The organism is Streptomyces sp. TP-A0356, from assembly GCF_001417775.1.
GTDB lineage: Bacteria > Actinomycetota > Actinomycetes > Streptomycetales > Streptomycetaceae > Streptomyces.
The window spans coordinates 228,792-282,527 of record NZ_BBZJ01000025.1 but is presented as its reverse complement, the minus strand read 5'-3'; the positions used below and the strand labels follow the sequence as shown (position 1 = coordinate 282,527).

The following is a 53,736-nucleotide window of genomic DNA, read 5'->3' as shown; positions in this document are numbered from 1 at the left end:
CACCGCAGACACGGGGGAGGAGGGTGCGGTGCCGGTGGCGGACGGCTCGTCCAGCTCGGCGATCAGGGTGTGGAGGTCGGCGCCGATGGCCACGGACCGGTGCTCGAAGGGAGTCCGGCCGGTCAGCAGGGACCAGCCGACGTCGATGGGCGACCGGTCGCCCGAGGAGGCGAACTCGACCATGCGGGCGCGCTGTTCTTCGAGCGCTTCGGGCGTGCGGGCGGAGAGGAGCCAGGGCACCACGGCCTCGCTCCCGGATCCGCGCGGACGCTCCGCCGGGACGGCCGGCGGCTCTTCGAGGATGACGTGGGCGTTGGTGCCGCTGATACCGAAGGACGACACACCCGCCCGACGCGGGCCACCGGGCGCCTCCCACGGCCGCGCCTCGGCGAGCAGTTCCACCGACCCCGTCGACCAGTCCACGAACGGGGTGGGACGTTCGCCGTGGAGGGATTTCGGCAGGACGCCCTCGCGGATGGCCTGGACCATCTTGATGACGCCCGCGACACCGGCGGCCGCCTGGGTGTGGCCGATGTTGGACTTCACCGACCCCAGCCACAACGGCCGGTCCTCCGGACGATCCTGACCGTACGTCGCCAGCAACGCCTGCGCCTCGATCGGGTCACCCAGCTTCGTCCCCGTACCGTGGGCCTCCACCACGTCGACGTCCGCCGCCGACAGACCCGCATCCGCCAACGCCGCCCGGATCACCCGCTGCTGCGAGGGACCGTTCGGCGCCGTCAGACCATTCGACGCACCGTCCTGATTCACCGCCGAACCACGCACCAGCGCCAACACCCGATGACCCCTGCGCCGTGCGTCCGACAGCCGCTCGAGGAGCAGCATGCCGACTCCCTCGGCCCACCCCGTGCCGTCGGCATCCGCGGCGAACGGCTTGCACCGGCCGTCCTCCGCCAGACCGCGCTGCCGGCTGAACTCCACGAACATGCCGGGGCCGGACATGACGGTCGCACCGCCGGCGAAGGCGAGGGAGCACTCGCCGGAGCGCAGGGACCGTACGGCCATATGGAGGGCGACGAGCGACGACGAGCAGGCGGTGTCCACGGTCACCGCGGGCCCCTCAAGGCCCAGGGTGTACGCGATGCGGCCCGATGCCACACTGGTGGTCGTGCCGGTGAGAACGTGACCCTCGACGGCTTCCGGGGCCTCGTGGAGGCGGGGTCCGTACTCGGGCGCCGTGGCTCCGACGAAGACCCCGGTGTCGGTGGACTGCAGGCTGCGGGGGTCGAGGCCGGCCCGCTCGACCGTCTCCCAGGCCGTCTCCAGCAGCAGGCGCTGCTGCGGATCCATCGCGATCGCCTCACGCGGCGAGATCCCGAAGAAGCCCGCGTCGAAGTCGGCGGCGTCGTGCAGGAATCCGCCGGTGCGCGCATAGGTCGAGCCGGTGCGGTCGGGGTCGGGGGCGAAGAGCCTGTCCGTGTCCCAGCCGCGGTCGGTGGGGAACTCCGACAGTGCCTCGCCCTCGTCGCTGACCAGACGCCACAGGTCCTCGGGGGAACGGACGCCGCCCGGGTAGCGGCAGGCCATGGACACGATGGCGATCGGCTCGTCGGCGGTGGCGGTGCGGGCCACGGCCGTCACGGAGTCGGCCGCGGTGCCGTCGAGTTCCGTGGTGAGGTGCCGGGCCAGGCGCGCCGGGGTCGGGTGCTCGTAGACGGCCGTGGCGGGCAGGCGCAGTCCTGCGACCCCGTTGAGACGGTCGCGCAGTTCCACGGCGGTGACCGAGTCGAAGCCGAGGTCCTTGAAGGAGCGGGTGGGGTCGATGGCTTCGGCACCGGCGTGGCCGAGGACGACTGCCGCGCTCTCGCGGACCAGGTGCAGGATGTCCTCCGAGGAGACGGGCTCGGGGACGCGGGCCGCGCTGTGCTCCGTCCCGGCGGCGTGCGCCGTGGTGGGCGTGGCGGCGTGGGGGGCCGGTGTCTGCGGTGTGCCGTTGATCCAGTGGCGCCGTCGCTGGAACGCGTAGGTGGGCAGGTCGACGGTCCGCGGCCGGTGCGGGGTGAAGGCCGGGGTCCAGTCGACAGCGGCGCCGTGGCTCCACAGGGTGCCCAGGGACCTGAAGAAGCGGGCGGGGCCCCCCTCGTCCCGGCGCAGGGTGCCGACGACGACCGCGCTGCCGCTGTCGGCGGTCTCCACGGTGTCCTGGACCGGCACCGTGAGGACGGGGTGCGGGCTGACCTCGACGAACGCTCCGTGCCCGGTGGCGGTCAAGGCTCGGACGGCGGGTTCGAGGAGCACGGGTTGGCGCAGGTTGGCGTACCAGTAGTCGGCGTCGGTGGCGGCACCGTCGAGCCAGTCTCCGGTGACCGTGGAGAAGAACGGGACCCCGGGGGTTCGGGCCGTGATCGGGGCGAGCAGCCGCAGCAGTTCGTCGCGGACGGGTTCGACGTGCGGGGAGTGTGAGGCGTAGTCGATGCCGACGCGTCGGGCCCGGACGCCCTGTCGCTGTGCGGCCTCGGTGAGTTCTACCAGGGTGGCGGCTTCGGCGGAGACCACGACGGAGGAGGGGCCGTTGAGCGCGGCGATGGTGACGCGGTCGCCCCATGGTGCGACGAAGTGGCGGACCTCGGGCTCGGGCAGAGCGATCGACAGCATGCCGCTGCGCCCTTCGAGGACGACGAGCGCCTTGCTGCGCAGCGCCACCGTCAGGGCGGCGTCCTCCAGGCTGAGCGCGCCGGCCACGCAGGCGGCGGCGATCTCTCCCTGTGAGTGGCCCACCACGGCGGCGGGCTCCACACCATGGGCACGCCACAGGGCGGCCAGCGCGACCATGACGGCCCACAGGACGGGCTGGACCACGTCGGAGCGTTCCATGGCCGGCGCGTCACCGTCACCGCGGAGAACTGCGCTGAGGGACCAGTCGACGTGTGGGGCGAGGGCCGCCTCGCACTCGGCGAGGCGGCGGGCGAACACGTCGGAGTTCATGAGCAGTTCGGCGGCCATGCCCGCCCACTGGCTGCCCTGGCCGGGGAAGACGAACACGGGCCGGTCGACGTCACCCGTCACCGGCGCTGCCGGTACCACCGCGGAGAGGCCGTGTGTCAGCGCGGCGGTGTCGGTGCCGACGGCCACGGCCCGGTGCTCGAAGTGGGTGCGGGTGGTGAGCAGGGACCAGCCGATGTCGAGGGGGTCGGCGGCGCCGGTCGCGGTGTGCGCGGCGAGTCGCTCGGTCTGGGCGCGGAGGGCGCCGACGGTCCGGGCGGACAGCAGCCAGGGAACGACCGGGCGGTCTTCATCGGCCGGGCGGGGCGCCGCCGGGGCGGTCTCGGTGACGGCGGGTGCCTGTTCCAGCACCAGGTGGGCGTTGGTGCCGCCCATGCCGAAGGACGACACACCGGCGAGGAGGGGGCGGCCGGGGTCGGGGGCGGTCCACTCGGCGCCCGTCACCTGCACGCGCAGGCCGAGTCGGTCCAGGTCGATGTCCGGGTGGGGCGTGGAATGGTTGAGGCTGGGGACGAGGCGGCCATGGGACAGGCAGAGCACCACCTTCAGCAGGCCCGCGATGCCCGCGGCGCCCTCCAGGTGGCCGATGTTGGTCTTGACCGAGCCGACCGCCAACGGCACGCGGCGCCCGGTGGCGGTGCCGAGTACGGCACCGAGTGCGGCCGCCTCGACGGGGTCGCCCACCCGGGTGCCGGTGCCGTGCAGTTCGACGTAGTCGACGCTGCCGGGGTCGACCCCCGCGCGTTCGCAGGCGGCGCGCAGGACGGTTGCCTGCGCTTCGGCGTCGGGGGTGGTGAGACTGCTGCCCGTGCCGTCGTTGTTGACGGCGCCGCCACGGATGACGGCGTGGATGCGGTCGCCGTCGGCGAGCGCCGTGGACAGGGACTTGAGGACGACGAGGGCCGCGCCCTCGCCCCGTACGTAGCCGTTGGCGCGGGCGTCGAAGGTGTGGCAGAGGCCGTCGGGGCTGAGGGCTCCGAACTGGGCGGCGGCGGCGGTACTGCCCGGCACGAGGTTGAGGTGGACGCCTCCGGCGACCGCGAGGTCGCAGTCGCCCGCGCGCAGGCTGTCGCAGGCGAGCTGCACGGCGACGAGGGAGGAGGACTGCGCGCTGTCGACGGTCAGGCTGCGGCCGCTGACGCCGAGGGCGTAGGAGAGTCGGTTGGCGATCAGGGCCCGGTTGAGACCGGTGAGGGTGTGGTGGCCGATGGCCTCGGGGCCTTGCCGGTGGGTGAGTTCGGCGTAGTCGCAGGTGTCGGAGCCGATGAAGACCGCCGTGTTCCGGGGAGCCTTGTCGCCGGGGATCCCCGCGTGTTCGAGCGCCTCCCAGCCGAGTTCGAGGACGAGCCGGGCCTGGGGGTCCATGGCGTCGGCCTCACGGGGCGAGATGCCGAAGAACGCGGCGTCGAAGTCGCCGGGCGCCTCGATGTGTCCGCCGCGGTGCGGCACGGTGTCACCGTGCGGGGTGGTGAATCCGTCGTGCGGTGTGCCGTCGCGGCGGTCCTCGGGGGTGTCGGTGATCGCGCTGCGGCCCTCGTCGAGCAGGTTCCAGAAGGCGGCCGGGTCGCCCGCTCCGGGCAGCCGGCACGCGAGGCCGACGACGGCCACAGGCTCGTGCGCCGGAGCGGGGGTCCGGACGTCCGTGGGTACCGGCTCGTTCATGGAAGGCACTCCAAACACCGAGGCGACAGGGTCGGGGCAGTCCTCACGGTCGCATGCGGTGCGGTGCGCCCAGCGCTCTCACCGGCTGCTCTAGGGGAATTGCTAAGCGGCGTCGACGGATTTGCAGAGGGGTTCTCGAATTCTCCCGGACGCTCGCCGCGGCTCGTCCCGACTCGCCATATAGCGAGATGGCATGGCCGCAGGCAAGGGGACAAACTCTAGGCGTTTGCCTGAATTCCCGCGGGCAGGCTTGAGGGGCGGCGGCCGACTGCCTGTGAGGTGTGCGCCCCTGAACCCGTCGGCTTCGTGTGTGGATTTCTCCGGCTCGGCGGCCCCGCCCCTGGCAGTCTCATTTCCCGGAGCGAGAAGAGGCGGACTCGATGACCGCGACAGGCCTGGAGTCACCGTCCCGTCCCGCGGGGCCCCGCAGTGTGCCGGGGCTCGCCGCATCCGCGGCTGCGGCCGACGGAGGAGTGATGGACAACGCCGCGCTGGCGGCGTGGCTCGCCGAGCGGCAGCGTACGCAGGCGCAGCGGGTGGAGCGCGTACCGTTCGCCGAGCTGCACGGCTGGGGCTTCGACGAGCGTACGGGCGATCTGCGGCACGCGAGCGGACGGTTCTTCTCGGTGCACGGGCTGCGGGTGCGGTCGGACTTCGGTCCGGTCCCCGCGTGGTCGCAGCCCATCATCCGGCAGGCGGAGATCGGCATCCTCGGCATCGCGCTGCGGGACTTCGACGGCGTGCCCCACCTGTTGATGCAGGCGAAGTCGGAGCCGGGGAACGTGAACGGCGTGCAGCTGTCCCCGACGGTGCAGGCGACCAGGAGCAACTACCTACGGGTGCACGGCGGCTCGGCAGTGCCGTATCTGGACTCCTTCCGCCGTCCGGAGCCCGGTTCCGTCGTCGCCGACGTGCTGCAGTCGGAGCAGGGCTCGTGGTTCCTGCGCAAGCGCAACCGCAACATGATCGTGGAGGTCGGCCCCGAGGTCGAGGCGGGCGAGGACTTCGCCTGGCTGACGCTGGGCCAGGTGCATGCGCTGCTGCGGCAGGACAACGTGGTGAACATGGACGCGCGGACCGTCCTGTCGTGCCTTCCGGACTGGCGGCAGGATGCGGCCCCGGGCCGTGCGCCGCACTCCGACTGGGAGATCCGGAGCTGGATCACCCGGCGGCGCGCCGAGCACGAGGTGGAGGCGGCGCCGATCGGCCTCGCGGAGACGGAAGGCTGGCACCGTACGCCGGACGAGGTGGCCCACGAACGGGGGCTGTACTTCCGGGTGGTGGCGGTCGACGTGTCCTCCCATCGGCGTGAAGTGCCCGCCTGGTCCCAGCCCCTGCTGGAGCCACGGGGCATCGGCATCGCGGCGTTCTTCATGCGCCGGGCGGGCGGCGTGCCTCAGGTGCTGCTGCGGGCGCGCGCGGAACCCGGCTTCGTCGACGTTGTGGAACTGGGGCCCACGGTGCAGTGCGTGCCCGGCAACTACGCCCATCTGCCGCCTGCGGACCAGCCGCCGTACCTGCGGGAGGCGTTGGCCCGTCGGGACGGGGCACGGTACGACGTGCTGCTGTCGGAGGAGGGCGGCCGGTTCCTGAACGCCCAGAGCCACTACCTGATCACCGAGGTGGAGAGCGACTTCCCCGTCGTCTCGGACGAATTCCGGTGGGTGACACCATGCCAGTTGGACGAACTTCTGCGATACAGCCATCACGTGAACGTCGAGGCGAGGACGCTGGTCGCGGCACTGAGGTCGCTGTGAGCGGGGTCGGTGGCCGACCGGTGCGGCTGGGGGCGCTGGGCACGTCGTCGATCGCGCGCAGACGCGCGCTGCCCACCGCGGTGAGCACGCCGGAGCTGGAGCTCGTGGCGGTGGCGGGCCGCTCGGCGGAGAAGACGGCCGCCTTCGCCGAGCAGTTCGGCTGTGCGGCGGAGTCGGATCAGACAGCGCTGCTGGAGCGTCCGGACGTGGAGGCGGTGTATGTGTCCACGCCCACGGCGCTGCACCACACGTGGGCGGAACAGGCGCTGCGCGCCGGCAAACACGTCCTGGTCGAGAAGCCGATCGGAGTGAACGCCGAAGAGGCACGCCACCTCTGCTCACTGGCCGAGGAGCGCGGTCTGGTGCTCCGGGAGAACTTCATGTTCCTGCATCATCCGCAGCACGCCTTCGCCGCGGACCTGGTGCGCGAGGGACGGCTCGGCACGCTGAGCACGTTCCGGGCCTCCTTCGGCATTCCGCCCCTGCCGCCCGACGACATCCGCTACGAGCCCTCGCTGGGCGGCGGGGCGCTGCTCGACGTGGGGGTCTATCCGCTGCGCGCCGCCCTTCTGTTGCTGGGCCCGGGGCTGCGGGTGGCGGGGGCGACGCTGCGCACACGGGAGTCCGACGGACTGGAGCTGTCGGGGCAGGCGTTGCTGGTCTCGCCCGGGGGGGTGCTGGCCGAGGTGACATTCGGCTTCGAGCACGCCTACACGTCCTCGTACACGCTGTGGGGAGACCGGGGCCGGCTGTCGGTGACGCGCGCGTTCACCCCGCCCGCCGCCCACCAGCCGGTTCTGGTACTGGAGGAACAAGACCACGAGGAGCGCTTCACCCTGCCGGCGTCGGACCAACTCCGTTCCTGTCTGCAGGACTTCGCCGCCGCGGTGCGCACGGGCGCCGGGAGCGTGGAGGCGGAGCGACGGCGGGACACGATCTCGTTGATGGAATTGGTGGACGACGTCCGCAAACAAGCCGTGCGCGTAGGAATCGGCCTGGAAAGATAGAATTCAACTACACAATATTAGGTGTTCCCCCCGTCTAGATCATGTTAATTTTAGCCCCGTGATGGCCAAATTCGAGAATCCGCGCACCCGCACCTTCACCCAACAGGCACGAAGGGCCCAGATCGTACAGGCGGCCATCGAGACGGTGGCCGAACTGGGCTATTCCAACGCTTCATTGCAGAACATATCCAAGCACGCCGGACTCAGCAGTACGGGCATGATCTCGTACCATTTCACCGGGAAACCGGAACTTCTCACCGAGATGGTCAACACCATCTTCGATACGGCCAGGACGGTGACGGCGGCGCGCATCGGGCAGGAGGAGACCTACCGCGGGAAGCTCGGCGCCTACATCCGGTCACATGTCGATTTCATCGTCCGGTACCCCGTGTACACGCGGGCCCTCGTGGAAATCGTTACCACCTGCCGCCACCAGCGGATCACAGGACTGGACGACCTTGAGAGGCATGTGCTGTCGGTGGAGCACCTCGTCGATCTGCTGGAGAACGGCCGCAAGGCCGGCGAGTTCGGCACCTTCGACTCCTTCACGATGGCCGTGGCCATTCGTGGAGCGATCGAGTACATCCTGCGCCACCGGCTGCTCGACGGGGATCTGGACCTCGACCGGTGCGGGCAGGAGCTCGTGGAGGCGTTCGACCGCTGTACGCAACCAATGTGACCGCCCGCACCGGGGCCAGCCCCCCGGGCCGCCCCACACCAGGAGCCTCCTGCATGACTCCCCCCACATCGCCCCAGCAGCCGCCCGCCCCTCCCGACGGCGAGGCCGCCGGTCCCCCACCCGACGCGTCGTCGGCCGGATGGGGTTTCGTGGTCACCATCGTCGCCGACATGATCATCCCGACCGCGCTCTACTACATCATGCGCGGCACCGGATTGAGCGAGATCGCCTCGCTGCTGCTGAGCGGCGCCGCCCCCACCGCGCATACGCTCTACTCCGCCGTACGGCACCGCAGACTTGACGCCATAGGTGTCTTCGTCATAGCGCTCCTGATCGGGGGCACGGCCGCCTCGCTGATCACCGCGAGTCCGCGCATCATCCTTGCGCGCAGTGGACTGGTCACCGCATGCGCCGGGATCTGGCTGCTCGTCACTCTGGCGACGGCCCAGCCCTTCACGTATCGCGCGCTCAAGTCGCTGCTTCCCGGCCGGACCGCGCGCCTGGACCATCTGTGGGAGACGGACGGCGGCTTCCGGCGCGTCTGGCGCTCTCTCACCACGCTGTGGGGGCTGGGACTGATGGTGGACGCGCTCGCGCGCGTCTTCATGGCCTACTCGTTGCCGGTCGACGCGGTGCCGGCCCTGGACAGCGCGCTGTACGCGGGGACCTGGCTGGTGCTCCAGATCATCACCCAGATCACGCTCTACCGCACCGGGACTCTGGCCAAGGTGTTCCCGCACCGGGGGACGGCCGCGCGGGCGCATCCCGGCGGCGTCTCCGGAGCCCGTGACACGCAGGAGTGATCCACCTCCGGGCCCGGCCACGGCCTTCCGGGACTCGGGCCTTCCGTGCACCCGGCGACCGTCAGAGCGCCCGCGCCGGAATTCCCGGGCCCAGGGCCCTAGGTGTTTCCTTAGGGTGCCCCGAAATGCCGATTAGGGCCACCCCACCACCTCGCATACTGCGTTGTGTCGGTTCATCTTCAGCGCAATGAACTGTTCACGGGCCCCCGAGGCTTCACGTGCCTCCATCATCGAGGAGAATTGTGGATCTGACCACTCCCCGAAACGGTAACGCGCCTCTCGTACTACACCGTCCCGCGAACGACCGGCAGATCGGTGACGAGGCGCCTTCCGATCTTGCTCCCTTCGCACGCAAACCGGTCTTCGTCGTCGCCGGAATCGTCGTTGCCCTTCTCCTGCTGGTGAGCAACAGATTCGGCTTCTTCAGCGACGAGTTGTACTTCATAGCCGCGGGAAGGCATCCGGCCTGGGGGTACGTCGACCAACCACCTCTGGTACCGCTGCTGGCCCAGGGAATCGAATACCTCTCCAACGGATCACTGGTGGCCCTGCGTGTGCCCCCGGCTCTGTCGGCGGGCGCGGGAGTCGTGGTCGCGGCGCTCACGGCTCGTGAGCTCGGCGGCAAACGGATCGCCCAGATCCTCGCAGCCGTCGTCTACGCGCTGTCTCCCGTCGTCCTGATGACCGGACACGTCCTCGCGACCGGCGGCCTCGACATCAACCTGGCCGCCTGCACCGCATGGCTGCTCATCCGGTGGATCCGGGTGCGGGACGACCGTCTGCTGCTGTGGATCTCCCTCATCACCGCGGTAGAGGTGCAGATCAAGTACGTCAGCGCGAGCTTCTGGGTGGTCTTCGTCATCAGCGCCCTGATCTTCGGGCCCAGAAGCATCCTGCGACGCCCCAACCTCTGGATCGGCGCGGGCATCGTGGCCGCTTCGGCGATCCCGAGTCTTGTGTGGCAGGCTCAGCACGGCTGGCCCCAGGTCGACATGACCAAGGTGATCGCCAAGGAGGTCAGCGACTCCGGAGCGGGCGGCGTCGGCTTCATCGGTGCCGCCCTGTCACTCTGCGGTATTGCGGGGGCGATCTTCCTCGTGTACGGAATGATCAAACTGATCGGATCGTCCGCCCACCGCAACTATCGCGTCCTCGGCTGGAGCGTTCTGGGGATCGCGCTCGTCTATGCGGTCACCAATGCTCGCGCGTACTACCTCGCGGGTTACCTGGTCATTCCCCTGGCCGCCGCAGCCGTCGCATTCGAGGGCAAGGCCTCGCGCCGCCTGTGGAAGTGGCTCGCCGTTCCCGTTTCCCTCCTCTCTCTCGCTCTCATTCCGATCGTTCTTCCGATGTATCCCGCGTCCGCGTTGAACCGCATGCCGGACGGGGTGTCGAAGGATACGGTCGGCTGGCCGGAGATGGCGGACACCGTGGCCGGCATCTACAACTCCCTGCCCAGCGGGACACGGCAGAACACGGTCCTCCTCACCGATGGTTACGGACAGGCCAGCGCCCTGGACCGCTACGGTCCTGCACGCCACCTCCCCCCGGTGTACAGCGGCCATCGGGGCTACTGGTACTTCGGCCGCCCGTCGGACGGCGCCACGAGCGTCATCTACCTCGGCGCGGACAAGCCGTACCTGGACCGGTTCTTCAAGAGCGTGCGCAAGGTGGGTACGGTCGACAACCACATGCACGTGTCCAACGCGAGCCGGGGCCAGGTCATTTGGCTCTGCGAGGAACTGCGGCAACCCTGGTCGCGGCTCTGGCCGCGTCTCTACCACCTCACCGCCGTCACCGCACGAGGAGACGTGCCGTCGAAGTGAGCTCAGAAGTAGCCGTCCCTCTTGCGGTCCTCCATGGAGCTCTCGCCGAGGCGGTCGTCGGCTCGGGTGGCGCCTCGTTCCGAGAGCGCGGCCGTGGCCGTCTCGGTGAGAACCTCGATCGCTGTGGTCGCCGTGGAGTCGACGGCTCCGGTGCAGGACATGTCGCCGACCGTGCGGTAGCGCACCAGCCGCTTCTGCACGGTCTCGCCGGGTTCGGGGCCGCCCCAGTCGCCGGCGGCCAGCCACATGCCCGCGCGGTGGAAGACCTCGCGCTCATGGGCGTAGTACAGCGAGGGCAGGTCGATGTCCTCGCGGGCGATGTACTGCCACACGTCCAGTTCGGTCCAGTTGGAGAGGGGGAAGACCCGGACGTGTTCGCCGGGGGCGGTCCGGCCGTTGTAGAGCTGCCACAGTTCGGGGCGCTGGCGGCGCGGGTTCCACTGGGAGAACTCGTCCCTCAGCGAGAACACCCGCTCCTTGGCGCGGGCCTTGTCCTCGTCACGCCGGGCACCGCCGAGCACCGCGTCGAAGCGGTGGCCGCGGATGGCATCCGTGAGCGGCAGCGTCTGGAGCGGGTTGCGAGTGCCGTCGGGTCGTTCGGCCAGCACTCCCCGGTCGATGTACTCCTGGACGGAGACCACGAGCAGCCGCAGGCCGTGCCGGGCCACCAGCCGGTCACGGTGCGCGAGGACCTCCGGGAAGTTGTGGCCGGTGTCCACGTGCAGCAGCGGGAACGGCACCGGGGCGGGGGCGAAGGCCTTGCGGGCCAGCCGCAGGACGACGATCGAGTCCTTGCCGCCGGAGAAGAGCAGGACGGGGCGCTCGAACTCGCCCGCGGTCTCCCGCAGGATGTGGACGGCCTCGGACTCCAGGGCGTCGAGATGCGAGAAGGGCCCGCGCCCGCCCGCCGGTGCGGAGCCGCGGTGGCCCGTCGGCGTCCTGTGCAGCGTGCTCATGCCAGCCGGCGGGCGACCAGCAGGGCGTGGACCTCCGCGGCGGCCCCTTCGATGCCGAGGCCGGTGATGTCGACGGTCAGGTCCGGCGCGGCCGGTGTTCCACCGGTGTCGTCGGCGCCCGGCCGCCGGCAGACACCGGCCCCCTGCCGCGCGTACCGGCTCTCCGTGTCGCGCCCGGCGCCCGCCTCGACGGGCGTCACCACGTGCACTACCAGGTAGACGGCTCCCGACCGCTGGTGGCGGGCACGGACGCCGGCGTGGCCCGCCGCGTCCGCGTCGGCTGACGAGACCACGGCGATCACCCCGTTTCGAGCGAGGACCTCCGCCATCAGACCGATGCGCCGGACGCCGGCGTCGTGGTCCGCGCGGCCCCGGCCCCGAAGGACCCGGACACGGACCGCGTCGCCGTCGAGTGACTCGGCGCGATGCCCCTCGGCCCGCAACCGGGCGGCCAGGGCCCGGGCGAGAGCGGTCCTGCCCTCACCGGACAGGCCCGTGAGCCAGACCGTGGCACCGCACGAGCATCGCTTCGCCCCGCACCGGAGCGGGGCGGCAGCGGGCGTCGGCGCGCTGTCCTGTGCGGTCAGATCCATGCTGTCCTGTCTCCATAGCCCAGCCGTTCGGCGACCTCGACGGTCCCTGGGCACAGCGCCGGCTCGATGAGCGCCGCCCGGGTCCGCCAGCGGCCACCGCGGGGGGTGGCCGTGGCGACCACGGGTTCGATCCCCTCGTACACGGCCTTGCGGAAGGTGCCCTCCAGCGGGATGCCGAGCCAGTCGCTCAGCTTCTCGAAGGAGCCCACACGGTCCTCCGCGCTGCCGATGAGATCCTCGAAGCGCAAGGTCATGCTGTCCGTGCCGGTCTGCTCCAGGTCGTCCAGTACCGCCCGGTGCGAAGTGCGCCACTGGAAGGCGCACACGTCGAGCAACGGCCGGTCGGTGTAGTCGCGCCAGCCCGGCGGCAGGTCGAACTTCCACCACCACCGGTTGTCCACGCCGTGCTCCACGTACCCCTCGATGCCGAGGGGTACGGTCATGCGGTGGGCGTGGAAGCCGCTGTGCAGCCAGCCGTCGTAGAGACCGTTGACGGCGGCCGCGGGGTTGCGGGTCAGATGCAGGACCCGGAAGCGGGCTTGGGGGAAGAGCGCCCTGAGGAAGTCCATCCGGTGCACGTTGCTGGGGGTCTTGATGACCAGGGGCTTGTCGCGGACGTCAGCCGCGTCGGCGCGGCCCCAGGCGCGGGGCAGGACGAAGGGCGGCTCCTCGATGAGGAAGTCCCCAGGGGCCCGGCCGGCCGCGGGCCCCGGTTGCGCCCCGGCGAGCCTGGCTCTGGGCAGGTCGTAGAACCAGGGGTTGACCGGGATGTCCTGCGCGGTGAGCTCGCGGCTCAGCGCGAGGAGCACGGCACCGGGGTCGCGGATCTCGCCGGGCGCCCAGTCCTGCCGGGCCCGGACCCTGGCGAGGACCCGCTGGGCCGTGCGGGCCACCCGGACCGGGTCGAAGGACAGCACGGGCCACTGGACCGCAAGCCGCCAGGCGAGGTCGAGCGCGTACGTCTCGTCGTCGACGCGGTCGACGGCGCAGCCGGCGTCCCTGGCGAGTTCGTCGCCGAGCATCCGCAGTACGTCGGGGGCGAGGGACGCCACATGGTCGGCGGTCAGCCGGTCCGAACCTGTGCCGGAGGCGGGGTGGTCGAGACCGGCGAGCCGCAGGAACGGGTTGAACTCCGCGGTGAGGTGCAGCAACGACGGGGACTCGCGCAGCATCTCGGCGACCATGCTGGATCCGCCGCGCGAACTGGACGCGATCACCACGACCTCACCCACCGCGGAGGGGAAGTCCGTCACCGCGGGGCCGCGCAGCTCGCGCAGCGGGGCCAGTCGGCGTCGCAGCGCCTGAAGGATGCCGGCGCTGGTGGGTGCGTACATGGTCATCCGGCGATCACCGCGGCTTCCGCAACGAGTAGACGCACCAACGCCACTGGTCGCGGATGGAACCGTCGGCGTCCACCTCGAAGGGGTGGACCGCCCGGACCTCCGGCGGCGCGTCGTAGAAGAGGCGGCGGATCTCCTGCCGGTGGGCCGGAGTGGTCTCGTGGGTGTCGATCCAGGTGTCGATCGACTCCCACAGCAGGTACTCCTTCATGACGACGTCGGTGAAACCCGCCCCGAGGAGAAGGTCGCGGAAGTCCTGCTCGCGGAACATCTGGTAGAGCAGCGGCTGCTTCTTCTTGAAGACGCGGTACATCCAGAAGGCGTCCTCCTCGGCGAACGGCACGATCTGCCCGACGATGAACTGCCCTCCGGGTCGCAACACCCGGAAGATCTCCGAGACGGGGCGCTCGGGCTGCGGCAGCAGATGGAGCACCTCCCGGGTGACCACCAGGTCGAAGGAGGCGTCCTCGTAGGGAAGTTCGTAGACCGTGCCCTGGTCCACGCGGTCGAGACGGGTGGAGGCGATCTCCACCATCTCGGGCGTGATGTCCAGACCGATCAGCTCACCGACCTTGCCCCGGAAGGAGTTGCCGACGACACCGCTGCCGCAGCAGACGTCCAGCATCCGTGCGTCGGGCGGCACATCGGCCAGCTCGGCGTGCTGCTTCAGCAGGCCCTCGTCGGTGAGCCACTCGCAGGAGTCGTGCCAGTTGCGGGACCGGATGCCGAACTGGCGCTGGTAGACCTGGTAGTCGATCTCCAGCTCACGGCGTTGGAAGCGGGCGGTGCGGCTGGCCAGCCGGGCGGCGAGCCGGGCCCGGGTGGCGTCCAGGGCACGGGCGACGACCCGCCGCCCCAGTTCCTCGTCCTTCTCCATGCGGTGGGTGAACTCCCGCTCCACACGGTCCTGGACGAATGCCCCGACCTCGGGGTTCTGCAGGCGCTTCTTGGTCTGGCCGTCGAAGCGGGGGCTGTCCATGCGCAGTGAGACGACGGCGGTGAGGCCTTCGAGGATGTCGACGGCGGTGATGCGCTCACCGGTGCGCTCGTCGAGCATCCGATGTGCCGTGGCGAAGCGGTTGATGGCGTTGGCCAGGGCCACCCGGATGCCGTCCACATGGGCGCCGCCCTGGTCGGTGCGAACGCCGTTGACGAAGCTGCGGATCTCCTCGGTGTACCCCTCGGTCCACTGGAAGGCCAGGTCGAAGCCGACCTTCTCCGTCTTCGCGGTGACCACGACGGGCTCGGGGTAGATGGTGGAGGCGTCCGCGTTCAGCCGGTCGAGGAAGGCACGCACCCCGCCGTCGAAGCGGAACTCCGTGTGCTCTGAGGTGCGTTCGTCCGCGAGGCGGACGATGAGGCCCGGGTGGAGGAAGGCGATCTCCTGCAGACGAGAGGTGAGCGCACGGGCGGAGAACTCCGTGGTGTCGAAGACGTCCGGGTCCGGCCGGAAGGCGATCGTCGTGCCGGTGCCCTCGGCGGGCCCGAGCCGGGTGGCTTCGGTCAGGGGCTCGCCCCGGGCGAACTCCTGCCGGTGGTGGCCACCGTCGCGGCGGATGTCGGCCCGCAGCCACACCGCCAGGGCGTTGACGCAGGACAGACCCACGCCGTGCAGTCCCGCGGAGTGGGTGTAGGTGGACCCGGTGAACTTTCCGCCCGCGTGGAGGGTGGTGAGGACCACCTCGGAGGCGGGCCGGCCCGTGTCCGGGTGCGGGTCGACGGGGATGCCGCGACCGTCGTCGGCGACCGCGCAGCTCCCGTCGGAGCCCAGGGTCACCGTGATCTCGCGGCAGTGCCCGGCCTCGAACTCGTCGACGGCGTTGTCGAGCAGTTCGAAGACCAGGTGGTGCAACCCGTCGGCGGTGGTGGAGCCGATGTACATCGAGGGGTTGCGGCGGACGGCCTCGAGCCCCGAGAAGACCACGATCGACGAGGCGTCGTAGTCCGTCGCGGTGCGGGCGGGCGCCGCGAGCAGATCGTCAGTCATCGCTTCCTCCGTGCCCGGATGTGAGCGCGGGCTCCCGGCCCGCGGGTTCGGCCAGTTCCCGCAGTGCGGCGTCGAGCCGGGCGACGTGCGCCTTCTTCAGGGCGGCCGCGGTGGTCAGCCAACTGGCCACGTCGACCTGGCCCTCGTCGAACGCGGCAGCCGTCAGCTCGGGATACGTACCGTCCGCGTCCCTCAGCGCCTCCGCCACCGACGAGGCCAGGTTGAGGGCGGTGTCGCCGATGCCCTGCGGAACGTGGTCGCGCAGGACGTCCAGATGGCCGTGGGCGGCGCAGGCGACACTAGCGGCCAGGTCACGGAAGAGTTTCGCGATCTCCGTGCGCCCCTCGATCTCGGCGATCTGGGCGAAGTAGGTGTACCGCTGGACGGTCAGGGCCTCGGCGGCGAGCGTCGCGCGCAATCCGGCGGCGAAGCTCTCGCTCAGGTGAGCCATGGCACTCCTCGGTGCTCTGCCACGGGTGGGTCACGCCTTGTGGCCCGTGACGACGACGAACAACATGTGATCCGTGAACCGGCCGTCCGACTCGCGTACCGCGTGCAGTGAACGGAACCGGGGGGACGCGTTGCGGTAGACCTCGCGGATGGCTTCCCTGCGCTCCTCCTCGATGGCCCCGTTGTCCGACCAGACGTCGACGTCCTCCACGGAGACGTAGCGGCGGGTGGTGACCGCGTCGCAACCGGCCTTGCGGACCAGGTCTTCCAGGTCGGTGGGGAGGAAGAAGTGCCGGCGGACGGGGTTGCGCAGCCGGAGGATCTCGAAGTACTCATCGCGGTCGGCCGGCCCGTAGGCGCAGAGATGGACGAGGACGACCTTTCCGCCGGGCCGGGTCACGCGGACCATCTCCTCGACCGCGTCAGGCAGGTTCATGAACTGCACGCCCTGCCGGCACACCACGATGTCGAACGAGGCGTCCTCGAAAGGCATCGACTCGGCCGGGCTGATGACCAGGCGATCCACGTGCGCGCGGGCCTGCTCGGCCATCTCCTCGGTGATGTCCACCCCGACGACCTCGGCGGTACGTCCCCGGAAGACGCGGGACACCAGTCCGGTTCCGCACGCGACGTCGAGTACCCGGTCGGTGGGCCGCGGTGACGTGGTGGCGAGGACGACCTCTGCCAGGTCGCTGTCGGTGCACCAGGAGCTGGAGCGGTCGTAGGTCGCGGCGCGGGCGGCGAAATGGCCGGTCACGTCTTCTCGGCTGATGGTCAAGGGAACTCTCACTCCTCGTCCGGGGATCGGGGCGTCCGGGAATCGGGACATGGGCGACCGGGGCGGACACGGGCGCGCGGGCGCGGGGCCGGCCGGGACGCGGCGCTACTGGCGCCGCGGGGTGAGGCGGCCCGAGAGCGGAGATCCGGTGGTCGTACGGACCGGCAGGGTCCGCACACGCAGCCAGCGCACGTAGACGTCCCGGGCCAGCCGGGAGCGGTAGTTGCGGTCATGACGCATCGAACGGGCCTCGATCCGCAGCCGCAGCAGTGCGGAGCGCACCGCCAGCGCGAGGGCCGAGGGGTCCCGAGCACCGGCTGCCAGCGGATCGACCGGGTAGCCGAGTGCCTCCTTCACCGGGCCGGTGGCCTTGTCCACCAGGAGCCGCTCGCGTGCGGTCAGCCCCTCGCGGTGGGCACCGACCCGGCCCGTGCTGATCGGGCCGCCGGCGCGCCGCCAGGACTCGGAGAGCGCGGCGGTCTGCCGCGCGGCCGCGGACGTGTGGTGCGCCAGCATGGCCGGCTCCAGGCGCTCGCCGAGGAACGCGCAGAGCCTGGCGAGCTCCTTCTCGGGGGCGGACACGAGGTCCTCGTAGCGCAGCAGATGCACCACGTCGGGGCCCCAGGTGTCCAGGGCGGCCCGTGCGCGCTCCTGCTGACGGCGCCACAGGTGCGCCATGCGGTAGGGGTGACTCGGGCCGAAGACCGCGCGTTTGGCCGACGACGACACATCACGGGGTTCCCGGACCAGCCATACGAAACGGGCGCCGGGGTATTCGGCGAGGACCTCGTCGACGTGATCGACCATGAAGGTGCTCTTGCACCCCCAGCGGGCCACGCCCTCGGCCCGCCGGTGCTCCTCGTAGATCGCGGCGACCACCCCGAACAGCGTCGGGGTGGCGGCCGCCGTGACCCGTTCCGCATCGACGGAGTGGGGCCAGGGATGGATGTGCCGTCGGAGCAGGCCCAGGGCGTCGGCGACCAGGCGGCTGCGGTTGCCCGCGTCCGCGAGGTCGCCGTACCGCCCGGCGAGCGGGGCGAGGAAGCGCATGAAGTGCGGCGGGTGCGGAATCGTGATGCGGGAATGGGCGTCCAGCATCAGACGGAGCAGATTCGAGCCCGACCGTTCGGTTCCGATGATCAGTATGGGGCTTTCGGTCCTGTCGAGGCTCGCCGGTGTCATGCCTCACCGACGGCGGCCGTGGCACCCATCCGCTTCGCTCCACACTGCATGATGCTGCTGCCGGCCGCGGCGACCTCGGGCGTCGCGCACTTGTCGAGCGTGAACCGGTCGGAGCCGGGCGCCAGCGGTCCGGCGCCGGAGCTCCACTGGGCGCGCCAGCCCTCGCCGGCGTAGTCCGTGGAGCGCGGCAGACCGTCGTCGGGCTGGGGGTGGAAGTACTGGAAGTTCTCCGGATAGTGCCGGAAGTCCATGACGGGGCCGGGCTGGTAGGCGTCGTAGATCCGCTGGTAGGCGTCCCGGCATGCCTGCTCGGGCAGCCCGCTCACATTGAGGAACTCGTCCTCGTGCAGGGCCTGCTCGACGGAGAGCCAGTTGAGGTGGTCGATCTCGGAGCGGATGAGGCCGCTGCCCAGCGCCTGCTTGTACACCGTGGTGCCGGGCATGGCCGACAGGTACTTCACGCGGGTGACGTGGTTGTAGCTCTCCGCGAAGTCGACCATGTGGTTGAGCGATTCCTCGCTCTCGTTGGGCAGGCCGACGATGAGCAGGGAGCCGAAGCGGACACCACCGTCGAAGGTGGTGCGCATGGCCCGCACGGTGAGGTTCTCGCTGCTGCCCTTGCGGGCCTCACGGAGCACCTCGCTGCCGAGCGACTCCACGCCGTACAGGATGATGTCGGCGCCCGAGTCCCGCATGGCGTTGATCCTCGGGACGTCCATGTCGGCGCAGCGCGTCAGACAGGTCCAGCGGATGTCGTAGTCCTTGATGACATCGCATATCTCGATCGTCTGGCCGCGGTGCGAGCTGAAGGTCAGATCGACGAAGAAGCAGAAGTCGATGCCGTACTGGCTCTTCAGCCAGGCCATGTCACGGTCCATCTTCTCCTGCGACTTGGCCCTCACCTGCGGCGTCGTGCGGTAGCAGAAGGAGCAGTCCATCTTGCAGCCGCGGCTGTAGGAGGAGATGATCTGCGGCTGGAGCCCCATGGGGCTCTTCGACTGCGGCCACAGGTCGAGTCGCATCCTCGGCAGCGCGTCGAGGTCCATCATCTGGCCGCGTGGACGGGTGCGCTTGACCTCCCCCTCGGGGGTCTCGTACCAGATGCCCCGGATGTTGGGCAGGTCCTGCGACCACTTTCCGGCGGCGTAGCTCTCCATGAGCTCCAGAATGGTGATCTCGCCCTCGCTGATCACCGCGACATCGCACTCGGTGCTCTCCATGAACACATGCGGTACGGAGGTGACCAGGGACCCGCCGCAGATTATCGGGATGTCCGGCTCGGCCGCACGCACCTTGGCCATGAGTTCCCGGCAGAAGGGGAAATTGTCCTCGAAGGTGCACACGCCGAGGACGTCGGTCTGGCCCACGACCTGGTCGTACGCGGATTTCAAGGGGTCGAGATCATAGCGGACGTCGACGATGCGTACCGGGTAACCGGCGTTGTGGAGCACCGTCGAGATGTACGTCGCGCCCTCGTACGGCGAGGTCAGGAAGAACTCCCAGCCGCGCGGCATGGTGAACGGGGACGGCCCCACGACGAGCGTGAAGCGGGGAAGCGAGGGATCCGTCGCCACGGGCGTGAGGTCCTGCTCACGCATCTGGTGCATGTACCGCAGATCCACTGATTCGTCAGCGTTGGCATACAGCTCGATTGCCAGGGATTTGGGCGCCATCCGAGATTTCCTCCGGCTGTAATCGCGGCCTCTGATGCGCTTTCCAATCGCCGTTCTCCCCTTGCGGAACGGGGGTTCAGACCGCTCCAGCCTGACATAGCGGCGGTGAGGCGTAAAGCGGCGATGAACAAGCGGAAAGAGGCGCCTGGGATGGTCGGGCGATGGGCTACGCGCTTTCCTGCCTGCGGGTACGGAGTTCTTCCGCGAATTGGTGCCAGGCGCGGGCGCAGTCGTCGGCCAGATCGACGATGAGCTCGGCGCAGTGCGCCGGCACCCCGCTGATCAGCTCCTCTCGGCTGCCGGAGACCCGGGCGTGCACGTCGAACAGCCGGAGCAGGGCCCGGCCCGTCTCGGTGAAGCGCAGCGAGGGATCCTTCCTCAGCAGCCGCAGCAGGGCCTCGGGATCCCGGTCGGGGCCGCGACCGGAACCGCAGTCGGCGAGGAGGACGGTGACGCCCCGGCCCGTCTCCTCGTCCAGAGCGGCGGTGCCCCGGTCGGAGCGGGAGTCACCCCGGCCGCGTTCGGGCACCGGTCCCTGACCGAGCCTGAGCCGCTCCCGTACGTCGTGGGCGGTACCGAGTGAGATGCCACAGCGGCGAGCCACCTCGCGCAGCGGGAGATCCGGGTGTTCGGTGATCAGCCGGCTGGCCTCACGGCGCCCCTCGGAGGCGTCGACCGGACGCATTCGGCCGTCCCGGCCGAGCCGCGCGTTCAAGTGAGGGCCTTCTCCGGTTGAACGACGGCGGATGGACGCTACGGTCTTCGGGGAGAGCCCGGCTGCCGAGGCGATGGCCCGATCCGACCACTGCCGGTGGGTGACGATGATGCGTTCGGCGGCAGCGGTGCGATCCGCCTGCGAGAGCGGCAGTCCATGCCGCACATTGCTGCGGACCGCCAGGACGAACGCGTCCGCGGCCGATCCATCGAAATAGCGGACCTGGATGGTCTGGTCGCCCCTGATGCGTGCCGCCCGGAGCCGGTGCATTCCGTCGATCACGCGCATGGTGGGGCGGTGTACAAAAATCGGCGGAAGATCCACGTCCGCCGTCAGGATTAACTCCGTGTGCTCCTGACATTCACCTCCCAATCTCGGTGAGTCGGAGGCGTGTAGCAAGTCGACCGATACCGTGTGCACAACATCGCCCGGATGAGCAAGATCGTCCCGTTCGTGATGAGCCACGGGGCCTCCAATCAGGATCGGAAAACGCGTCTGATCGAGCAGGTGGAACGAGGGGAACGCGGTGACGGATCATTGTCGCGATCACATAACCACCAACCAGCGCCGATCTGCCGTGGATGACGACAGGAATGCGGGATGACCGACCAATGCTGACCCGTCTGTCAGTTGGCTGTCCAGGGGTCGAGCACGGGCATCGGACTCTGTCCGAATCCCCGTTCCCCACCTTCCGGAAGCACGGCACATTTCAGCCAGTCGGGCCCCGATCGTGGTCGTTGAACACCGCCTTCGCCAGGGAATTCCGGCACTCTGTCCGCACGTGATCCAGCCACGTCAGAGAAGAGCATCGATGACGAACGTTCTTTTCGTTTCACTCGACACCGTGCGGGCGGACGTCGCCTACTCGGGCAGAATGCCCGGCATCGAGTCGCTTCGCCGCCGGGGCGTCACCTTCCGGCAGGCCGTCTCCTCGGCGCCGCTCACCCCGATCAGCCACGCCAGCGTCTTCACCGGGCTGCAGCCCGCCGGTCACGGCATCCGTCATCTGCTGCGCGAACAGCTCCGGCCGGACGTGACGACGCTGGCCGAGCGGCTGCGCGCGGCCGGTTACGCCACCGGAGCCGTGGTCTCCTGCCCCGGCCTCAACAAGTGGTACGGGCTGAACCGCGGTTTCGACTTCTACGACGACGAGATTCCCCGGCTGCCCGACGGCAGCGACCCGCTGACGGTCGGTGACGTGAAGATGCGTGGTCTTGCCCTCAAGCGGGCTCCGCTGGTCGTGGACCGGGCCGTCGAGTGGCTGGCCGGCCGGCAGGAGCCGTTCTTCCTCTTCGCGCACTTCTTCGACGCCCACTGGCCCTACGAGCCGCCGGAGGACGTCGGCGTGCCGGTCGACAACCCCTATGAGGGCGAGGTGGCCTACAGCGACCACTACCTCCAGCGGCTCCTCGCACGGATGGCGGAGATGGGTCACGCGATCGACGACACGCTGGTCGTCTGCTTCTCCGATCACGGCGAGGACCTCGCGGGCTGGTACCCGAACGACCACTCCGGGGAGCTCGGCCACCCGTACGAGGAGGGGCACGGCTGTCTGCTGTTCGACGCCACCCAGCACGTACCGCTGATCTTCAGCGGGCCGGGGGTGCCGCGCGGCGCCGAGATCGACAGCCAGGTACGCCTGGTGGACATCGCGCCGACCGTCCTGGACCTGCTGGGCATGGACAAGGCCGACTGCGACGGCACCCCGCTGACCGAGTTCTTCACCACGGGCGCGGGCGCCTCCCGTCCCGCCTACTCGGAGACGTACTACCCCGAGGAGCGGCGGGCCGACGGGCAGTACCCGGACCTGCTGCCGCTGACCTCCGTCCGGTTCTCGGACGAGGGCGGCCGACACAAGGTGATCTGGCACGTGGGCGGTGACCGCGTGGAGACCTACGACTTGATCGCCGACCCCGACGAGCTGCGCGGCCAGTCCCTGGTGATGCCCGACGAACACCCCGGCCGGCGCGGCTGACCGGGCCGCGGGCCGCCGCGCGACGTGCCGGCGGCCCCTGCCGCGGTCAGCCCACGAGGCTCTCGATCCGCCGGGCGTGCATCAACGTGACGAGACGGCAGGCGTCCTCCAGATCGTCACCGAGCGCCTCGGGGCCCTTGAGGTACCAGTACAGCTTCCGGGCGACGCAGCCGCGTCGGAGCTTGGTCGCGTATCCCTCCGGGCCGTAGTTGATCTCCCGGGCGCCGCGCCGCAGTGCCTCCTCCACCATCTCGTAGTAGCCCAGGTTGAAGTGGGCGAAGCTCTTCTCCGCGGTACGGTCCACGTCGCGGGCCGCCATCTTCACGTGGATGACGCCGGCTCGCTCCAGGAACACCGCGAACGCCAGGAGTTCGCCGTCCCGGCGCCCGACGAGCATGTGCGCGTACTCGCCGACGTTGTCCACGACGGAACGGAACACCGCCCGCTCGCCCTCGAAGTCGTAGGCAGCGCCGTATTTCTCCTGAAGCCGGGCCTGGAGGTGGGCGATCGTGTCGATGTTGTCCTCGATCGGCTCCAGGCCGACGGTGAAGCCGCTCTCCTCGAAGAGCCGGCGCTCCTTGAGGACACCGCGGCGGCGGCTGAGCGTCGCCAGATAGCCGTCGAAGGAGTCCCAGGCGACGGGCAGCACACAGGTCGCGCCGACCTGGACCGCCGTATAGCCCTCCTCTTCCAGGACGTTACGCAGTTCGCCCTCGTGCTCCTCCACGTAGAGAACGGCGGAGCAGTCGGCTTCCCACTCACCGCGCAGCGACTCCATCTCCCGCACCAGGGGGCGCAGCACGCCGGGCTCACCCGACCACGAGAGTCCGTGGGTGAAGCCGAACGGGGCGGTGCTGACGACTGAGTTGGCCAGGGTCTCCTCGATCCGTCCCGCCAGCCGCGCGGCCCGCGCGCGTTCCCCGGGCGACAGCAGGGCCCCCAGGGACTCGTTGCGCAGATGTCCGGAGGCGAGGCCCACCGGTGTGAAGAACGGCGGCACCCCGGGCCCCATCCCGTACACGGCGGCCGATCCGCGTACCGCGCCGGTCCCGTCGCGCTCCAGGAGGTAGCGCTGCCGGTCCGTGAGGGCGCCCTCGACACTCGCCGTCCAGCCGGGTGTGAGGAAGACGTTGTGCCGCGGGTCGGCGGGCCACTGCGGCACCTCCGCGATCTTCGAGTAACACTCCGGCTTCATCAGTCGCACGTCCCTTTCCACTTCTGTGCTGTCACACTCTTCCGGCAGGTACGTCGGATCCGCCGTTGTTCTCGTGCCGCGCCGCTCCCCCGCCGGGCGGTGGCAGGAAGCCTTCGCGCACGAACGCCGCGACGTAGTGCGCGAAGAGTGCCTCGTCGACCGGCGGCAGACCGACCGAAGTCTCCCGCAGGGCCCGGCGCGTCGAGGCGGAATCGAAGACCCGGGGTGCCCCCGCGTCGGGCTCCTCCGGCCGGGACCCCGCCGACGGGATCAGACCGAGCAGCGGGAACGCGGCGTTGGCGGGGTCCCGCTCCACCCGGCGGTGCCAGGCGGTGAGCGGGACGCCGTCCAGCGTGTGGCCGAGCGCCCGAAGCCGCCGCACGGCCTCGGCGAAGGGCAGCGGACTCTCCCCGGACACATGGTAGGTACGGCCCGCGGTGGCCGGATCGACGGCGAGGGAGACGACCGCCGCGCTCACCCCGTCGACGGGCACCAGGTCGAACGCGGACGTGTAGTCGTCCGGGGCCGCGCCCACCTGGAGACATCCCTTGAGCAGCAGCCAGAGGAAGTCGGAGGTCTGGCAGACGCCCGTGGTGGTGTCGCCGCTGATCCGGGTGGGCCGGAACACCGTCACCGGCAGGCCTCGTCGCCTGGCCTCGTCGACCAGGGCCTCGGCGACCCACTTGGTGCGCGCGTAGCCGTGACGGAGGAGGCTTCCGTCGCCGCGCGGGGTGTCGGCGGAGATCCGGCCGAACGGCGGTCCCGCGGGCGGGTACACCCCGACGGTCGACACATGGTGGACCGGCACGGTGCGGTGGGCCGCGGCCAGCCGCAGCACCTCCGCCGTGCCGTCCACGTTGGCGGCCTTCAGCCGCTCGTACGGCCACGTCAGATTGACGGAGGCGCCCACGTGGAAGACCGCGTCGACGGTCCGCGCGAGCCGGTCGGCATCCTCGGGCGTGAGGCCGAACCGGGGGCGGGCGAGATCGCCCGGCAGCGGCCTGATGCGGTCCGCCCGCCATACGGAGGCCAGCCCGTAGCGGTCCAGGGTGTGCCGCAGCCGCTTCTCGGCGGCCTGCGGGTCAGCGGCGCGAACCAGGCAGTGGACGACGGCGCCGGTGCGCTCCAGCAGATCGCGCAGGACGAACGCGCCGAGGAATCCGGTGGCCCCCGTCAGCAGCACCTCACGCGGTGCCGCCGCCGACCGGACCGGGCCCGGCGCCGGGACGATCGCGGGATCGAGCACGGCCTCCGCGGCGAGGTCGGACGCCTCCGGGCCGCCGCCGGGGATCCGCGCGAGCCGCGCCAGGGCGGCCGGGGTGGGCGCGGCGAAGACGTCCCCCGGCCGCAGGGCGAGGCCCAGTTCGGCGCGTAGGGCCACGACGAGGCGGACCGCCAGCAGGGAGTCCCCGCCGAGTTCGAAGAACTCGTCGTCCGGGCCGACCTGTCCGGCGCCGAGGACGTCCGCCCACACCCCGGCGACGGCCTTGGTGAGTCCCCCCGGAACCGTGTCCGGGGCGACGGTGTCCCGGTGCGCGGGCCGTGCGGGGCGGGCGTCCGCGTACCGCAGGCGCAGGGCCGCCCGGTCGGTCTTGCCGGTCGCCGTGCGGGGGAAGGCGGGGACGGGGAGCAGCACGGTGGGCACCAGCGGTGGGGGGAGCCGCTCGCCGAGCGCGGCACGGACCTGTCCGGGGTCGGCCCTGCCGGTGTAACAGGCCACGAGCCGGCGGCTTCCCGCGCTTTCGCCGGTGACGAGTACGACCGCGTCACCCACCCCGGGCACGCCTTGGAGGACAGCCTCCACCTCACCGGGCTCGACTCGGTGGCCGCGGATCTTCACCTGGCCGTCGGCGCGGCCCAGGAAGCGGATCGTGCCGTCCTCCCGTATCGTCCCGATGTCGCCGGTGCGGTAGAGCAGGCCGGTGCCGCCGGGGTCGGCCGGGTCGGGCACGAAGCGGTCGGACGGTGCGTCCCCGACGTACCCGGTGCCGACGCAGGCGCCGCCGACGCAGATCTCGCCGGGGACGCCGAACGGGCGGGGCCGCAGCCGGGCGTCGAGGACCCGCACCGTGCTGCGGGGCACCGGACGGCCGATGGGCGGCCGGTCGGGCCAGGAGGCGGGATCACCGGTGAGCGGGTGCCGGGTGACCACATGCGTCTCCGAGGGGCCGTACTGGTTCTCCAGCCGGGCCCGGGGAGCGGCCGAGGTGAAGAACGAGCGGATGGCCGGGGTGACGATCAGTTCCTCACCCGCGGTGACGACCTCCCGGAGGCTGTCGGCGCGGCGGCCGACCGCGACGGTGTAGTCGGCGAGTTGCTGGAGCGCCACGTACGGCAGGTGTATGCGTTCCACCGCGTGCCGCTCGACGAGGTCGAGCAGGCGGTGCGGGTCGCCCCGGACCTCGTCCGGTACGAGGACGAGCCGTCCGCCGGAGCCCCAGGTCGCGAAGATCTCCTGGAAGGCCACGTCGAAGCCGAGCGACGCCAACTGCAGGGTGCGGGTGCCGTCGGCGGCGGTGGAGGCACGGCACTGCCAGTCCACGAGCGAGGCCAGTGAACGGTGCGGGAGCGCCACGCCTTTGGGCCGCCCGGTCGAGCCCGAGGTGTACACCACGTAGGCGGGGGCCTCGGAGCGGAGTTGCGGCAGCGGAAGGTCCGGAGCATCGGTCAGGTCGCCGGGGCGCAGCACGGTGATCCCGGGCGGCAACGGCCCGGGATCACCGTCGTCCTCGGTGAGCAGGGCGGCCGCGCCACTGTCCCGCAGCACGAACGCGACACGCTCCTCGGGCCAGGCCGGGTCGACGCAGACGCAGGCGGCGCCCGCCCGGAGCACCCCGAGTAGGGCGGTCAGCGCCCCGGCCGAACGTTCCCCGCGCAGGGCGACCCGGTGGCCGGTCAGGCCCCGCGCCACCAGGGCCCGGGCCACGGCGCCGGAGCGCGCCCACAGTTGCGCGTAGGTGAGTTCCTCGCGGCCGTCGTCGACGGCGACGGCGTCCGGAACACGCCGCGCGGTCCGGGCGACGGCCTCCGCCGCGGACGGCGGAGGCCCGGCGGGGTCCGCTGCGGAACCGGAGCGGGCGACGAGCCGACGCCGCTCGGCGTCGTCCATGACGACCAGGTCGTCGACGGCCCGGTCCGGATGGGCCGTGGCGTCGGCGAGCAACGCGAGGAAACGGTCCGCGAGACGGCGGGCGGTGGCCGGGGAGAACAGTTCCGCGGCGTACTCCAGGCGGCCGAAGTAGCCCCCACCGTACGGGACGAGATGCAGGAACACGTCGAACTTGGCGGTTCCGTTGTGGGGGTACAGCCGTTCGGTGCTGACTCCGGGCAGACGCAGCCCGGGGCCGCCGGCGTCGTCCACGGTGAGCACGATCTGGAAGAGCGGGAAACGGGAGCCGGTGCGCGGCCGGCCCAGTTCACGCACGAGGCGGCTGTGCGGGACCCGGCGGTGGGCCATGGCGTCGCGGACGACGGCGGCGGTGTCCGCGACGAGCTCGCGGAAGGTCAGCCCGGGCCGCAGCCGCTGGCGCAGCGGCATGACGTCGGTGAGGCAGCCGACGACCGGCTCCAACTCCAGCCGGTCACGACGGCTCACGGGCGTGCCGATCACCAGGTCGTCCTGGTCGGTGAGCCGGCCGGTGAGGGCGGTGAGAGCGGCCGCCAGCACGGTGAACGAGGTGGAGCGCAGCATCCGGCAGATGTGGCGGACGGCCGCACCGAGTTCGGGTCCGACGGTGAAGCCGACCTCGCCGCCCGCGGGACCGAGGCGCGGCGGGCGGGGGTGGTCGAGCGGGAAGGAGGTCTCGGCGGGCGCGTCGGCCAGCACCGTGAGCCAGTGCTCCAGGTCCGCGTCGGCCCCGGCGGTGTCGGCGCGCCTGGCTGCGGCGTATGCGGCGAACGACGGGACCGGGTCCGGCAGTTCCGGCGGGCGGCCCTCGACGGCGGCCCGGTACAGCTCGGCGAACTCCTCGTCGAACAGACGAAGGCTCCAGCCGTCGATCACGGCGTGGTGGACGGCCACCGCGAGCACCGCGTCCCGTGGACCGCAGCGCAGCAGGGTCGCCCGCAGCAGCGGAGGCCGGTCCAGCGGCAGGGGGCCGGACACCGCGGCGCGCAGTGCCTCCTCCAGTTCACCGGGGAGCACCGAACGGACGTCGAGCGGCACCGGGGCCGGTGGCGCGACACGCTGCACGGTCCTTCCGTCCGCCAGGACGAGGGCGGAACGCAGCGGTGCGTGGCGGGCGACGATCCCGGTGAGGGCGGCGGCGACGGCATCGGTGTCGAGATCGCCGCGCAGCCGGTGCGTCCATGACTCCACGTACCGGCCGGAGCCGGGCACGAACTGGTCATCGAGCCAGATGGATTCCTGCTCGAACGACATGGGGGCGCGGAGGCCGGGAGGGGTGCTCACAACGGGTTCCTCCGTCTCCCGCGTGCTGCTCATACGGGTTCCTCCGTCTCCCGCGTGCCGTCGCGCCTCAGGAGTGTCGCCGCCAGTGCGGCCCGGTCCAGCTTCCCGGTGCCGGTCAGGGGCAGTGAGTCGGTGCGCCGCACCACGTCCGGCAGCAGATGCCGGGGCAGTACGACGGCGAGTGCGCGGCGCAGGGCCGAGGCCCCGGGGAGTTCGGAGTCGGTGCCGTCACCGGTGTAGAAGAGCGCCAGCCGGTCGTAGGTGCCGTCGGCGCCGGGGACCGGGACGGCCGCGCAGTCGCCGATGCCCTTGAGGTCACGGGCCGCGCTCTCCACCTCGTCGGGTTCGACGCGGTGCCCGCGGATCTTCACCTGCCGATCGGCGCGCCCGGCGAAGTGCAGCAGCCCGTCGGGATCGAACCGGCCGAGGTCGCCCGTGCGGTAGATCCGCTCGGGGCGGCCGTCGGGTACGAGGACGGGGAAGGCGCGCGCGGTGAGTTCCGGCTCGCCGAGGTAGCCGACGGCGACGCCGTCACCACCGACGCATATCTCGCCGATGCTGCCGGGGGGCGCGGGACGGCCGTCCAGCAGGACACGGACGCGGCGGCCCGGGGCGGGCCGGCCGACGGGAATGCCGCCGGGCCTGTCGCAGTCCTCGGGCGTGACCCGGTGCACGGTCGCGAACACACAGGTCTCGACGGGGCCGTAGCCGTTGAACAGGGCGGCCGAGTGTCGCTCCATGAAGGCGCGGACATGGGGAACGGAGAGCCGCTCGCCGCCGGTGAGCACCCGGCGCAGGGGGCGGAAACAGTCCGGATCCTCGTCGACGAACAGATTGAACAGGGACGCGGTCAGCCAGACCGTGTCGACGCCGTCCCGGTCGGCGAGCGTGCGCAGGACGGCGGGCAGCAGCGGGCCGCGCTCCACGAGGACGCTGGTGCCGCCGCGTATCAGCGGACCCCAGGTCTCCAGCGTGAAGGCGTCCCAGCCGACGGGCGCGGCCTGGGGCATGACGGGCGCGGCCGGAAACGGTGCGAAGCCGGCGTCGAACAGACTGGTGGTGGCGGCGTGGGCGCTGACCACGGCCTTGGGCCGACCGGTGGTGCCGGAGGTGAAGAAGACGGTGGCGGGACTGCGGCCGGTGGGGGCCGGCAGGGACGGCGGTGCCCCGGACGATCGCGCGCGGCGGTCCGCCGTGTCTCGGGGGTCGCCGTCCGGCGGGGACCACACGGGCCCGGCCCAGCCCTCGAACGGGCCGGGTGCGACGGCCACCGGTGGGCGGAGCGTGGCGAGGACGGTCGACAGGCGCCGGGCGGGCCAGGCGGGGTCCAGGGCCGCGTAGGCCGCCCCGCACTTGAGGACGGCCAGCAGCGCCGCGACGAGAGCGGGCGAACGGGGCAACAGCACCGGCACGAAGCGGCCGGGTCCGGCCCCGAGGGCGGCGAGCCGGGCGGCCCAGGCGTCGGAGAGGGCGTCCAGTTCGCCGTAGCCGAGTCGAACGTCGCCCTGGGCGAGGGCCACGGCGTCGGGGGCGCGCCGGGCGTGGCGGGCGACCGCGGTGTGGATGAGGGGCAGCGGGCCCTCGGCGGCCGCGTGCCCGCCGGGTGCCCGCTCCCCCGGGCCCGTGCGCGGGGTACCGACGGCCCCGTTCACCGGGCCGCCCGCGCGGCGTCCACGGCCTCGATGAACCCGGCGAGGTCGTCGCTGTCCAGCAGCGCCGCGGGATCGATGTCCGTGCCGGTCCGTCGGCCGATGCGCAGACAGATGCGCAGCGCGTCGAGCGATGAACCACCGATGTCGAAGAAGCTGTCCGACGGCCGGAGAGGACCGCAGCCGGTCACCTCGTCCACCACGGAGAGCACCAACTCGCCCGTGGAGATACCCGCGTCGTCCGTCATGTGGGGGCCTGCCACGCTCCTGCCTTCCTGTGAGTGGCCATGGGTACTGCTGAGTGGCCATGGGTACTGCCGGTGCTTCTGCGCCCGGGGACCGAGGTGTCCCGGCGGACGGTCACGCGCCGGCCTGCCCGAGGCCCGGTTCGGCGCCCTTGCGGTCGTGCAGGCGGAACATCTGGCCCGGCCGGCTCACCGGGTGCTCTCCCCCAGCGCGCGTTCGACGGACGCGCGGCCCTCCGGCGAGCGGTGCCGCACCGAGACCCGGTCGTCCTCGACGAGGACGAACGCGTAGTCGGCGTAGTGCTCGCTGCGCAGCACCGACGTCCATTTGCGGCGGGGCAGCGGCAGCACGGCCGGATGCATGCCGCGGTCCGCGAGGTGTCTGCGGATCTCCTCCGCGCGTTCGGCGTCCGGGCCGTGCCGGTCGAGGTCCGCGAGGATCGCCACCCGCTGGTCCCGCTCGACAGGGGTCATCAGCTGGGCGAGGACGGTCAGGCCGAGGCCCATGCAGACCGCCGGGACGGGATTGCGGTTCATCAACTCGCAGAGCTGGTCGATGCGTCCCCCGTCACCGATGAGGAACGGTTCGGGTACCGCCTGCGCCGTGGCGAAGATCTGGTAGTTCATCCCCGAGTAGTGGCCGGTGCCGTGGATGTGGCTGAGCGAGAAGGAGAGTTCCACGCCGGGCAGCATCGGACGCAGCCGGGCCACCACCCGCTCGACGGCCCGGACCTCCTCCTGAATGCCTGGGTGTTCGGTCTTCCCGGCCAGCCGTACGAAGTCCTCGGCCGGCATCCGCTCCGGGGCGAACAGCTCCACCAGCAGCCCGCGGTCGGCAGGCGACAGCTCCTCGACCTCCGCCAGGACCTCTTCCACACCGCGCTCGTCGAAGCGGATCGTCTGGGTCAGACCGGGCCGTACGGAGTTGAAGATGCTGTGGTCGGCGAGCTGCACATAGGCGGGCTCGATGCCCGGTATGCCGTCGAGGACGCGATGGGACACCGCGATGATCTCGGCGTCGGCGTACGCGGAGCGCACCCCCCAGGTGCCGAGCAGCAGTTGCTGGAACTCCCGCCGGTAGCCCGGCAGGTTGGGCTGGCGGTCGCGGTGGAGCGTGCCGATCTGGGCGAGCTTGAGCGGGGGCGGGGACGGCAGGTCCGCCACGAACCGGGACATGCTCATGGCCAGGTCGGCCTGCAGCGCGTACCGGCTGCCCTCCTTGACCCGGTGCACTTCGAAGATCCGGCTGGCGTGGACCTGGGTGGCGCCCACATAGCGCTCACGCAGTTCCATCGACGTGGTCCGCATCTGTGTGAAGCCGTGGACGCGCGCCGCCTCGGTGAAGAGGTCCTCGATGAACCGGCAGTTCTCCAGTTCCTCGTCGAGGACGTCGTAGAAGTGCGGGATTCTGCTCTCGATGCTCTTCATGGCGGCTGCGAGGACCTTTCCACGGAAGACGGCGGACACCGGGCCGGGCGTCAGGAGGAGGGAGGGTCGTCCGCCAGGGCGTCACCCCGTTCGGCGCCCACCGTCGCGACGGCCGGCGCGGAGTTGCCCGGCGGCGCAGAACGCAGGCCGCGGATGCCGGGGACGCAGAGGACGAGCGGGGCGGTCGTGAGCGTCCAGGCGACGGACACCCACAACGTGCCGGTCACCCCGATGCCCTCGGAGACCGGGCCGGCCACCGCGTAGCCCAACGGTAGCAACGCGGAGGACAGAAGTACGTCGTTCGAGCTCACCCTCGACAGCTTCGCGGGCGGCACATGCTGCTGGAGCGCGGTGGTCCAGTTGGTGAGCGCCAGCGTCACGGCCACCCCGGAGCAGAACTCGGCGGCCGCGACGACAAGGAGGTCCTGGCGCAGGGCCAGCGCGGCGGCCGGTGCCGCGTACCCGGGAGCCAGGATCAACGCCGCGGCGAGCAGCGGGCGGCGCGGCTGCCAGCGCAGCGCCACCAGCCCGCCGACCAGCGAGCCGAACGGCAGACAGGCGAGCACCGTTCCCCAGGCGGTGGCACCGCCGAGGGACTGCTGGGCGATGACGGGGCCGAGGACGAGGAGCGGGGCGACCACGAAGAACAGGTTGGAGGCGTCCCAGATCATCTGTACCCACAGCCAGCTGCGGCCGGCGATCTCCCGCCAGCCGTCGCGGAGATCGGCGAGGAACGTCTGGCCGGCCTCACCGGGCCGTTCGGCGGGGTGGATCAGCAGCAGACAGACGACACTCACCACGAAGGTTCCGGCGTCGACGAGGAAGGCGACACCGGAGCCGACCTGCGCGACCAGGGCACCGGCGACGGCGGGGCCGACGATGCTGACGGCCGAACCGGAGATGTTGCTCAGGGAGTTGGCCTCGTGGAGCCGGTCCTGCTCCACGAGGTCGGGGATGACGCCGGCGGCGGCGGGCCGGAAGAAGCCCTGTCCCGCACCGTGCACCGCGGTGAGCACCACCAGGTGCCAGATCTCCGCTCGTCCGGTGATCAGCAGGACCGCGAGGAGAGCCTGGCTGACGGTGCGTACCCCGTCGGAGACGAGCATCACGGTGCGTCTGCGGAGCCGGTCCGCCCAGACCCCGCCGACCAGCAGGGCCCCGATCTCGGTGGCGGTGCCCACGGCGAGGACGAGGCCCACCCGGGTGGCCGAACCGGTGAGGTCGAGCACGGTGAAGACCGTGGCGATGGGCACCAGGCCGCTGCCGAACCGGGAGGCGGTCTGACCGAGCCAATACCGGCGGAACCCGCTGACCTGTAAGACGCGTAACGATCCCCGCAAGGTCACTGCTGAGCACTCACTCTCTCTCGCTCTCCCGCCTGCCGCGCGGCGATGGGCGGCGGCACCCGGGCATCGCCCGGGCGGAGGCCGACCTGCCGGACGGTCACGGTTCGCGCACGGTGGGCAACACTACCGTCGCTCCCAGTGGCATTCCAACGGTATTCCGCGCCGCTGTGACCAGCACATACTCTGCTCCGCCGGGTCGAGTCCGCGCAGCCGGCACGGTCCGCCGGTCGCTTCGCCGCCGGTGACGCGTCGTCATGTGTCGACCGATCAGGCGTGGGCGGTGCTCCGCGAACCCTGTCCTGGCGCGTCCGTGGCCGGGTCGGCCGACCGGTGCAGGATGCCGGTGAGGCAGCCGAGAGCGCCGGCTGCCCGGACGTACTCACTGACGTCCACGACAAGGGTGTCGATGCCCGCGGCATCCAGCCGACGCCGGGTGTGTGGGCAGCCGTCCGGCATGAGGACCCGCCCGGGGGCGAGCGTCACGAGATTGAGGCTGCGGGAGTGCACCACCTCGTCGTCGGGCTCGAACTCCAGCAGTTCGTAGTCCCGGGCTCGCAGGGCGGCCCGCAGTTCGGCGGTCGCGGCGGCCGAGTGCACGAGCGCCCGGCGGGGGCCCACGGGGACCAGCGAGCCCAGCAGATGCTGCACCCCGGGGCCGAGCGGCACCGCCAGCACCGCTGCCCCCTGCTCGCCCAGCACCTGCCGCAGCGCGGCGACCCCCGCCTTGTCGGTGCGGAACCCGGCGCCCACCAGAACCGTCCGGCGGTCGATCCACAGTGCGTCGGCTCCCTCGAACGACGCCGCCCCCCGCACGGTGTGGAGGATCGGGATGCCCGCCCGAGCCAGCGCGAGGGCCGCGTGGCGTTCCTCGCCGGCCCGCTGGGCGGACGCCGTGCGCCCCAGCACCGCTCCCTCCGGGGTGACCAGGAACAGATCGCGCATGAAGATCACATTGGGTGGGGCGTCCGGCGGCGGCTGCGCCACCTGGACGGTGACGCCCTCCGTCCGGAACACCTCGGCCACCGCGTCCGTCTGAGCGCGCAGCCGCCCGAGGTCGACCCGGTCCGTCATCAGCTGGGCGCGGGCGTCGGTCGACGCGGCGATGCTGTCGGGCGGGCGGGCGAGGAGCACGGCCCGCAGCGGATCGGTCTCCGAGCGGTAGCCGCAGCGAGCCCAGACGCGGCCCGCGGCGCTCTCCGCGGCGTGATCGTCCACGCGGGCCAACCAGCCGGGACCGCCCAGAGTACTGGGCGATGCCGGCCATGAACGGGATGTGGTGTCCATACCGGAGCGGCCTCGGCTCAGACCGAGTAGCCGAGTGAGCGCAGTTGGCTGCGCATCTCGTCGGTGACGGTGACGTCCTGTGGTGCCCGGAGCGCGGTGCGGTAGTCGTCGAGCAGGGCCAGCAGATCGGCGCCGTCGTCGTCGGGGGCCGGACGGGGCACACCGTCGGCGTCGAAGCGTTCTACACGGACGGTGTCGAAGGGCGTGGCCCGCTGGAACGCCTCGGAGTAGCGCCGGGCCATCCGCACGACCCTGCGGTCCCCCAGGTAGGCGGCGTGCCCGACCAGGAAGTGCCGCAGCGGCCCGGGAGTCCGGCCGCTGAGCTGCCGCTCCTGGAAGGCGATGAAATCGTTCAACTCGGCGTTGTACGACTCGGCGAGGGCGGGCGCGTCCCCGTCGAGGGTGTCCTTGCCGCGCACCACGGACGCCAGGGACCGTCCGTCGAACACCCCCGTGGCGGGGGCGGAGATGCCGGCGAGATCCAGCACGGTAGGGGCTATGTCGACGGTACGGATGCGGTGTTCGTGCGTGCCGGGCTGGACCCCGTCCCCGACGATGATCAGGGGGACGCGCAGTACACCTTCGGACATCGAGTTGAAGTGGCCGTTGGTCTGCTCGTCGAACTCCTCTCCGTGGTCGGCGAACAGGACCAGCAGCATCCGTTTCCCGGCGGCGGCGACCCGATCGGTGAGCCGGTCCAGGAAGCCACTCAGCCGGGTGGCCAGGAAGTGCTCGACGCCTTCGAGATACAGCTGGAAGAGCCGGTCGTAGGCGCCCTGCCCGTGCAGATACGTGGTGGCGCGCTTGTAACGCACCAGCAGGTCGGCGTCCTCCGGATCCCGGTACGTCTCCACCAGCCGGTCCACGAAGGGCAGTTCGTCCGGCAGCCCCGCCTCCAGCTCGGCGACCTTCTCCCGGTAGGCCGCACCGCCCAGCGTCAGATTGTGGAATCCGTAGGGAAGATGAACGCCGCCGAAATGGGCGAGGGCCAGGGTACGGTCCTCGGATGTCACCGCATCGATGAAGGCGTCGTCACTCTCTATGAGATACGTGTCGATGTCCCGGGTGAATCCGAGCTCCGGGCCCAGGATGATGGGGAAGTCGACTTTCATCACCGTGCGGCGCCCGTCACGCCGACCGTAGGTGAATACCGAGGGAGCACGCAGCGACCCGTTGTAGAATTCGTGCAGTCCATTGTGCAGCGGGTATTGGCCGGTGAATATCGCCCCGTGCGAAGCCGCCGTGTAGGGCGCGGCGCTGATCATGTTCGGGAAGTACGCTCCGCGGGAGGCCAGTTCGTCCAGCACGGTGGTGCGCACCGGGCGGACGTCCCGGTAGGTGTGCGGCCACAGCGGCTTGGGATGTGCGGACATCGCGTCACTGCGCAGCGTGTCGACGGACACGAGGACGACATGGTCGTAGTGGCTCGGCTGATGCACGGGCACTCCGCCTCCGATGGGCTCTTCGATGGGCTGCGCTGGGCGGGCGAACCGTGTTCGAGTGAGGAACGCCCCCGGTTGAACGACGGTCGGGAGACCGCGCGTCGGGATGGATTCAGCGGGCTGGACGAGCGGGCCGTATCAGTCCGCGGGCGTATCAGTCCGCGGGCCGGTATCAGTCCGCGGGCCGGCATCAGTCCGCGGCTCGGCCGGACGCGGTACGGCCGTCCGTGACGCGGTCCTCCGCCTGCGGCGGATAGAGGTCCGGGTTGTCGAGGGGCAGCTTCAGCCAGGACAGCATCTGCCGGAGCTGGTGGTACGCGGCGAGGCGCTCCTCGTCCGTACCGGCGCTCTCGGCCCGGGCGACGGGCTCCCACAGCCGGTGGACCATCACCGGGCCGATTTCGAGCAGGCCGCCGCTGCCGCCGGTGGCCCACCGCGCCAGGACGTACCGGGCGATGGCCCCGACGGGTATGTCCAGGTTGCGGGACATGCCCCGCAGGGTGAGCAGCGGGTCGAGCAGGCCATAACCCACCACGTCCGACTTGAAGTTGGCGTGCGGGTCGTCCTTCGGCCAGGTGCCCCGCCAGCGGCGCAGGCGCACCACCTCCTCGCCGTCCTCGCCGGTCCACACATCGGCCCCGGACGTTTCACTCCCCACCCGGGCCTCCTTTCCGGATTCCGACAGGTCCGGGTGAGTCTTCCGCCGGATGCGCCGCTGCGCAACTGCCCTTTCGGCGCGGGTGGATGTTCGTTCCTCGCGCTGGACAGAAGGAATCCGGGCGGGGTAACCATGAAGTCACGCTTTTTCCAGCCGCGCCCCGAGGCGTTGCCACGCCGCGATCCGCCCCGATTCCGGATTGCAAGGTTTCCATCCCGGCCGCCCCCGTATTCGTCCGCTCCCGGGCAGATTGGAATGGACTCGTTGAGGAAATCCATGGCCGTGTCGCGTAGGCACCGCCCCCGCCGGCCCGTGCCACGCGAGCACCGTCCCGCGACGCCCCGCGCGGGGACCGCCTCGGCGAGGAGGCGGGCGTGACCTACACCAGGCAGGCCCCGGCAGAGTTGGTGGCGCCCGGCGGGATGGCCCGGCGCGTCCTGGTGGCGAGCACGATCGGCAGTGCCATCGAGTGGTACGACTTCTACCTCTACTCCACCGCCTCGGCCCTGGTGCTGGGCCCGCTGTTCTTCCCGCAGCAGTCGCCGACCGCGGCGACCCTCGCCGCCTTCGCCACCTACGCCGCGGGGTTCGTCGCCCGGCCGATCGGCGGTGCCGTCTTCGGACACTTCGGCGACCGCGTCGGCCGCAAGTCGATGCTGGTGCTGACGCTGCTGGTGATGGGCGCGGCGACCTTCCTCGTCGGCACCCTGCCGACCTTCGAGCAGGCCGGCCTCTGGGCTCCCGCACTGCTGGTCACCCTGCGGGTGGTGCAGGGCATCGGTATCGGCGGCGAGTGGGGCGGCGGCGTCCTCATGACCACGGAGCACGCGCCGCCCGGCCGGCGCGGCGTCTTCAGCAGCTTCCCGGCCGCGGGCTTCCCGCTGGGGCTGGCCGGCAGCACGGCAATGATCTCGTTGGTGGCAGTGCTTCCCGAGGAAGACCTGTTGTCGTGGGGCTGGCGGCTTCCGTTCCTCGCCTCGGCGGTACTGGTGGCGGTCGGGGTGTTCGTCCGGCTGGGAGTGGCGGAGAGCCCCGAGTTCCTGCGCGAGCGGAGAAACGGCGAGCCGGCACGGGTCCCGATCACCGAGGTGCTGCGCGAACGTCCGGGTCCGGTGCTGCGGGGGGCCCTGGCCGCCCTGGGCCTCGCCATGATCGTCAGCACCTTCTCGGTCTACCTCCTCGCACACGCCTCCCACACGACCGGAGCCCGTTCGCAGATACTGACCGGACTGGTGGCCGGGGCACTGGTGGAGGCGGTGATGTTGCCGGTCTTCGGCACACTCTCCGACCGGCTCGGACGCCGCCGGGTCCTGCTCTTCGGGTACGCGGTGTGCGCACTGGTGGTGCTGCCGGCGCCGTACTGGCTGACCTCGGGCCGCACCGGACTCGTCGTCGTCACCTTCGTGACGGCGATGGGCATCGGGCACGCGGCCGTCTACGGGGGCTTCGCCGCGTATCTGGTGGAACTGTTCCCGACCCGCCACCGGTACTCCGCCCTGGCCGTCACCTATCAACTCGGCGCGACGGTGGCCAGTTTCGGTCCGCTGGTGGCCGGCGCACTCGCGGGCTCGGCGCACACGGCACGGCCGGGCGTGTGGCTGCTGCTCGGAACGCTCGTGGTGGCCGCGAGCGCCGTGGCGGCACCCTGCCGGAGCGTCACCCCATGAGCCGCGGGTCCGGTCGCCACCTCCAGCCAATCTCGGGTGAGAAGGAGTAGCGAATGCTGTCCATCACCAAGGAGTTCCATTTCTCCGCCAGCCACCAACTGGCGAACCTGCCCCCGGACCATCCCTGCACTCGGCTGCACGGGCACAACTACGTGCTGGTCGTCGAACTGTCCTGCGCCGACGACGCGGTGAACCGGGCGGGGTTCGTGCGGGACTACCGAGAACTGGACTCGTTGAAGAAGTGGATCGACGAGGTCCTGGACCACCGGCATCTCAACGACGTCCTGCGGGACCGCAATCCCTCCGCGGAGAACCTCGCCCGGTGGGTGCACGGGAAGTGGTGCACGGAATTCCCGGAACTGACCGCGGTCCGGGTGTCGGAGACACCGAAGACCTGGGCGACCTACCGGCCCGCCACGTGACCGGGACCACCGGGCACGAGGCCCGAAGCGATGCCGAGGGGGTGGGGCACATGTACAGGCCGAAGCTCGTCGTCAACGAAATCTTCGGCCCCACCTAGTCCGTTCAGGGTGAGGGGCCGTCCACCGGCCGATCGTGTGCCTTCCTCCGTCTCGGCGGCTGCAACCTGACGTGCGCCTGGTGCGACACCCCGTACACATGGGACTGGACCGGGAGTTCGCAGTCCGGTGTCGCCCACCGGCCCGCCGACGAACTGCACCCGATGACCACCGAGGAGGTGACCGAGCGGCTGATCGCCTTCGGCACGGGCCTTGTGGTCGTCTCCGGCGGTGAGCCACTGAACCAGCAGACACGGCTGCTGCCCGTCGTCGAGGCGCTGCGGGCCGCCGGCCTCGATGTGGAGATCGAGACCAACGGAACCGTCGTACCCGCACCGGAACTGGTCGCCGCCGGCGTGCGGTTCAACGTGTCGCCGAAACTCGCCCACTCCGGGGTCGCCGAGAGCCGCCGGATCGTACCCGCGGCGCTCACGGTGTTCAACGCGCTGGGGGGCACGTGCTTCAAGTTCGTGTGCTCCGGGCCCGGTGACCTCCCCGAGGTGGAGGAACTGGTCCGCGCGTACGCGCTGGAGAACGTCTGGATCATGCCGCGCGGCCAGTCGCCGCGGGAGATCGCCGAAGGGTTGCGGGCCCTAGCCGACCCGGTCGGCGCCCGCCGATGGAATCTGAGCGGGAGGCTGCACGTGACTGTGTGGGGAAACCAGCGGGGGGTATGAATGAGCCAGAACACCCAGGCACCGACGCCGTTCCGCGCGCCGGGCACCGACCGGCAGCCGCCGGACCCCCTGGAGCGCATCGCCAGGGAACTGCTGCGGGAGCTCGGCGAGGACCCGGAGCGTGAGGGACTGCTCGGGACACCCGCGCGCTGGGCCCGGTGGTGGCGGGAATTCACCGACTACGAGCCGGGCACGGTGGAGACCGTCTTCGAGTCGGCCAGCAGCACCGAGACCGTCTCGGTCTCCGGGATCGAGGTCTGGTCGCTGTGCGAACACCATTTGCTGCCCTTCTCCTGCCAGGTCACCATCGGCTACCGGCCGCAGGGGCAGGTGCTCGGACTCAGCAAGTTCGCCCGGATCGCCCATCAGCACGCCCATCGCCTCCAGTTGCAGGAGCGGCTGACCTCCGACATCGCCGACGCGGTGGCCAAACTCACCGCGTCCGCCGACGTCGCCGTCCTGTGTCGGGGCGAGCACCTGTGCATGGCCATGCGGGGCATCCGCACCCCGGCCACGATGACCACGGTCACCTGGCGGGGGGCGTTCGCCGACCCCGCCGTGCGCGCGGAGTTCCTCGCGCTCCAGCCGCCGGCCGCCGCGGGCGCCGGCCCACGATGACCCCGGACACGACGCAGAGAGGACCGGAACACCAGGTGCGTATCACCACAGAGCCACGGACCGGGCTCAGCTTCGACGATGTGCTGCTGGTGCCGCAGCGCACCACGCTGCGCAGCCGTCGGCAGGCCGACCTGACCACCGAGCTCATGCCCGGCCTGCGGCTGCGGATACCCGTCGTGTCGGCCAACACGCAGTGGTGCACCGGCGACAGGATGGCCGTCGGCATGGCCCTCAACGGCGGGCTCGGCGTGCTGCACCGGATGCAGACCGTCGACCAGCAGGCCGGCCAGCTCCGGGCGGTCAAGACGTACGAGCCGACCGCCGAGGAACGGGCGGCCGGGGCGACGCTGGACGCGGCGGGACGGCTCGTGGCGGGCGCCGCGATCGGCGTCACCGGGGACTGGCGGGAGCGGAGCGAGCGGCTGGTCGCGGGCGGAGCCGACCTGCTCGTGGTGGATGTCGCGCACGGCCACAGCGACCAGGTCCTGGAGACCGTCGCCGAGCTGCGCCGTAGCCATCCCGCGCTGCCGCTGATGGCGGGCAACGTGGCGACCGCCGCCGGCACCCGCGATCTCGCCGAAGCCGGAGCCGACCTGGTCAAGGTCGGGATCGGGCCGGGCGGGGTGTGCACGACCCGGCTGGTCGCGGGCACGGGCGTGCCGCAACTCACCGCGGTCCTGGACTGCGCCGCCGAGGCCGCCCGGCACGGGGTGCGGGTGATCGCCGACGGTGGCATCCGACAGGCCGGGGACATCGCCAAGGCGCTGGCGGCCGGGGCCTGCGCGGTCATGATCGGCAGCCTCCTCGCGGGCGCCGAGGAGAGCGAGGCGGTGACCGTGGAGCGCGACGGCCGCACGTACAAGACGAGCCGGGGGTTCGTGTCGCTCGGCATGGAACTGACGCTGCGCCGGGCGGCCGGGGAGAAGATCACGCGTGCGGAGGTCGACGACTACGTGCCCGAGGGTGTGGAAGCCACCTTCGCGTACACGGGTTCGCTGGCCCGGACCCTGCGGCAGCTGACCGGCGGAGTGCAGTCGGCGCTGAGCTACTCGGGCGCCACCGGACTGGACGCGTTCCGCGAGCGGGCCGAGTTCGTCCGGGTCACCCCGGCGGGCCAGGTCGAGAACACCCCGCACGTCCGCGCCCGCACCGAGCACATCGACATCGACCACGTCGCCGAGGCGGTGAACGGATGACCGGTCAGGAGCCGGTGACCGGCACGGCCGTGGCCGGTGAACAGCCCGGCATGTGGACCCGCCAGGGCCCCTACGAGCTGGGCTGGAGCGACCTGGGCGCGGCACTCGACCGGATCGCCGCGGCCGTCCGCGCCGATGGCTTCGCGCCCGACGTCGTGCTCGGGGTGGCGCGCGGCGGGCTGCTCGCCGCGAGCTACCTCACCTGCGCCCTCGACGTACCGCTGATGCGCACCGTGCGGGTCCGCCGCACCAGCGACGACAGCCAGTACGCGGCCAAGCGTCCCCCGCTGCTCGATCAGGAGGAGGGGCCCGCTCCGAAGTCCGGTACCGCGGTCCTGGTCGTGGACGACATCGTGGGCACGGGCGCCACGGCGGACGTGGTCCGCTCCCATCTGCTGGCGTCGGGCGTCGCCGCCGCGGACATCCGCTTCGCGGCCCTGGTCCGCAACCACCGCTCGGGGTATGTGCCGGACTACTGCCCGGCGGTCGTCGACGACTGGGTCGTCTTCCCATGGGAGCAGGGCTGGGGCAGCACCCCCGGAGTGCGGCCGTTCCCGCTCGGGGAGGCCGCGTGAGGACGGATCCGGCGCCCGACTTCGCCGCCGGCGGCCTGACCCGGGTCACGCCGTCCGAAGCCGGACTGCCCGCCTGTTACGAGGCGGTGGACGTCTACACCTACGACCGTCCGCTCAGCGCCGAGGTGGAGGTGGCCCGCACCCTGGCCGAGTTGGAGCGGCGGCACGGCGCGCGGCCCACGACCGTGTTCACCCGGATCGAGGACAGGCCCGGGACCCGGGTGCTCGGCCATCCCTATCCGCGGGCGGTCCTGCTCGCGGCGCTCGGCGCGGACGAGGGCGCCCATCTGCCGGAGATGGCCACCCGACTGGCCGGGGCGCCGCACCAGGTGCGCTCCGGGGCGGACGGGACCGCATCCGTGGAGGGCGGCCCACCGCCGGGTCTGGAGGAACTGAAAGGCATGGACGACCTGCCGGTGCTGCAGCACCGGCCGGGCGACGGCGGACGGTACGTCACCGCGGGGATCGGGGTGACGACACGGCCCGACGGCTCCAGCGCCAACCTCGGCTTCTACTGCGTCCAGGTGGTCTCCTCGCGCCGGGCCCGCGTCTTCATGGACCCGCGCACCGACGCCCACCGCAACCTCAAGGAGTGGGAGGCCGCGGGCGAGCCCATGCCGCTGTCGGTGTTCCTCGGCGCGGACCCGATCTACGCGGTCGTCGGGGCCTCTCGGCTCCCCTCCGAGGGCGACGACTACCAGATCGCCTCACGGCTGCTGCGCCGCGATGTGACCGTCACCGGCTCGCCGCCCGTCCCCGCCGACGCCACGCACGTCCTCACCGGCCTGGTGCGCCACGAGCGGGAGACGGAGGGCCCGTTCGGCGAGTTCAAGGGCTACTACGTGGAACAGCGGGAGGGCTTCGTCCTCGACATCACCGGTGTGGCCGCCCGCCCCGGCGCACCCTGGCCGAGCATCGTCGCGGGCGCCGAGTCCGGACTCACGCTGATGAGCTTCCAGAACGAGTACCTGATGTACGCGCACCTCACCGGGCAGGGCCTGCCGGTTCGGTCGGTGCGCTACTCGATCGAGGCGCGGGGCGAGTTCGTCGCGCTGATCGAGACCGACACGCCCGATCTCGACCTGGTGCGGGAGGCCATGCGGTTCGACGTCCGCTGCAAGCTCGTCCTGTGCGGGCCCGATCTCGGCAGTGTCGGACAGGCCCTCGCAACACACGGTTTCGTCAGTCACCGCGAGCCCTACCACCGGAAGGGCAGGATCGAGGGCGAGCGACTGGGCCTCGCGCTGGTCATCCCTCCGGCCGGGCGCCCCGTCGAGTACTGACCACGAGACCGTCGAGGAACGCGCACCGTGACCGACCGATTCTCCCGCATCCTGCCCGTCTCCCTGATGGTGCTGCCCGGCCCGGACGGCACCGTCACCTTCGTCCACCAGCTCAAGGGGCCCTACGCCGGCAACTGGTTGCTGCCGGGCGGCGGCATCGAACCCGGTGAGTCCGCCGGGGCCGCCGCGGTCCGCGAGGCGTACGAGGAGACGGGGTGCCGGGTGACGTCCTGCTCCCCGTTCGCCGTCTACGAGTTCACCGGGCAGTGGTCCGAAGGCCGTTACCACCTGCTGATGTTCGGCTTCCTCGCCGACGGCACGCATCGCGTGCCCGACGGCTTCCGGGGCCACAACGTCGGTGCCGTGCGGCAGGCACGCATCGGCGACCTACCCTTGCACTCGACCGACCTGCAGATCCTCACCGACGCCGGTCTCGCCTCCTACCGGGAGCCGGAGATCAGCCGCGCTCTGGCCGCCGACGGCATCACCATGCACGCCATGCGGGTCAGCGGCGCCGCCACGGCGTGCGGGCCCGCCCCGGAAGGAGTGATCACATGACATCCGGCACCCCCGACATCGATGACATAGCCGGGGAAAGCGGTCCGCCCGTCGCCCGGTCCACCCACTGGCCGTCGCTCCTCATGGTGTACTCGGCGGGCGTCACCGCGGCCATGGGCCTCGGGAAGTTCTCCGTCGCCACCGATTCCCTCCGCGGTGACCTGCGGATAGGGCTGGGCGAACTGGGCTGGGTGATCTCGGCCGTCACGGCGGTGTCCGCGCTCCTCGGCACCCCTGTCGGGTTACGGCTCGGCCGGATGTCGACGCGCGTCATCCTCGTCGCGGGGACATGGACCGTGGCGGTGGCAGGCGCGGCAGGAGCCCTCGCGACCAGCCTCGGGGGGCTGCTGCCGATCCGCGCGGTGGAGGGCGTCGGCTACCTCATGGTGGTCATCGCCTGCCCCACCCTGGTGGTCCGGCTCTGCGCCCCGCGCGACCAGTCCCGCGCACTCGCCCTGTGGGGCACCTTCGTTCCCGTCGGCCTGGCCCTGAGCACAGCGCTCGGCGGGGCGGTGGGCGAGGCCGTCGGCTGGCGTGGCTGGATGCTCGTCGTCGCCGGGATCACCGCCGTGCCCGCCGTCGTCCTCACCTTCACCCGGATCGGCGTGGAGGTACCGGGCGCGCCGCTTCCGCAGCGACCGAAGGGTGCACGGCGGCGACTGCGGCACGCCCGCCCCGTCATCCTGCTCGCCCTCGGGTTCTGCATGGCGTCTTTGGTGACGGTGGCCATCTTCGCCCTGCTGCCGACCTTCCTGGAGCGGGAGTTGGGGCGCAGCGGCTCGGACGCGGGCGCGACGGCCGGCCTCATCTCTCTCGTCAGTGTGGGCGGCGGCCTGCTGATCGGCTGGCTTCTGCACCGCAACCCCGACAGGCGCCCGGTCCTGCTGTGCTCGCTGCTCGCGGTGGTCGCGGCATGGACGGCCTTCCGGCCGGGCGGACCCGCAGCGCTCTTCCTGGCCGGCGCCACCGTGATCTCCGCGATCAACGGCATCCTCGTCGGGATGATCCTCGCCCTGGTCCCCCGTCTCGTCGACGATCCCGGGGAGATCGGGCTCGCCAACGGCATCGTCACCCAGGGCGGCAGCCTGGGCTCGCTGCTGGGGCCGCCGCTGTTCAACCTGGGCGTCGAAGACTGGGACTGGACCGCCGTCGGCTGGCTGACCACCGTCGGTATGGCCGTCTGCTGGCTGTTCCTGTCCCTCGCCCTGCGACCGCCGCGCCACGTGCCGCGCCTCCGCGCCGGGGCCTGAGGGTGCGGTCGGGCTGGGTGTGCTGCCGCGGATCGGGCGGGCCGCGTCATAGGCGCACGACGACCAGGGCCGTGTCGTCGCTCACGCCGTCGGGCGGGAGCAGTCGCTCAGCAGGGCATCGGCGAGAAGAGGTGGTACGGGGTGCGTCCGTGCGCGGGCGGTCGAGTGCGCGCGAGGCCGGGGACGGTCTCAGCGGGTGGTGGCCCGAACCGCCTCGTGGATCAGTTCGGCGACCCGCTTCGGGTGGGCGAGCATGACCAGGTGCGAGGAGTCGACCTCGATGGTGGTCATCCCGGCCCGCTGGTAGCCGAAGCACTCCACATCGGGGTTGATGGTGTGGTCGGCCGAGGCGACCAGACCCCAGGACGGCTTGGTCTTCCAGGCCGCGGCCGGAGCCTGCTCGCTGAACGCCTGCGCGGCCAACGGGCGCTCGGAGACGGCGAGGACGGAGGCGAGACGGGGCTCTGGGGTGTGGACCAGGGCGCCCGCAAGGTCCGAGTCCGGGAAGCGGCCCTGCAGTTCGCCCAGCTCTCGCCCTTCTCCAACGCGTAGCCCGCCAGGTAGACCAGCCCCGTGACGTTGTCCTCCACACCAGCGACGGTGATGACGGCACCGCCGTAGGAGTGTCCCACCAGGACGACCGGACCGGGTATCTGGCGAACCAGCGAGGCGACGTAGGCGGCGTCACCGATCTGGCTGTGGGCACCGCGGGGGCCACCACGTTCAGGCCGCGGGCGATCAGTTCGGGGATGACACGGGAGAAGCTGGACGCGCCGGCGCCCGGCCTCTGCACCGTCCGTGCCATCGATACGGCACCCGGGGCCCGCCGTGGCAGCGTCGTCGCGGCCCGTGTGGCTGTTTCGCCGACGCGCCGTCGTCCGGTCCATCCGCTCCACGACCCATGACCGATCGACTCCGGATACCGTCTGGGGGTGTTCGCGGTGATCGATCACCGTCTGTACCCACAGAGAGGCGTTGTCCGATGTCCGATGAGCCGATCCTGGTGCTTGCGGCGACCGGCGGACAGGGCCGGGCCGTGACCGACGCGCTGCTGGAGCGCCGGGCCCGGGTCCGAGCACTGGTGCGGGACCCCGAGCGGAGCTCCGCGCGCCAATTGGCCGACCAGGGCGTCGAAGTCGTGGCGGGGTCCCTGAGCGATCGCAGGTCGCTGGCCGCGGCGATGGACGGGGTGGCGGGGGTGTTCGCGTTCACCACCCCCTTCGAGGCAGGCCTGGACGCCGAGGTGGCCCAGGGGCGGGCGATCCTGGCTGCCGCGCGCGAGGAGCACGTGCCGCATCTCGTGTTCAGCTCGGTGGCCGGGGCCGACCAGCACAGCGGGGTACCGCATTTCGACAGCAAGGCGCGCATCGAGGCCGAGCTGGCCTCGGGCGATGTGCCGTACACGATCCTCGGGCCGACGTATTTCTTCGACAACGCCCTTGGCGGAGTGGAGCGCATCATCGACAGCGGGGTGCTCGATCTGCCGCTGCCGTCCGACCGGCCGTTGCAGCAGCTCGACCGGCCCGACCTCGGCGCTTTCGCGGCTGCCGTGCTGCTGGATCCCGCCCCCTACGCCGGGCGGCGTATCGAGCTGGCCGGCGACGCGCCCACACCCGCTCAGATGGCGGCCGTGCTGAGCGAGGCCCTGGGACGCGAAGTCCGCCATGAGCAGGTACCGCTGACGGAAGTCAGCAATCCGGACATGCACGCGATGTGGACATTCCTGAACGGACCTGGCTACCGCGTCGACATCCCCGCCCTGCATGACGGCCATCCGGAGATCCGCTGGACCAGCTTCGCCGACTGGGTGGACCGGACGTTCGAGGCCGCCCGCTGACGGAGCCCCGCCGACCCTCGCCAACCTCCGGAGACGGTCGGCACGGTCCGCATACGACAGTGAGTGGCGAGTCGACTCCTCCTCGCCCACAGGCGCGTTGCCGGTGAGGTTCATCAGCGCCTCGGTCACCAGCAGGTGGACGATCGACACCATGCCGACCAGCACCGGGACGTCGGCGGAGCTGCTGGAGCGGCCCAGGGTCGTCGTCCGGTAGGTCGCTGGGGCGACGCGCGCAGGCGCCGCTCGGCGCCCCGCGGCAGCCGCCGTCGATCGGCGCCCCGGCCCGAGGCGATGACCGGGCCCCACCGCGGCAGGGCGGCCGATCATCGCCTCGGGGGGTCAAGGCCGCTGCGGCGGCGCGGCGTTGATCACGTCGTTCTCCGGCGCCGTCGCGTGACGCCCCGGCCCGCGTCCCTCGTCCGCGCCCTCCGGTCCCGCCACGAGCCTGCGTCCGTGCAGGTAACCTCCGACCGCGATCACCACCAGCAGCCAGGGAAGCCGGTTGACGAAGGGCGATGTGGAGCCGGTCACCAGCGCGAACTTCGAGAGCAGCAGGACCAGCGTGCCGACGAGGCCGACTGCGGCCAGCAGCGGTGCCACGATCGTCCGCCACCAGTGCCGCTGGGAGTCGGCACGGAAGAACACCACGACGGACAGGCTCACGGCGGCCTGGAGTGCGACGATCCCCACCGTGCCGAAGCCGAGCATGGTCGTGGCGAGGTTGGTGTAGGGATGCGCCCCGGCGAGCGCGAAGGCGGCGCAGACCAGTGCCGTCACCGCGATCTGCGTCAGGCTCGCGAGGTGCGGGGAGCCATGGCGCCGATGCGTCCGCGACAGCGCGGCGGGCAGCACCCGCTCCCGTCCGAGAGCGAACAAGTAGCGGTTGGCGGCGGTGTGCAGGCCCAGCAGCGCCCCGAACAGACTGGTGCACAGCAGGACCTGCATCACCGCGGTGACTCCGCCGCCGAGGTAGCGGTCGGAGAGGTTGAAGAACAGGTCGCCGAGCTGTGTCTCGGCGGCGTGGGTGAGGCGGCCGGTGCCGACTCCTCCCACCCCCACCCAGCTCATCAGGGCGAAGAACGCCGTGATCAGGATGACCGAGGTGTACGTCGCCACGGGCACGCTGCGCTGCGGTGTACGGCTCTCCTCCCCGTACAGCGCCGCCGCCTCGAACCCCACGTAGGAGATCAGCGCGAACATCAGAGCCACCCCCAGCCCCGGCGCGAAGACGGTGTGCGGGCTGAAGGACGTCGCCGGCAGGGCCCCCGCGCCGCGGTGGGCGACGATGGAGACGCCCAGCAGGACGAGCACCGCGACCTCGGTGATCATGAGGACGGCGAGCAGCCGGGCGCTGAGGTCGATCTGCCGGTACCCCATGAAGGTGGCCAGGGCGATGCCGCCCGCCGTCCACACGGTCCAGGACACATGCAGCCCGTGGGACGCCGCGACCAGTTCGGCGAAGTAGCCGAGGGCGCCCGCGACACCGGCCACCGCGGCACTGTAGGCCACCACCGCGATCAGTCCCCCCGCCACGGCGAGGGGGCGCCCGAGTCCCCGTTCGATGTACGTGTAGAAGCCGCCCGTGTTCACGATCCTGCGGCTCATCGCGGCGTACCCGAACGAGAAACACAGCAGGGTGAGACCGGCCAGTACGAAGGTCGCCGGGACGCCGGCGCCGTTGCCGATGGCGTACGCGAGGGGGACGGATCCCACCACGCCCGCCATCGGCGCCGCCGCCGCGACGACCAGGAACACGATCTTCGGCGTCGTCAGGGTCCGCCGCAGCGGCGTCGCCTCCTGCCCGGTCATCCGCGTCACCGGGTGGTGCGGATCAGCTCGACGGCCTCCGGAATGCCCATGTAGGGCAGTCGCACCTCGGCCATGTCGTCGGTCCACCGCTCCGCGAGGTCGTAGCGCTGCTTCGGTGTCGTCTCCAGGAGCTTGCAGCCCGGGAAGACCTCGTAGTCGCGCAGCAGGTCGGCGTGGGCACCCATGCCCTCCTGGAAGAGCTCCTCCCGCTCGAGGACGAACTCCTCCGAGGGGAGTTCGTCCCACAGGGCGCGGCCGCGGCGGATGAGTTCGATCAGACGCGGCCGGTACCCGGGATTGCGCGCCAGGTGCTCGCGGACGATGGAGCTGCCGACCGTCAGATGGCGGATCTCGTCGATCGACGCGCCGCGTGCCACCTCGGCGGCGGCGGGGTCGAGCAGCGTCCACTTGCGCTCGCTCAGCTCCGCGGCCGGGGCGAGTACGCCCTCGATGACGATGGTGAACACGGCGACCGCACCGATGAAGTCGCCCTCGTCGCGCACCACGGTGGTGGCGAACTCGGCGATGGGGTTGAGGACCCGCTCGGTGTAGTCGGCCCCCTGTTCGGCGATGAAGTCCAGGAGGCCTTCCTCGGGCACGCCCAGGTCGGTCAGGTGCTGGCGGAAGATCATGGCGTGCCGCGCCTCGTCCACCACCTGCGTGACGAAGAACTCCTGCTCGACGACGCCGGGTGCGCCGATGACGTAGTTGGACAGGACCCGCACGGCCCGGGACTCGGCGAGCGAACGGTTGCCCAGCTCCAGCACGAGCGCGTCGCGCAGCGGACCGGGCCGACGCATGTACGCGGGGGTGGTGGCGGCGTGCCCGCGCTCGGCACGGCCCCGCAGCGTGCCCTGCGCCACGGCCGACAGCCAGTAGGCGAGGTCGCACTCCTGCGCGGTCAGGGTCATCTCCTGGGCGCCTTCGAGCAGGTTGGGGGCGCGGTCCCAGTCGGCCTCTAGCGGTATCTCGACAGTCATGACACCTCACTGCGGGTCGCGGACGGAGTGACGGAACGGGGCGACGGCGTGACCGCCCCTTCGTGCAGACGGCCGGCGAAGCTGAGCATCGGCGAGCCGGTCGCATGGGTGCCGCCGGTCACCTCGGCGAGCACCATCTCGTGGTCGCCGACCCGGTACCGGTTCACCACCCGGCAGGACAGATGGGCGAGGCTTCCGGAGATCAGAGGGGCACCGCTGGTCGTGTCGGTGGACCACTCCAGCTGGGCGAACTGGGCATGGCCCAGGGGGCGTTGCGGGTCGGCGAAGTGGCGCGCGACCGCGGTCTGGCCGGAGGTGAGGACGTTGACGGAGAACGTCCCCGACCGGCGGACCATCGCCCCGAAGGAGGACGACTCGTGGAGGCACACGCCGACGATCAGCGGATCGCGGGAGACCGCCACCACGGCACTCGCCGTGGTGCCGTGCGGGACGCCGTCGCGGCTGACCGTCAGCACGGTCACACCGGAGGCGATGTGGCGCAGCGCCCGCCGGGCGGCTTCGCCCCGCGTGGCCTCCGTTCGCTCCAGCACGTCCGCGGCGGGATCGGCGAGGCGGGCCGGGGGCCGGCTCAACGGCCCGCTCCGACAACGGGACCGCTGCGCTCCTCGCTCAGCGGCAGCGGGACACGGCTGCTGGTACTGCCCCGGCGGCGCAGCATCGCGGTCACCTGGTCCACCAGCGGAGTGGAGACCGGCTCGAAGGGCAGTCCGAACGGCTTGAGGAAGTTGCCGAAGACGCCCCGGTCCCCGAACACATGGAAGGGCAGCGCGAGCAGCGCCCATTCGGCACCGACCAGCCACCACCACAGAACACCCACGGCGGCGACGCTGATCAGGCTGTGCATGCTGTTGTAGAGGACGTAGTACGCCTTGGAGATGCGCCCGTCCGGGCTGCGCCGGTAGGCGATCGCGCCGGGGATGTAGCCGATCAGGTCGATGTAGAGGAAGAGCCCGATGGCCGGGATCCAGCGGATGTCCCGGAAGTGCACGAGGATGAGCACGATCGTGACGGCGAAGGCGATGAGGTACTCGGCGCGGTGCAGCTTGAACGTGACCGGTGATTCGACCGGGTTCTTGATGTCCATGAGGGTGCCCTTCCGATGGCTGCGGGATCAGGACAGACGAAGGGGGCCACCTGCGAAGTACTCGGCCAGTTCCGCCGCGACGCTCGCGCGCGAGGGCGGGTGGAAGGCGAGCGCCCGTACCGCCGAGGCCAGGCAGGCCACCTCCGGCGAGCGGATGAACGCCATGCCGCCGAGCATCTCCACGGCCTGGTCGACGGTGGCGGCGAGGAGGTCCTGGGTGGCGTAGCGGGCGGTGAGCACCGCGGCCACCGCCGCGTCGCCGTCCAGCCCGTCCTCCAGGGCTCTTGCGGTGCCCTCCACCAGGCCCACGGCCGCGTCGAGCCGCACGGCCAGCGCGGCGCGGTCGTGGGCGTTGCCGCGTTCCCCGGCGAGCACCTGCGCCACCAGTGCGGACGCGGCTCCCGTGTAAGCGGAGGTGGTGAGCAGTTCGAACCAGGTGAAGCCGGCCGTCTGCAGGTCGTCGAGCCGGTCGTGGTCCTCGGGCGTGCTGCGGATGACCAGTTCCTCGGGGACTTCGACATCGGTCAGCCTGACCTCGTCGCTCTGCGCGGCCGCCAGGACGGGCGTCGACCAGAACGTCCTCGTCCCGATGCCGGGCGACGAGGCGGGGATCAGCATGAGGGCCAGGGTCGACCGACCGTCGTCGTCCGGGACCATGACGCTGGCCGTGAGCACGTCCATGGACCGGGACAGGCTGCACGGCTTCTTCGACCCGTTGACCCGGTAGCCGGACTCGGTGCGCTCCGCCACCACGGACGGAGAGAGGATGTTCTGGTCGGTGCGGCCTTCCGCCCAACCGGACGCGAACAGCAGCCCGTCACCGGCCACTGCCGACAGTACCTTCAGCTGGGCCGGCGTGAGCCGCTCGGCGGCCTCGGCCAGCCGGAACAGCATGGCCACGGTGAAGTGGTGCATCACCGTGGCGACGCCCAGGGACGGCGAGGCCGAGGCGATGGCCCGCTGCACCCGCACCGCCTCCAGCGGACCCGCGGCCGTCCCGCCGTACGTGGCGGGGACGAGCAGGCCGGCCCCGCGGTGGCGGCGGTATACCTCCACGACCGGGCTGTCCGCGGCTTCCCGGGCCATGAGCGGAAGCTCTTCGAGCGCGGCGAGAAGCCCCGGATGGAATCGTTCGCAGACCTCGTACGCTGCCGTCAGGGAACGCATGGAAGAAATTCTCCTCGAACGCTGAGGAAATATCGGGTCGGGACCGTCGGAGGAATGTCTGCAACGACGGCCCACGTATTCGGAACGAAGTCTCGCACCTCGTATCTGACTCTCCCCTGACACTGCTCTGACCCGCTGGTCAGGTCCGTATCACTGACGTACGACATCACTGACGCACGGCTGACCCGTCGCTGACCAATACGACGGGTGCCCTTGTGGCCGGGCGCCAGGAATGTGATAACCGGTAGTCTTGACCGCGGACGGCGAGCAGGAATGGATCTCACAATGACCGGGACAATTCCGGAGACGGACATCGCGCTCGACGCGATCCAGCGCTATCCGGACGCAGGCAATCCGAGTGCGTATTTCGCTTTCAACGACGGCAACAGCTATTTCCGGCTGCCCGACACGCCCGGTGTGATCGTGTACCGGCCGGTGGGCCGCTACCTCGTGCAGTTCGGCGGGCCGTTCGCTCCGGAGCAGGCCCGGTCACGGCTGCTCGCCGGGTTCAGCGCCCTCGCCGAGGAGCGGGGGCGTGAGATCGTGGCCGTGCAGTTGCAGACGAAGGACGCCGACATCTACGTCGACCAGGGGTTCACGGTCAACCAGATGGGTGCCTCGTACGCCGTGGACCTGGAGTCGTTCACCCTCGCGGGCACGCGGTTCATGCAGCTGCGCAACAAGATCTCACGGGCGCTGCGCACCGGCCTGAAGATCTACGAGGCGCCCTTCGACGAGTGGGAACCGGCGGTTCGCGCGCTGGACCAGGCCTGGCTGACCACCAAGGGGGACGGCGTGAAGCCGCTGGAGTTCCTGGTGGGGCAGACCGGCGGTCCGTACCAGTCGCTGCGGCGGCTGTTCGTCGCCGAGCGCGACGGGGAGCTCATCGGATACGTCTCCTACGCACCGGTCTACGGCGGGATGGCGGGGTGGATGCACGACCTCAGCCGTCGGCTGCCGGACGCTCCGCCCGGGGTGATGGAGGCGGTGAACAAGGCCGCGATCGACGTCTTCCGTGACGAGGGGACCCGCTGGCTGCACTTCGGCTTCACTCCCTTCACCTCACTGACGGCCCCTCAGTTCCCAGGCCACAGCAAGGCCTTCCACTGGTTCATGAACCACCTGTGGGAGCACGGTGCGCACATCTACCCCGCGCGCACCCAGCTCGACTACAAGGAGAAGTGGGCACCGAGCGTCGTGCTGCCCGAGTACATCGCCTTCCGGCACGGGGCGAGTCTGCCCGCTCTCGTGCACGTCTTCCGCGCCTGCAACGCCGTCTGACCGGCCGTCCGGCCGGCCATCGGGCCGGCCCGCACAGAGAGTCGAGGTGACCCGTGTTCGAGGAGATCGAGTCCCAGGGCAGGAAGGTCGTCGAGTTGTTCACCGCTTGCGCCGCCGCTCCCGACGACCTGGACGCCGCCAGGGCGGCCGACGCGGGGCTGGCCGAGTTGGAGGAGCTGCTGCGCGCGGCGGAGCGGGGCTCCGCATAGGGACTGCGACGGAACGGTCCGGGCCGGTTCATGGGCCCCGCCCGTTCGCGGTCCCTCCCCGGGGCGCTCCGGGACGTGTCCGGGGCCCGTCCACCATGGACGAGCCCCGGACAAGTGCTCTCTCCGTCTCTCCTGCTGTCCTGCCGTCCTGCTGTCCTGCCGTCCTGCCGCTCCTCCGCGTCGTCTCCGCGTCCTCCGGGCGCGGTCACGCGGCGGCGGAAGCCGCGCCGGCGGAGTGCCGGGACACCAAGCCGACGAGCAGGTCCTGGACGCCCGGCAGCGGGCCGGTGGCGCGCAGTTCGCACAGGCCCTGGGTGACGGCCCGGCAGTCGGCCAGCAGGGCGCGCACCGGCGGCGGCTCCACCTCCCGGCAGGGCTCCGGCTCGCCGGTGCGGACCAGGCGTGGTCCGCCACCCGCGACGCCCTCCTGACGCACCACCGCGAACAGGAGCAACTCACAGCCGTCCAGCCGCGGCAGGGACACGCGGACCGGCGCGCCGGGGGCCACGACCGTGCGCAGTTGGTGGGTGTCGATATGCCAGTCCGCGCTGACGTCGAGCCACGGTCCCCCGAGCAGCCGCCGCAGCAGCGTCGTGAGCCCGGACGCGAACGGCCGGGCGGCGGCAGCCCGCCGGCCGGCCGTGGCCCGCGCCCCGTCCACCTCGAAGAACCAGTCGTCGTCGGCCGTCCAGGACATGCTCACCCGGAACGGGCCGCGGTGGCCCGACCCATCGGCCGACGGCAGATCGCCGTAGCTGTCCAGCAGTGCCGCGGGAACCGGTGGAAGGTCCACAAGGACGAATCCCGGCTCGGGCAGGGGCACTCCGTCCTCCCCCGGCTCAGCCCGCGGCGACGGGCGTACGCTCGACGGACGACTGCGCCCGCGCGAGCCGCTCGTCGAGGTGCCGGGCCGAGGAGTTGACCCGCCACAGCGCGCCGCGGGCGATGCCGCGCCGCATGTACGGGGAGTCGGCGGTCGGGATCACCACGTTGTGGAACCA

General features: G+C 71.3%; 43 protein-coding genes and 2 pseudogenes (1 of these 45 cut by a window edge). 18 read left to right on the top strand and 27 right to left on the bottom strand.

The window, feature by feature from the left end; genetic code table 11:
* On the bottom strand, positions 1 to 4,626 hold a 4,626-nt coding region (locus ASC56_RS27610), incomplete at its 3' end, for a type I polyketide synthase (protein WP_159039708.1).
* 380 nt (positions 4,627 to 5,006) lie between these two features.
* Between ASC56_RS27610 and ASC56_RS27605 the strand changes: the two genes are divergently transcribed.
* From ASC56_RS27605 to ASC56_RS27585, 5 genes are all read left to right on the top strand, one after another.
* A complete protein-coding gene (locus ASC56_RS27605) occupies positions 5,007 to 6,383 on the top strand; it encodes an NDP-hexose 2,3-dehydratase family protein (protein WP_055494264.1) in 1,377 nt (458 codons plus the stop codon).
* Positions 6,380 to 7,390 (top strand): Gfo/Idh/MocA family protein, encoded by a 1,011-nt coding sequence (locus tag ASC56_RS27600; protein WP_234377084.1) that lies wholly within the window; start codon positions 6,380 to 6,382, stop codon positions 7,388 to 7,390. Before ASC56_RS27605 ends, ASC56_RS27600 begins: the two co-directional genes overlap by 4 nt.
* Positions 7,391 to 7,451: 61 nt before the next feature.
* On the top strand, positions 7,452 to 8,069 hold the full coding sequence (locus ASC56_RS27595; protein ID WP_055494263.1) for a TetR/AcrR family transcriptional regulator: 618 nt from the start codon (positions 7,452 to 7,454) through the stop codon (positions 8,067 to 8,069).
* 53 nt (positions 8,070 to 8,122) lie between these two features.
* Positions 8,123 to 8,872 (top strand): VC0807 family protein, encoded by a 750-nt coding sequence (locus tag ASC56_RS27590; protein WP_063785010.1) that lies wholly within the window; start codon positions 8,123 to 8,125, stop codon positions 8,870 to 8,872.
* 401 nt (positions 8,873 to 9,273) lie between these two features.
* Complete coding sequence (locus ASC56_RS27585) at positions 9,274 to 10,698, top strand: glycosyltransferase family 39 protein (RefSeq protein WP_159039707.1); 1,425 nt, start codon at positions 9,274 to 9,276, stop codon at positions 10,696 to 10,698.
* Between the two features lie 2 nt (positions 10,699 to 10,700).
* On the opposite strand, the gene cysD is transcribed toward ASC56_RS27585, so the two are convergent.
* The 9 genes from cysD to ASC56_RS27540 form a co-directional block, all read right to left on the bottom strand.
* Positions 10,701 to 11,654 carry a sulfate adenylyltransferase subunit CysD gene (gene cysD / locus ASC56_RS27580; protein ID WP_079102727.1) on the bottom strand — a complete coding sequence of 318 codons (954 nt, stop codon included), beginning with the start codon at positions 11,652 to 11,654 and terminating at the stop codon, positions 10,701 to 10,703.
* Positions 11,651 to 12,247, bottom strand: a complete 597-nt coding sequence (locus ASC56_RS27575; protein WP_079102726.1) for an adenylyl-sulfate kinase — start codon at positions 12,245 to 12,247, stop codon at positions 11,651 to 11,653. The genes cysD and ASC56_RS27575 overlap by 4 nt, the downstream gene beginning before the upstream one ends.
* Positions 12,238 to 13,587: a sulfotransferase gene (locus ASC56_RS27570; protein WP_234377083.1), complete on the bottom strand. Its 1,350-nt coding sequence runs from the start codon at positions 13,585 to 13,587 to the stop codon at positions 12,238 to 12,240. The genes ASC56_RS27575 and ASC56_RS27570 overlap by 10 nt, the downstream gene beginning before the upstream one ends.
* Positions 13,588 to 13,594: 7 nt before the next feature.
* Entirely contained in the window at positions 13,595 to 15,574 is a 1,980-nt protein-coding gene (locus tag ASC56_RS27565; RefSeq protein ID WP_055494261.1) for a methyltransferase domain-containing protein, read from the bottom strand.
* Entirely contained in the window at positions 15,567 to 16,025 is a 459-nt protein-coding gene (locus ASC56_RS27560; RefSeq protein WP_055494260.1) for a ferritin family protein, read from the bottom strand. Before ASC56_RS27560 ends, ASC56_RS27565 begins: the two co-directional genes overlap by 8 nt.
* Positions 16,026 to 16,055: 30 nt before the next feature.
* Positions 16,056 to 16,802 carry a class I SAM-dependent methyltransferase gene (locus ASC56_RS27555; RefSeq protein WP_234377082.1) on the bottom strand — a complete coding sequence of 249 codons (747 nt, stop codon included), beginning with the start codon at positions 16,800 to 16,802 and terminating at the stop codon, positions 16,056 to 16,058.
* A gap of 105 nt (positions 16,803 to 16,907) precedes the next feature.
* Complete coding sequence (locus tag ASC56_RS27550; protein ID WP_055494259.1) at positions 16,908 to 17,984, bottom strand: sulfotransferase; 1,077 nt, start codon at positions 17,982 to 17,984, stop codon at positions 16,908 to 16,910.
* A complete protein-coding gene (locus tag ASC56_RS27545) occupies positions 17,981 to 19,657 on the bottom strand; it encodes a B12-binding domain-containing radical SAM protein (protein ID WP_055494258.1) in 1,677 nt (558 codons plus the stop codon). Before ASC56_RS27545 ends, ASC56_RS27550 begins: the two co-directional genes overlap by 4 nt.
* Before the next feature lie 166 nt (positions 19,658 to 19,823).
* Positions 19,824 to 20,660 (bottom strand): ParB N-terminal domain-containing protein, encoded by an 837-nt coding sequence (locus ASC56_RS27540; RefSeq protein WP_055494257.1) that lies wholly within the window; start codon positions 20,658 to 20,660, stop codon positions 19,824 to 19,826.
* A gap of 523 nt (positions 20,661 to 21,183) precedes the next feature.
* Here ASC56_RS27540 and ASC56_RS27535 point away from each other — a divergent pair.
* Positions 21,184 to 22,347 (top strand): sulfatase, encoded by a 1,164-nt coding sequence (locus tag ASC56_RS27535; protein ID WP_055494256.1) that lies wholly within the window; start codon positions 21,184 to 21,186, stop codon positions 22,345 to 22,347.
* A 46-nt stretch (positions 22,348 to 22,393) separates the two neighbouring features.
* Here the strand turns inward: ASC56_RS27535 and ASC56_RS27530 are convergent, their stop codons facing one another.
* The 9 genes from ASC56_RS27530 to ASC56_RS27490 form a co-directional block, all read right to left on the bottom strand.
* Positions 22,394 to 23,542 carry a GNAT family N-acetyltransferase gene (locus tag ASC56_RS27530; RefSeq protein WP_234377086.1) on the bottom strand — a complete coding sequence of 383 codons (1,149 nt, stop codon included), beginning with the start codon at positions 23,540 to 23,542 and terminating at the stop codon, positions 22,394 to 22,396.
* A 31-nt stretch (positions 23,543 to 23,573) separates the two neighbouring features.
* Positions 23,574 to 27,986, bottom strand: a complete 4,413-nt coding sequence (locus ASC56_RS27525; protein WP_055494254.1) for a non-ribosomal peptide synthetase — start codon at positions 27,984 to 27,986, stop codon at positions 23,574 to 23,576.
* Positions 27,983 to 29,605, bottom strand: coding sequence for an amino acid adenylation domain-containing protein (locus ASC56_RS27520; RefSeq protein ID WP_055494253.1), 1,623 nt, complete (start codon positions 29,603 to 29,605; stop codon positions 27,983 to 27,985). The genes ASC56_RS27525 and ASC56_RS27520 overlap by 4 nt, the downstream gene beginning before the upstream one ends.
* A complete protein-coding gene (locus ASC56_RS40725) occupies positions 29,602 to 29,865 on the bottom strand; it encodes an acyl carrier protein (protein ID WP_159039706.1) in 264 nt (87 codons plus the stop codon). Before ASC56_RS40725 ends, ASC56_RS27520 begins: the two co-directional genes overlap by 4 nt.
* A gap of 171 nt (positions 29,866 to 30,036) precedes the next feature.
* Positions 30,037 to 31,275: an ATP phosphoribosyltransferase regulatory subunit gene (locus ASC56_RS27510; RefSeq protein ID WP_055494251.1), complete on the bottom strand. Its 1,239-nt coding sequence runs from the start codon at positions 31,273 to 31,275 to the stop codon at positions 30,037 to 30,039.
* Between the two features lie 50 nt (positions 31,276 to 31,325).
* Positions 31,326 to 32,621, bottom strand: a complete 1,296-nt coding sequence (locus ASC56_RS27505) for an MFS transporter (protein WP_055494250.1) — start codon at positions 32,619 to 32,621, stop codon at positions 31,326 to 31,328.
* 267 nt (positions 32,622 to 32,888) lie between these two features.
* Entirely contained in the window at positions 32,889 to 33,836 is a 948-nt protein-coding gene (locus ASC56_RS27500; protein WP_234377080.1) for a dimethylarginine dimethylaminohydrolase family protein, read from the bottom strand.
* A gap of 86 nt (positions 33,837 to 33,922) precedes the next feature.
* The gene (locus tag ASC56_RS27495; protein WP_055494248.1) at positions 33,923 to 35,344 is read right to left on the bottom strand and encodes a sulfatase-like hydrolase/transferase; all 1,422 of its coding nucleotides are present in this window, start codon (positions 35,342 to 35,344) and stop codon (positions 33,923 to 33,925) included.
* Between the two features lie 193 nt (positions 35,345 to 35,537).
* Positions 35,538 to 36,005, bottom strand: a complete 468-nt coding sequence (locus ASC56_RS27490; protein ID WP_234377079.1) for a DUF6027 family protein — start codon at positions 36,003 to 36,005, stop codon at positions 35,538 to 35,540.
* Between the two features lie 374 nt (positions 36,006 to 36,379).
* Here ASC56_RS27490 and ASC56_RS27485 point away from each other — a divergent pair, with 374 nt between their 5' ends.
* From ASC56_RS27485 to ASC56_RS27445, 9 genes and pseudogenes are all read left to right on the top strand, one after another.
* Positions 36,380 to 37,672, top strand: a complete 1,293-nt coding sequence (locus ASC56_RS27485) for an MFS transporter (RefSeq protein ID WP_055494246.1) — start codon at positions 36,380 to 36,382, stop codon at positions 37,670 to 37,672.
* A 53-nt stretch (positions 37,673 to 37,725) separates the two neighbouring features.
* The gene (locus tag ASC56_RS27480) at positions 37,726 to 38,094 is read left to right on the top strand and encodes a 6-carboxytetrahydropterin synthase (protein WP_055494245.1); all 369 of its coding nucleotides are present in this window, start codon (positions 37,726 to 37,728) and stop codon (positions 38,092 to 38,094) included.
* 113 nt (positions 38,095 to 38,207) lie between these two features.
* Positions 38,208 to 38,867, top strand: a pseudogene (locus tag ASC56_RS27475) (7-carboxy-7-deazaguanine synthase QueE); the annotation flags it as partial.
* On the top strand, positions 38,868 to 39,485 hold the full coding sequence (gene folE / locus ASC56_RS27470; RefSeq protein WP_055494244.1) for a GTP cyclohydrolase I: 618 nt from the start codon (positions 38,868 to 38,870) through the stop codon (positions 39,483 to 39,485).
* Between the two features lie 35 nt (positions 39,486 to 39,520).
* On the top strand, positions 39,521 to 40,681 hold the full coding sequence (locus ASC56_RS27465) for an IMP dehydrogenase (protein WP_055494243.1): 1,161 nt from the start codon (positions 39,521 to 39,523) through the stop codon (positions 40,679 to 40,681).
* Positions 40,678 to 41,256, top strand: coding sequence for a phosphoribosyltransferase (locus ASC56_RS27460; RefSeq protein ID WP_055494242.1), 579 nt, complete (start codon positions 40,678 to 40,680; stop codon positions 41,254 to 41,256). The genes ASC56_RS27465 and ASC56_RS27460 overlap by 4 nt, the downstream gene beginning before the upstream one ends.
* On the top strand, positions 41,253 to 42,539 hold the full coding sequence (locus tag ASC56_RS27455; RefSeq protein ID WP_055494241.1) for a UbiD family decarboxylase: 1,287 nt from the start codon (positions 41,253 to 41,255) through the stop codon (positions 42,537 to 42,539). Before ASC56_RS27460 ends, ASC56_RS27455 begins: the two co-directional genes overlap by 4 nt.
* A gap of 27 nt (positions 42,540 to 42,566) precedes the next feature.
* On the top strand, positions 42,567 to 43,097 hold the full coding sequence (locus ASC56_RS27450) for an NUDIX hydrolase (RefSeq protein ID WP_234377078.1): 531 nt from the start codon (positions 42,567 to 42,569) through the stop codon (positions 43,095 to 43,097).
* On the top strand, positions 43,094 to 44,347 hold the full coding sequence (locus tag ASC56_RS27445; protein ID WP_055494240.1) for a CynX/NimT family MFS transporter: 1,254 nt from the start codon (positions 43,094 to 43,096) through the stop codon (positions 44,345 to 44,347). The genes ASC56_RS27450 and ASC56_RS27445 overlap by 4 nt, the downstream gene beginning before the upstream one ends.
* A gap of 189 nt (positions 44,348 to 44,536) precedes the next feature.
* Here the strand turns inward: ASC56_RS27445 and ASC56_RS27440 are convergent.
* Positions 44,537 to 45,234: pseudogene (locus tag ASC56_RS27440) on the bottom strand (alpha/beta hydrolase).
* 95 nt (positions 45,235 to 45,329) lie between these two features.
* Between ASC56_RS27440 and ASC56_RS27435 the strand changes: the two are divergent.
* Complete coding sequence (locus ASC56_RS27435) at positions 45,330 to 46,184, top strand: NmrA/HSCARG family protein (RefSeq protein ID WP_055494239.1); 855 nt, start codon at positions 45,330 to 45,332, stop codon at positions 46,182 to 46,184.
* A 339-nt stretch (positions 46,185 to 46,523) separates the two neighbouring features.
* Here the strand turns inward: ASC56_RS27435 and ASC56_RS27430 are convergent, their stop codons facing one another.
* Genes ASC56_RS27430 through ASC56_RS27410 form a run of 5 tightly spaced genes read right to left on the bottom strand, consistent with a single transcriptional unit; the run spans position 46,524 to position 51,245 of the window.
* Positions 46,524 to 47,993, bottom strand: a complete 1,470-nt coding sequence (locus ASC56_RS27430; protein ID WP_234377077.1) for an APC family permease — start codon at positions 47,991 to 47,993, stop codon at positions 46,524 to 46,526.
* Positions 47,994 to 47,998: 5 nt separating this feature from the next.
* Complete coding sequence (locus tag ASC56_RS27425; RefSeq protein ID WP_055494238.1) at positions 47,999 to 48,973, bottom strand: hypothetical protein; 975 nt, start codon at positions 48,971 to 48,973, stop codon at positions 47,999 to 48,001.
* A complete protein-coding gene (locus ASC56_RS27420) occupies positions 48,970 to 49,566 on the bottom strand; it encodes a flavin reductase family protein (protein ID WP_234377076.1) in 597 nt (198 codons plus the stop codon). The genes ASC56_RS27425 and ASC56_RS27420 overlap by 4 nt, the downstream gene beginning before the upstream one ends.
* Positions 49,563 to 50,078 carry a hypothetical protein gene (locus tag ASC56_RS27415; protein ID WP_055494237.1) on the bottom strand — a complete coding sequence of 172 codons (516 nt, stop codon included), beginning with the start codon at positions 50,076 to 50,078 and terminating at the stop codon, positions 49,563 to 49,565. Before ASC56_RS27415 ends, ASC56_RS27420 begins: the two co-directional genes overlap by 4 nt.
* Before the next feature lie 27 nt (positions 50,079 to 50,105).
* Positions 50,106 to 51,245, bottom strand: coding sequence for an acyl-CoA dehydrogenase family protein (locus ASC56_RS27410; RefSeq protein ID WP_055494236.1), 1,140 nt, complete (start codon positions 51,243 to 51,245; stop codon positions 50,106 to 50,108).
* 285 nt (positions 51,246 to 51,530) lie between these two features.
* Here ASC56_RS27410 and ASC56_RS27405 point away from each other — a divergent pair, with 285 nt between their 5' ends.
* Entirely contained in the window at positions 51,531 to 52,526 is a 996-nt protein-coding gene (locus ASC56_RS27405) for a bifunctional lysylphosphatidylglycerol flippase/synthetase MprF (RefSeq protein WP_055494235.1), read from the top strand.
* A gap of 53 nt (positions 52,527 to 52,579) precedes the next feature.
* On the top strand, positions 52,580 to 52,735 hold the full coding sequence (locus ASC56_RS41295; RefSeq protein WP_199836078.1) for a hypothetical protein: 156 nt from the start codon (positions 52,580 to 52,582) through the stop codon (positions 52,733 to 52,735).
* Positions 52,736 to 52,940: 205 nt separating this feature from the next.
* On the opposite strand, the gene ASC56_RS27400 is transcribed toward ASC56_RS41295, so the two are convergent.
* Together ASC56_RS27400 and ASC56_RS27395 are read right to left on the bottom strand one after the other, a co-directional pair.
* Complete coding sequence (locus ASC56_RS27400) at positions 52,941 to 53,558, bottom strand: 2OG-Fe dioxygenase family protein (RefSeq protein WP_055494234.1); 618 nt, start codon at positions 53,556 to 53,558, stop codon at positions 52,941 to 52,943.
* Between the two features lie 16 nt (positions 53,559 to 53,574).
* Positions 53,575 to 53,736: the 3' end of an iron-containing redox enzyme family protein gene (locus ASC56_RS27395; protein WP_234377075.1), read on the bottom strand. The gene runs 909 nt beyond the window's last position; only the last 162 of its 1,071 coding nucleotides appear in the window; the start codon falls outside the window, past its right edge; the stop codon is at positions 53,575 to 53,577.

Excerpts from the sequence above, each read along its gene's own strand:
- ASC56_RS27590 (WP_063785010.1), top strand. The coding sequence starts at position 8,123 with ATGACTCCCCCCACATCGCCCCAGCAGCCGCCCGCCCCTCCCGACGGC.
- ASC56_RS27460 (WP_055494242.1), top strand. The coding sequence starts at position 40,678 with ATGACCGGTCAGGAGCCGGTGACCGGCACGGCCGTGGCCGGTGAACAG.
- ASC56_RS27565 (WP_055494261.1), bottom strand. The coding sequence starts at position 15,574 with ATGACTGACGATCTGCTCGCGGCGCCCGCCCGCACCGCGACGGACTAC.
- ASC56_RS27575 (WP_079102726.1), bottom strand. The coding sequence starts at position 12,247 with ATGGATCTGACCGCACAGGACAGCGCGCCGACGCCCGCTGCCGCCCCG.
- cysD (WP_079102727.1), bottom strand. The coding sequence starts at position 11,654 with ATGAGCACGCTGCACAGGACGCCGACGGGCCACCGCGGCTCCGCACCG.
- ASC56_RS27430 (WP_234377077.1), bottom strand. The coding sequence starts at position 47,993 with ATGACCGGGCAGGAGGCGACGCCGCTGCGGCGGACCCTGACGACGCCG.
- ASC56_RS27605 (WP_055494264.1), top strand. The coding sequence starts at position 5,007 with ATGACCGCGACAGGCCTGGAGTCACCGTCCCGTCCCGCGGGGCCCCGC.
- ASC56_RS27550 (WP_055494259.1), bottom strand. The coding sequence starts at position 17,984 with ATGACACCGGCGAGCCTCGACAGGACCGAAAGCCCCATACTGATCATC.
- folE (WP_055494244.1), top strand. The coding sequence starts at position 38,868 with ATGAGCCAGAACACCCAGGCACCGACGCCGTTCCGCGCGCCGGGCACC.
- ASC56_RS27480 (WP_055494245.1), top strand. The coding sequence starts at position 37,726 with ATGCTGTCCATCACCAAGGAGTTCCATTTCTCCGCCAGCCACCAACTG.
- ASC56_RS27435 (WP_055494239.1), top strand. The coding sequence starts at position 45,330 with ATGTCCGATGAGCCGATCCTGGTGCTTGCGGCGACCGGCGGACAGGGC.
- ASC56_RS27445 (WP_055494240.1), top strand. The coding sequence starts at position 43,094 with ATGACATCCGGCACCCCCGACATCGATGACATAGCCGGGGAAAGCGGT.
- ASC56_RS27510 (WP_055494251.1), bottom strand. The coding sequence starts at position 31,275 with ATGAAGAGCATCGAGAGCAGAATCCCGCACTTCTACGACGTCCTCGAC.
- ASC56_RS27560 (WP_055494260.1), bottom strand. The coding sequence starts at position 16,025 with ATGGCTCACCTGAGCGAGAGCTTCGCCGCCGGATTGCGCGCGACGCTC.
- ASC56_RS27570 (WP_234377083.1), bottom strand. The coding sequence starts at position 13,587 with ATGACCATGTACGCACCCACCAGCGCCGGCATCCTTCAGGCGCTGCGA.
- ASC56_RS27415 (WP_055494237.1), bottom strand. The coding sequence starts at position 50,078 with ATGGACATCAAGAACCCGGTCGAATCACCGGTCACGTTCAAGCTGCAC.
- ASC56_RS27545 (WP_055494258.1), bottom strand. The coding sequence starts at position 19,657 with ATGGCGCCCAAATCCCTGGCAATCGAGCTGTATGCCAACGCTGACGAA.
- ASC56_RS27535 (WP_055494256.1), top strand. The coding sequence starts at position 21,184 with ATGACGAACGTTCTTTTCGTTTCACTCGACACCGTGCGGGCGGACGTC.
- ASC56_RS27525 (WP_055494254.1), bottom strand. The coding sequence starts at position 27,986 with ATGAGCAGCACGCGGGAGACGGAGGAACCCGTTGTGAGCACCCCTCCC.
- ASC56_RS27595 (WP_055494263.1), top strand. The coding sequence starts at position 7,452 with ATGGCCAAATTCGAGAATCCGCGCACCCGCACCTTCACCCAACAGGCA.
- ASC56_RS27530 (WP_234377086.1), bottom strand. The coding sequence starts at position 23,542 with ATGAAGCCGGAGTGTTACTCGAAGATCGCGGAGGTGCCGCAGTGGCCC.
- ASC56_RS27425 (WP_055494238.1), bottom strand. The coding sequence starts at position 48,973 with ATGACTGTCGAGATACCGCTAGAGGCCGACTGGGACCGCGCCCCCAAC.
- ASC56_RS27405 (WP_055494235.1), top strand. The coding sequence starts at position 51,531 with ATGACCGGGACAATTCCGGAGACGGACATCGCGCTCGACGCGATCCAG.
- ASC56_RS27410 (WP_055494236.1), bottom strand. The coding sequence starts at position 51,245 with ATGCGTTCCCTGACGGCAGCGTACGAGGTCTGCGAACGATTCCATCCG.
- ASC56_RS27540 (WP_055494257.1), bottom strand. The coding sequence starts at position 20,660 with ATGCGCGTGATCGACGGAATGCACCGGCTCCGGGCGGCACGCATCAGG.